Origin of the sequence: Gordonia sp. p3-SID1431 (assembly GCF_025143765.1) — a bacterium.
Classification (GTDB): Bacteria; Actinomycetota; Actinomycetes; order Mycobacteriales; family Mycobacteriaceae; genus Gordonia; species Gordonia hongkongensis.
In genome coordinates this window covers 1-57671 of the sequence record NZ_JAMBDT010000001.1, presented here as the reverse complement: position 1 = coordinate 57671, position 57671 = coordinate 1, and the positions used below count along the sequence as shown (strand labels likewise).

The 57671-nt window shown below is 68.3% G+C and carries 54 protein-coding genes, 1 tRNA gene and 1 other RNA gene (1 of these 56 running past the window's edge); 26 read left to right on the top strand and 30 right to left on the bottom strand.

Annotation, left to right across the window (positions count from 1 at the left end; all coding sequences use genetic code 11):
• The 6 genes from M4D77_RS00280 to M4D77_RS00255 form a co-directional block, all read right to left on the bottom strand.
• Positions 1–260, bottom strand: partial view of an organic hydroperoxide resistance protein gene (locus M4D77_RS00280; RefSeq protein ID WP_065630665.1) — the 5' portion only. Its footprint begins 172 nt before the window's first position; the window shows 260 of its 432 coding nt (coding positions 1–260); the start codon lies at positions 258–260; its stop codon lies off the left edge, out of view.
• A gap of 129 nt (positions 261–389) precedes the next feature.
• Positions 390–1079 (bottom strand): hypothetical protein, encoded by a 690-nt coding sequence (locus tag M4D77_RS00275; protein ID WP_068969842.1) that lies wholly within the window; start codon positions 1077–1079, stop codon positions 390–392.
• Between the two features lie 63 nt (positions 1080–1142).
• Positions 1143–2405 (bottom strand): lipase family protein, encoded by a 1263-nt coding sequence (locus tag M4D77_RS00270; RefSeq protein ID WP_259935296.1) that lies wholly within the window; start codon positions 2403–2405, stop codon positions 1143–1145.
• A 127-nt stretch (positions 2406–2532) separates the two neighbouring features.
• Positions 2533–3942, bottom strand: coding sequence for a hypothetical protein (locus tag M4D77_RS00265; protein ID WP_396266466.1), 1410 nt, complete (start codon positions 3940–3942; stop codon positions 2533–2535).
• A gap of 43 nt (positions 3943–3985) precedes the next feature.
• Positions 3986–5380 carry a GntP family permease gene (locus tag M4D77_RS00260; RefSeq protein WP_259935292.1) on the bottom strand — a complete coding sequence of 465 codons (1395 nt, stop codon included), beginning with the start codon at positions 5378–5380 and terminating at the stop codon, positions 3986–3988.
• Entirely contained in the window at positions 5380–5898 is a 519-nt protein-coding gene (locus M4D77_RS00255; protein WP_259935291.1) for a gluconokinase, read from the bottom strand. The genes M4D77_RS00260 and M4D77_RS00255 overlap by 1 nt, the downstream gene beginning before the upstream one ends.
• A gap of 125 nt (positions 5899–6023) precedes the next feature.
• Between M4D77_RS00255 and M4D77_RS00250 the strand changes: the two genes are divergently transcribed.
• Positions 6024–6743 carry a FadR/GntR family transcriptional regulator gene (locus M4D77_RS00250; protein WP_137808656.1) on the top strand — a complete coding sequence of 240 codons (720 nt, stop codon included), beginning with the start codon at positions 6024–6026 and terminating at the stop codon, positions 6741–6743.
• Here the strand turns inward: M4D77_RS00250 and M4D77_RS00245 are convergent.
• The gene (locus tag M4D77_RS00245; protein WP_247451094.1) at positions 6740–7765 is read right to left on the bottom strand and encodes an aspartate-semialdehyde dehydrogenase; all 1026 of its coding nucleotides are present in this window, start codon (positions 7763–7765) and stop codon (positions 6740–6742) included. The genes M4D77_RS00250 and M4D77_RS00245 overlap by 4 nt on opposite strands.
• Positions 7766–7767: 2 nt before the next feature.
• Positions 7768–9033 (bottom strand): aspartate kinase, encoded by a 1266-nt coding sequence (locus tag M4D77_RS00240; RefSeq protein WP_247451092.1) that lies wholly within the window; start codon positions 9031–9033, stop codon positions 7768–7770.
• 148 nt (positions 9034–9181) lie between these two features.
• Here M4D77_RS00240 and M4D77_RS00235 point away from each other — a divergent pair, with 148 nt between their 5' ends.
• Positions 9182–10483, top strand: a complete 1302-nt coding sequence (locus tag M4D77_RS00235) for a hypothetical protein (protein WP_396266456.1) — start codon at positions 9182–9184, stop codon at positions 10481–10483.
• Positions 10484–10727: 244 nt separating this feature from the next.
• Here the strand turns inward: M4D77_RS00235 and M4D77_RS00230 are convergent, their stop codons facing one another.
• A complete protein-coding gene (locus M4D77_RS00230) occupies positions 10728–11390 on the bottom strand; it encodes a TetR/AcrR family transcriptional regulator (protein WP_058251062.1) in 663 nt (220 codons plus the stop codon).
• Positions 11391–11511: 121 nt separating this feature from the next.
• Between M4D77_RS00230 and M4D77_RS00225 the strand changes: the two genes are divergently transcribed.
• From M4D77_RS00225 to M4D77_RS00215, 3 genes are read left to right on the top strand one after another with little or no spacing between them, the layout of a single operon-like run.
• A complete protein-coding gene (locus M4D77_RS00225; protein ID WP_259935332.1) occupies positions 11512–13128 on the top strand; it encodes an MFS transporter in 1617 nt (538 codons plus the stop codon).
• 40 nt (positions 13129–13168) lie between these two features.
• The gene (locus M4D77_RS00220; RefSeq protein WP_259935290.1) at positions 13169–13747 is read left to right on the top strand and encodes a nitroreductase family protein; all 579 of its coding nucleotides are present in this window, start codon (positions 13169–13171) and stop codon (positions 13745–13747) included.
• 59 nt (positions 13748–13806) lie between these two features.
• Positions 13807–14712, top strand: a complete 906-nt coding sequence (locus M4D77_RS00215; protein ID WP_137808661.1) for a glycoside hydrolase family 16 protein — start codon at positions 13807–13809, stop codon at positions 14710–14712.
• 98 nt (positions 14713–14810) lie between these two features.
• Here the strand turns inward: M4D77_RS00215 and M4D77_RS00210 are convergent, their stop codons facing one another.
• Positions 14811–16214, bottom strand: coding sequence for an MFS transporter (locus M4D77_RS00210; protein WP_259935289.1), 1404 nt, complete (start codon positions 16212–16214; stop codon positions 14811–14813).
• A 357-nt stretch (positions 16215–16571) separates the two neighbouring features.
• On the opposite strand from M4D77_RS00210, the gene leuA reads away from it, so the two are divergent.
• Both leuA and M4D77_RS00200 read left to right on the top strand, forming a co-directional pair.
• Positions 16572–18422: a 2-isopropylmalate synthase gene (leuA, locus tag M4D77_RS00205; RefSeq protein WP_137808662.1), complete on the top strand. Its 1851-nt coding sequence runs from the start codon at positions 16572–16574 to the stop codon at positions 18420–18422.
• Positions 18423–18526: 104 nt separating this feature from the next.
• Positions 18527–19546, top strand: a complete 1020-nt coding sequence (locus M4D77_RS00200) for an LLM class flavin-dependent oxidoreductase (protein ID WP_159369912.1) — start codon at positions 18527–18529, stop codon at positions 19544–19546.
• 88 nt (positions 19547–19634) lie between these two features.
• Here M4D77_RS00200 and M4D77_RS00195 read toward each other — a convergent pair whose 3' ends face one another.
• Positions 19635–20639 carry a YafY family protein gene (locus M4D77_RS00195; RefSeq protein ID WP_259935288.1) on the bottom strand — a complete coding sequence of 335 codons (1005 nt, stop codon included), beginning with the start codon at positions 20637–20639 and terminating at the stop codon, positions 19635–19637.
• Positions 20640–20775: 136 nt separating this feature from the next.
• Between M4D77_RS00195 and M4D77_RS00190 the strand changes: the two genes are divergently transcribed.
• From M4D77_RS00190 to M4D77_RS00165, 6 genes are all read left to right on the top strand, one after another.
• A complete protein-coding gene (locus M4D77_RS00190) occupies positions 20776–21231 on the top strand; it encodes a VOC family protein (RefSeq protein WP_165630725.1) in 456 nt (151 codons plus the stop codon).
• Between the two features lie 338 nt (positions 21232–21569).
• Complete coding sequence (locus tag M4D77_RS00185; RefSeq protein ID WP_159369909.1) at positions 21570–22604, top strand: aldo/keto reductase; 1035 nt, start codon at positions 21570–21572, stop codon at positions 22602–22604.
• A gap of 259 nt (positions 22605–22863) precedes the next feature.
• Positions 22864–23184 (top strand): putative quinol monooxygenase, encoded by a 321-nt coding sequence (locus M4D77_RS00180; protein WP_159369908.1) that lies wholly within the window; start codon positions 22864–22866, stop codon positions 23182–23184.
• A gap of 176 nt (positions 23185–23360) precedes the next feature.
• On the top strand, positions 23361–24554 hold the full coding sequence (locus M4D77_RS00175; protein ID WP_068972280.1) for an acetyl-CoA C-acyltransferase: 1194 nt from the start codon (positions 23361–23363) through the stop codon (positions 24552–24554).
• On the top strand, positions 24547–25218 hold the full coding sequence (locus M4D77_RS00170) for a TetR/AcrR family transcriptional regulator (RefSeq protein WP_058251056.1): 672 nt from the start codon (positions 24547–24549) through the stop codon (positions 25216–25218). Before M4D77_RS00175 ends, M4D77_RS00170 begins: the two co-directional genes overlap by 8 nt.
• Before the next feature lie 51 nt (positions 25219–25269).
• Complete coding sequence (locus tag M4D77_RS00165; RefSeq protein WP_058251055.1) at positions 25270–26421, top strand: acyl-CoA dehydrogenase family protein; 1152 nt, start codon at positions 25270–25272, stop codon at positions 26419–26421.
• A gap of 81 nt (positions 26422–26502) precedes the next feature.
• Here the strand turns inward: M4D77_RS00165 and M4D77_RS00160 are convergent, their stop codons facing one another.
• The gene (locus M4D77_RS00160; protein WP_259935287.1) at positions 26503–27384 is read right to left on the bottom strand and encodes a LysR family transcriptional regulator; all 882 of its coding nucleotides are present in this window, start codon (positions 27382–27384) and stop codon (positions 26503–26505) included.
• Positions 27385–27487: 103 nt separating this feature from the next.
• Between M4D77_RS00160 and trxA the strand changes: the two genes are divergently transcribed.
• Together trxA and M4D77_RS00150 are read left to right on the top strand one after the other, a co-directional pair.
• Positions 27488–27850 (top strand): thioredoxin, encoded by a 363-nt coding sequence (gene trxA / locus M4D77_RS00155; protein ID WP_159369906.1) that lies wholly within the window; start codon positions 27488–27490, stop codon positions 27848–27850.
• A gap of 75 nt (positions 27851–27925) precedes the next feature.
• On the top strand, positions 27926–28996 hold the full coding sequence (locus tag M4D77_RS00150) for an EamA family transporter (protein WP_259935286.1): 1071 nt from the start codon (positions 27926–27928) through the stop codon (positions 28994–28996).
• On the opposite strand, the gene M4D77_RS00145 is transcribed toward M4D77_RS00150, so the two are convergent.
• Positions 28908–29990 (bottom strand): alpha/beta hydrolase, encoded by a 1083-nt coding sequence (locus M4D77_RS00145; RefSeq protein WP_259935285.1) that lies wholly within the window; start codon positions 29988–29990, stop codon positions 28908–28910. The two genes, M4D77_RS00150 and M4D77_RS00145, sit on opposite strands and share 89 nt — an antisense overlap.
• Positions 29991–30065: 75 nt before the next feature.
• On the opposite strand from M4D77_RS00145, the gene M4D77_RS00140 reads away from it, so the two are divergent.
• Both M4D77_RS00140 and M4D77_RS00135 read left to right on the top strand, forming a co-directional pair.
• The gene (locus M4D77_RS00140) at positions 30066–31367 is read left to right on the top strand and encodes a MurT ligase domain-containing protein (RefSeq protein WP_259935284.1); all 1302 of its coding nucleotides are present in this window, start codon (positions 30066–30068) and stop codon (positions 31365–31367) included.
• Positions 31364–32086 carry a type 1 glutamine amidotransferase gene (locus M4D77_RS00135; RefSeq protein ID WP_247451078.1) on the top strand — a complete coding sequence of 241 codons (723 nt, stop codon included), beginning with the start codon at positions 31364–31366 and terminating at the stop codon, positions 32084–32086. The genes M4D77_RS00140 and M4D77_RS00135 overlap by 4 nt, the downstream gene beginning before the upstream one ends.
• A gap of 80 nt (positions 32087–32166) precedes the next feature.
• On the opposite strand, the gene M4D77_RS00130 is transcribed toward M4D77_RS00135, so the two are convergent.
• The 8 genes from M4D77_RS00130 to M4D77_RS00095 all read right to left on the bottom strand — a co-directional run bounded on the left by M4D77_RS00130 (position 32167) and on the right by M4D77_RS00095 (position 38075).
• Positions 32167–32889 (bottom strand): uracil-DNA glycosylase, encoded by a 723-nt coding sequence (locus M4D77_RS00130; protein ID WP_247451076.1) that lies wholly within the window; start codon positions 32887–32889, stop codon positions 32167–32169.
• A gap of 69 nt (positions 32890–32958) precedes the next feature.
• Entirely contained in the window at positions 32959–33501 is a 543-nt protein-coding gene (locus M4D77_RS00125; protein ID WP_137808671.1) for a uridine kinase, read from the bottom strand.
• A gap of 14 nt (positions 33502–33515) precedes the next feature.
• A complete protein-coding gene (locus M4D77_RS00120) occupies positions 33516–35147 on the bottom strand; it encodes an alpha/beta fold hydrolase (protein ID WP_259935283.1) in 1632 nt (543 codons plus the stop codon).
• Between the two features lie 44 nt (positions 35148–35191).
• Positions 35192–35803 (bottom strand): recombination mediator RecR, encoded by a 612-nt coding sequence (gene recR / locus M4D77_RS00115; protein WP_058251045.1) that lies wholly within the window; start codon positions 35801–35803, stop codon positions 35192–35194.
• A gap of 68 nt (positions 35804–35871) precedes the next feature.
• Positions 35872–36288 carry a YbaB/EbfC family nucleoid-associated protein gene (locus tag M4D77_RS00110; protein ID WP_004021588.1) on the bottom strand — a complete coding sequence of 139 codons (417 nt, stop codon included), beginning with the start codon at positions 36286–36288 and terminating at the stop codon, positions 35872–35874.
• Entirely contained in the window at positions 36266–36595 is a 330-nt protein-coding gene (locus M4D77_RS00105; protein WP_058251043.1) for a hypothetical protein, read from the bottom strand. The genes M4D77_RS00110 and M4D77_RS00105 overlap by 23 nt, the downstream gene beginning before the upstream one ends.
• Before the next feature lie 24 nt (positions 36596–36619).
• Entirely contained in the window at positions 36620–37513 is an 894-nt protein-coding gene (locus M4D77_RS00100; RefSeq protein ID WP_203235920.1) for a pseudouridine synthase, read from the bottom strand.
• Positions 37514–37637: 124 nt separating this feature from the next.
• The gene (locus M4D77_RS00095) at positions 37638–38075 is read right to left on the bottom strand and encodes an SRPBCC family protein (RefSeq protein ID WP_058251042.1); all 438 of its coding nucleotides are present in this window, start codon (positions 38073–38075) and stop codon (positions 37638–37640) included.
• 82 nt (positions 38076–38157) lie between these two features.
• Between M4D77_RS00095 and M4D77_RS00090 the strand changes: the two genes are divergently transcribed.
• Entirely contained in the window at positions 38158–39540 is a 1383-nt protein-coding gene (locus tag M4D77_RS00090) for an FAD-binding oxidoreductase (RefSeq protein ID WP_247452041.1), read from the top strand.
• Positions 39537–40859: a class I SAM-dependent methyltransferase gene (locus M4D77_RS00085; RefSeq protein WP_247451074.1), complete on the top strand. Its 1323-nt coding sequence runs from the start codon at positions 39537–39539 to the stop codon at positions 40857–40859. The genes M4D77_RS00090 and M4D77_RS00085 overlap by 4 nt, the downstream gene beginning before the upstream one ends.
• Before the next feature lie 108 nt (positions 40860–40967).
• On the opposite strand, the gene M4D77_RS00080 is transcribed toward M4D77_RS00085, so the two are convergent.
• From M4D77_RS00080 to M4D77_RS00060, 5 genes are all read right to left on the bottom strand, one after another.
• On the bottom strand, positions 40968–43445 hold the full coding sequence (locus M4D77_RS00080) for a DNA polymerase III subunit gamma and tau (RefSeq protein ID WP_259935282.1): 2478 nt from the start codon (positions 43443–43445) through the stop codon (positions 40968–40970).
• 43 nt (positions 43446–43488) lie between these two features.
• A complete protein-coding gene (locus M4D77_RS00075; protein WP_259935281.1) occupies positions 43489–44997 on the bottom strand; it encodes a glycosyltransferase 87 family protein in 1509 nt (502 codons plus the stop codon).
• An 88-nt stretch (positions 44998–45085) separates the two neighbouring features.
• Positions 45086–46360 carry an aminotransferase class I/II-fold pyridoxal phosphate-dependent enzyme gene (locus M4D77_RS00070; RefSeq protein WP_226512267.1) on the bottom strand — a complete coding sequence of 425 codons (1275 nt, stop codon included), beginning with the start codon at positions 46358–46360 and terminating at the stop codon, positions 45086–45088.
• 71 nt (positions 46361–46431) lie between these two features.
• An RNA gene (ffs, locus tag M4D77_RS00065) (signal recognition particle sRNA small type) lies at positions 46432–46526 on the bottom strand.
• 147 nt (positions 46527–46673) lie between these two features.
• Positions 46674–46762, bottom strand: a tRNA-Ser gene (locus M4D77_RS00060).
• Between the two features lie 78 nt (positions 46763–46840).
• On the opposite strand from M4D77_RS00060, the gene M4D77_RS00055 reads away from it, so the two are divergent.
• Positions 46841–47689, top strand: a complete 849-nt coding sequence (locus M4D77_RS00055) for an NmrA/HSCARG family protein (protein WP_078111806.1) — start codon at positions 46841–46843, stop codon at positions 47687–47689.
• A 19-nt stretch (positions 47690–47708) separates the two neighbouring features.
• Here M4D77_RS00055 and M4D77_RS00050 read toward each other — a convergent pair whose 3' ends face one another.
• Together M4D77_RS00050 and M4D77_RS00045 are read right to left on the bottom strand one after the other, a co-directional pair.
• Positions 47709–48809, bottom strand: coding sequence for a DNA polymerase domain-containing protein (locus M4D77_RS00050; RefSeq protein ID WP_226512266.1), 1101 nt, complete (start codon positions 48807–48809; stop codon positions 47709–47711).
• Positions 48810–48811: 2 nt separating this feature from the next.
• The gene (locus M4D77_RS00045) at positions 48812–49864 is read right to left on the bottom strand and encodes an ATP-dependent DNA ligase (RefSeq protein ID WP_137808698.1); all 1053 of its coding nucleotides are present in this window, start codon (positions 49862–49864) and stop codon (positions 48812–48814) included.
• Positions 49865–50002: 138 nt separating this feature from the next.
• Between M4D77_RS00045 and gluQRS the strand changes: the two genes are divergently transcribed.
• A complete protein-coding gene (gene gluQRS / locus M4D77_RS00040; RefSeq protein WP_259935280.1) occupies positions 50003–50911 on the top strand; it encodes a tRNA glutamyl-Q(34) synthetase GluQRS in 909 nt (302 codons plus the stop codon).
• 16 nt (positions 50912–50927) lie between these two features.
• Here the strand turns inward: gluQRS and M4D77_RS00035 are convergent, their stop codons facing one another.
• Positions 50928–51941, bottom strand: coding sequence for a hemolysin family protein (locus M4D77_RS00035; RefSeq protein WP_065631156.1), 1014 nt, complete (start codon positions 51939–51941; stop codon positions 50928–50930).
• Positions 51934–53400 (bottom strand): hemolysin family protein, encoded by a 1467-nt coding sequence (locus M4D77_RS00030; protein WP_259935279.1) that lies wholly within the window; start codon positions 53398–53400, stop codon positions 51934–51936. The genes M4D77_RS00035 and M4D77_RS00030 overlap by 8 nt, the downstream gene beginning before the upstream one ends.
• Before the next feature lie 265 nt (positions 53401–53665).
• Between M4D77_RS00030 and M4D77_RS00025 the strand changes: the two genes are divergently transcribed.
• The 5 genes from M4D77_RS00025 to M4D77_RS00005 form a co-directional block, all read left to right on the top strand.
• On the top strand, positions 53666–54325 hold the full coding sequence (locus M4D77_RS00025; protein WP_078111809.1) for a class II aldolase/adducin family protein: 660 nt from the start codon (positions 53666–53668) through the stop codon (positions 54323–54325).
• Positions 54322–55275, top strand: a complete 954-nt coding sequence (locus M4D77_RS00020) for a carbohydrate kinase family protein (protein ID WP_159369895.1) — start codon at positions 54322–54324, stop codon at positions 55273–55275. The genes M4D77_RS00025 and M4D77_RS00020 overlap by 4 nt, the downstream gene beginning before the upstream one ends.
• A gap of 49 nt (positions 55276–55324) precedes the next feature.
• Positions 55325–55939 carry an SDR family oxidoreductase gene (locus M4D77_RS00015; RefSeq protein ID WP_238995001.1) on the top strand — a complete coding sequence of 205 codons (615 nt, stop codon included), beginning with the start codon at positions 55325–55327 and terminating at the stop codon, positions 55937–55939.
• Positions 55940–55966: 27 nt separating this feature from the next.
• Positions 55967–56242, top strand: a complete 276-nt coding sequence (locus M4D77_RS00010) for a hypothetical protein (RefSeq protein WP_259935278.1) — start codon at positions 55967–55969, stop codon at positions 56240–56242.
• 316 nt (positions 56243–56558) lie between these two features.
• Positions 56559–57671 (top strand): DUF222 domain-containing protein (locus M4D77_RS00005; RefSeq protein ID WP_396266454.1); only part of this gene is annotated, 1113 nt, incomplete at its 3' end.

Sequence of the window (57671 nt, the reverse complement as noted above, 5' to 3'; positions counted from 1 at the left end):
ATCCCGACGGCCACGTCTACGGTCGCCCCGTCGGGCACCGGGGTGTCGGCCTGCTTGGCGGTGGCGCGCAGCGCGCTCAGGAAGCAGGCCGCATAACCCGCCGAGAACAATTCCTCGGGATTGGTCCCCTCACCGCTGCCACCCAGTTCCTTCGGCGGCCGCAGGTCCAGATCGATCTGGCCGCTCGCCGAGACGACTTCGCCGTCGCGTCCGCCCCCGGACGCCTTCGACGAGATGGTGTACACCGGTTCGATTGCCATTCGAAATCCTCCTGGATGCTCAGTGCGGGTTCGGGCCAACGGTCGGTTCAACCCACCCCGCTCGCTGAACATTCCGACGACACCGGCGACGGCGACGTGATGGTCACGACACCGGCGTCGGAGTCCGGTTCACCGTCCGCGCATCATCCGCGTGGGCTTCATCCGGGTCGACTCCGGCAGCCACTGGTTGACCGGTCGCCGGAGGGTGCAGAGGGCGGCGACCACCAGGAGACCGAACTGGAGGTAGCTCAGGACGACCATGACGGACGACACGTCCGGGTATCGGAACAGCAGGTCGACTCCGACGGGGATGCACAGCAGATGCACGACGACGGCGGCCAGGAAGAAGTTGCGGAGATGCCGGCTGTGTTGCGACGCGGCGGTCACCAGGCACGCGTACTCGATGGCCAGCACGACGACGATCATCACCAGCATGAACGGCGGGAAGAAGCCGGCGAGGGTCTCGACCTCACTCTCGGGTGCGGAGTTCGCCGGGTCCGAGACCACGCCTTCGAGCAGTCGGCTGCGCAGATCGTCGGTGATGGTGCCGAGGTTGAAGAAGCCGTAGATCGTCAGCACGAGACCGATCACGGCCGCACCCCACCACACGATGCGCGCGTGCACCGCCAGCGCCTCCGGCGGCGGTCCCGGATCGCCCGGCCGCGAGGGATAGAGCGCGGACTGATCTCGATCTCGGGAGGACCGCTCGATGGCCGCCAGATCCTCGGCGTCGAGCTCGGCCTGGCTCGGGACGCGATCGGGGTCATCCGCGGCAGAATCGCCGGACGCGCCCCCGGCCGGGTCCTTCGGATCCGTCATGCCCCGATCCTGCCACTCACCCCGGCGGGCCTCCAGCGTCGAGGAGGTTCGGCCGCGAGCGGCTCACTTCCGGAACTCGGCAAGGACGAACTCCATCCCGGGGACGAACGTGCCGAGCATGGGGACGACATGGTTCACGATCGACTTCGTCAAGATGGGCGGGGTGGGGTCGGTGACGAAGGTGACGTCGGCGCCCTGGGCGCGCCAGTCCGCCGCGAGTTGCGCGACCTGGCCGTACGGGATCACGTCGTCGTGCAGTCCGCCTTCGACGAAGACGGGCGCGTTCGGCTTCAGGCGACCGATCCGCTGCTGGCGGACAACCTCTTGCATTCCCGGGGATCGTGCGATGAGGGACGACAGAGTCTCGCCGGTTCGGGTCCAGGTCTCGACGCGGCGGAAACCGAAGGCCGGGATGATGTCCCCGATGCAGCTGGTCGAGAGCTGTTTCAGCGCGGCTTTGCCGGTGGGGTTGGTCTCTCGTCGCACCACGTCGGCGACGTTCGGATACCGCTCGGTCAGCCCGTTGACGGCGAAGCCGATCGCCCCCGCGATGGTGGTGCCGTCGATCGCGGGGATGACCTTCTCGAGGTCGGCCGGGGGCGCGCCGGCGTAGGTCGCGCGCACGTCGAGTTCCGGTGCGTAGGTCTCGGCGAGTTCGGCGGCCGACGCGGCTGCGCCACCGCCCTGCGAGTAACCGGCGAAACCTACGGGGGCGTCCTTCGGGGCGCCCGAGATCGCGAGTGCGGCCCGGGCGCCGTCGAGCATCGCCTGACCGGTCTCCGCGCGGTTGACGTAGGTGTGGACACCGGGCGTGCCCATCCCGATGTAATCGGTGAGGAACACCCGTACGCCGTTGACCAGCATGTAGTACATCTCCGGGGCGGTGTAGTTCACCGAGATGCCCGGCTTCATCAGATCCACCGCGAACGGAATGGTCATCAGCTTCGATGGCGCACACTGGTCGCCCTGACCGATGGTCCCGGAGCCGACGACGACGGTCGGTCGCGGTCCCTTGCCGCGCCATGGCGCGGTGGGTTCGATGACGGTTCCGGTGACCGCGGCGGGTTTTCCGTCCTGGTAACGCGAGGTGTACATGACCTTGCGGGCGGTCCCCGGCCACTGACCCGCCATGCCGGGGATCTGGAGCAGCAGCGGACTCGGCTGACTGCGGATCACCGATCCCGGCTCGGACGCGAACCGGGCCGGCGGGGTGTAGAAATCCGCCGCCGCTGCAGTACCGACCGCTGCGGGGGCCAGCGACGCGACGCACGCTGCCACCAGCGCGGCGATCCCGAGCGTCCGTCTCGATGTCCTGCGATGGGTCATGGTTCTCCCCGACTTCCAGTTCATGGCTGTGTAACCTACCGCACAGTAACTTGAGTCAGGTGACTGGTGTCGCTTCCGGGCGCGCGACGCCTCGCAGAGGGCCACAGGGGTGTCGCCGATCGACGGCCTAGCGGCCCGGCGTCACCTTGAGCACGCGGCTGAGAGTTGCCTGCCACAGCGATCCGTCGGCCGTGATCGTCCCGGTCAGCTCGAGTGGTTCGTCGAACGGCGCCGTCCCGACCGGCACCGTCGCCACCCGCCGGCCGGTCGCGAAGTCGGTTGCCACGTAGGCGACTTCGCCGAACTGCTGTGGGAGGTTCGGCTGGATCGGGCCATACCCGATCGCGTGGATCAGACCGTCAGCGCGAGACAACTTGGGGAGCGTCGCGATCCGGTCGCCGTTCTCCCATACGCGGCGGCAACCGCTTTCGCCGACATCGATGCGGGTGGCGCCGCCGACGAACGGGGCGTCGGCCGGGACCGACGGACCCCGCAGCGCCATCGGCGGGTACTGGTAGCCGTAGGTGCTCGGGATGACCAGCGAATTGCCCCAGGCCATCGGCGAGTTCTCGGTGCCCGGCCCGGACGTCGAAAAGGCCCGCATGCGGCAGACCTCGGAGCCGTCATCGCTGCGCAGCACGCGGAGATCCGGCGGTTCCGCGTTGTCGACGATTGCGACCCAGCCATCGCCACCGGGACCGAAGTACGTCGGCGTCGTCCCCGAGCCCCAGGTGAGCTGTCCGGGTTTCCGTGCCGGCCCCCGGTCGTAGGCACGGCGCCAGACGACTCGTGGTGCGCTCCCCGGTTCGGCGCGCATCTCGTACAGCGCGTGCGTCGTCAGGATCGACGCCCCCGATCGCCGGATGGACAGTCCGTTGCCCAGTTCCTCCCCCGCCGGCAGCCGGGTGGCCCGCACGGTGTCATGCCGGTCGACTGTCCCGACCACCCCGCGCGTCGTCGCGAACCACACGCGGCCGTCGAAGTCGGGCGCCAGGCCGGTGATCGCGTCACCCGCCGGTATCGCGTGGTCGACGTCGACCCGATCGTCGACGAACACCCGCCAGCCGCTGGCCGTCTTCGCATGCGCGACAAGGAGAATCGACCCGGACCCGTCGGCGACGACCACCCGGTCGCGGTCGTCGAGATAGCCGTACACGCCGCCGAGCAGTCCGCCCTTCGTCAGCTGCGTCGACGCCAGTGGTTGCGCGGTCCGGGGATCGAAGAGGACGACCGACGGCGCCGCGAATGCCGGTGGCGACGATCCGACGAATTGCGTGCACAACGCGACGGGCATCCCGTCGCGTCCCACGAACGTTGCCGCGCAGGCGCCGCCCGGGATCGAGGAGCCGGCCAGTCGAGCCCCGCGGCCGGGGCCTCGATGCGCCGTGGAGTCCGTGGAGGCGAGGTCGCCGTGCATGAGCGAGGTGTCGCTCGGTCCGAGTCCGGTGCTCGGCGAATCGGGTTGTGCCGCTGCGGGGTACGCGAGCGTCGCCGCCAACGCCAGAACCCCGGTGACCACCGCCGCCCGGACCCGCATCTTCCGTGTCATGAGTGGTCAAGCTACCGCACAGAGGGCCGGCTCAGATGACCAAGCCGAGTGCGAGTACCACGATCAATCCGGTCACCGAGAGGACCGTCTCCATCATCGACCAGGTCTTGAAGGTCTGGCCGACGGTCATCCCGAAGTACTCCTTGACCAGCCAGAAACCGGCGTCGTTGACGTGGGACAGGAACACCGACCCGGCACCGATCGCCAGGACGACCAGCGACAGTTCTCCCGAACCCATCCCGTCGACCAGGCCCAAGATCAGCGACGACGCGGTGATCGTGGCAACGGTCGCCGATCCGGTCGCCAGGCGGATCAGTGCCGCGAGCGTCCAGGCCAGCAGGAGCACCGAGACGTTCGCGCCGGTCGCCCAGTCGGCGAGCAGGGTGCCGATGCCGGTGTCGACGAGAACTTCCTTGAATCCGCCACCCGCGGAGACGATCAGCAGGATGCCCGCGATCGCGGGCAGGGCCGCGCCCGTGCATTTGGAGATTGTCTCGCGGTCCATCCCGGAACCGCGGCCGAGGGTGAACATCGCGACGATCACCGCGATGAGCAGCGCGATGAGGGGCGTGCCGAGGATGTCGAGGACCTTGCGCACGGGCTGGTCCTCGTCGGCGATGAAGATCTCGGCGAGTGCCTTGCCGAGCATCAGCACGACGGGCAGCAGGACGCTGATCATGGTGATCGCGAAGGACGGTCGCTTGGTGGTCGGGCCGTCGGACGGATCGACGTCGAAGGTCGTCGGGGCCTCGACCGTCACCCATCGCCCGGCGAGCACGCCGAAGAGCGGCCCGGACACGATGATGGTCGGGATGGCAACCAGCACACCGAGTCCGAGTGTCATGCCGAGATCCGCGCCGAGGGCGTCGATCGCCACGAGCGGGCCGGGATGCGGCGGGACGAACCCGTGCATCGCCGACAACCCGGCCAGCGCGGGGATGCCGATCGGGATCAGGCCGAGACCCGAGCGTCGGGCCACCAGGTAGATCACCGGCATCAACAGCACGAGACCGATCTCGAAGAACATCGGCAGACCGATGATGGCGCCGACGAGCGCCATCGCCCACGGCAGCATCCGCGGTGAGGCGTGACCGACGATCGTGGCCACGATCTCGTCGGCACCACCGGAGTCGGCCAGCAGCTTGGCGAACATGGCGCCGAGTGCGATCAGGATGCCGACTCCCGCTGCGGTGGTTCCGAACCCGGCGGTGAACGACTCGAGGACCGTCGGGATCGACTCACCCGCGACGATGCCGACGGTCGCGCCGCCGCCCACCAACGCCAGGAAGGGATGGACCTTGGCGATCGTGATCGCCACGACGATGACGGCGATACCCGCCAGCGCCGCGACGATGAGTTGCCAACCGGGCGCGACCGGCTGCGGCAGATCTGTGCTCACGGCGAGAATCGTGGTGGTCGGCGACATCAGTTCTCCTCGGCGTCGAGATCGGAACCGTGCGAGAGGGCCTCGACCAGCTCGTCGATGATGGCGTCCACGCTCTGGTCCACGTCGACGGTCAGGCCGCGTTCGTGGGGGGTCAGCTGCTCGAGGGTCTCGAACTGCGAGGCGAGCAGGGCCGGTGGCATGAAATGCCCCGGGCGTGATGCCTGCCGTCGTGAGATGACCTCGACCGACCCGGCCAGATGCGCGAACAGCGTCGTCGGTGCGTGATCACGAAGATGGTCGCGGTAATGCCGTTTGAGCGCGGAGCAGCTCATGACACCGCCGTCGGCGTGTTCGGCGAGCCAGACGCCGATCGACTCGAGCCAGGGTCGGCGGTCGTCGTCGTCGAGCGGTTCTCCCGCCGACATCTTGGCGATGTTCTCGGCGGGGTGGAAGTCGTCGGCGTCGGCGAACGGCACCCGCAGGCGCTGCGCCAACGCCGCTCCGACGGTCGACTTCCCGGACCCCGACACCCCCATGACGACGATCGGCGATCGCATGTTCACTCCTCACCACGCTGTGCTGCTGATCACGTAGGCTGCCTCAATAGTCATACTTTTGCAAGCCTCAGGGGAGATTAAGTACGCACATTTGTCCGTACCTCGATCAATGAGAAGATGAAACGGTGAGTCAGGGCACACGGAGCACAGGCGAGCGGCACGACGAGATCCTCGCGGCCATCGGCCGACGCATCGTCTCGGGAGCGCAGCCGGCCGGCAGCGTGCTGACCCTCGACGCCATCAGCGCCGACCACGGGGTGTCGCGGACGGTATCCCGCGAGGTGATCCGGGTTCTCGAGTCGATGGGCCTCGTCGAATCCCGGCGCCGCGTCGGCATCACGATCCAGCCGCGGACCCGATGGAGCGTGTTCGACGCCCGGCTGATCCGCTGGCGCCTCGACGGCGCCGACCGCGCCGAGTTCCTCGCCACCCTCTCGGAGCTACGACGCGGCTTCGAGCCGGTGGCGGCGGCCCTCGCCGCCGAGCGCGCGAACGAGCACCAGTGCCGCATCCTGGCGGCAGCCGTGTCGGACATGTCGGTACACGGGCGCAACGGCGACCTCGAGTCGTACCTGCTGGCCGACAAGGTCTTTCATCGAACGCTCTTGGAGGCCAGCGGCAACGAGATGTTCCGGTCGCTCACCGGGGTGGTGAACGAGGTCCTCGCCGGCCGCACCCATCACGGGATGATGCCCGCGACACCGAATCCGGTGGCCATCGCACTGCACGACGACGTCGCCAGAGCAATACGCCTCCGCGACCCGGAGGTCGCGGAGGCGTCGATGCGCGCGATCATCACCGAAGCGGCGGCTGCTGTATCGCCCCCGCCACCTGAGGTGCTCTAGACGAGCAGCTCGGCGATCTGAATCGTGTTGAGGGCCGCGCCCTTCCGGAGGTTGTCCCCCGAGACGAACAGCGCGAGACCGCGGCCGTCCGGAACACCCGGGTCCTGCCGGATCCGGCCGACCAGCGAGGCATCCTTGCCGGCGGCGGCCAGTGGCGTCGGCACGTCCGCGAGCTCCACACCCGCTGCGCCACCGAGGATCTCCTGTGCACGTGCCGCCGACAGCGGGTTCGCGAACTCCGCGTTGATCGACAGCGAGTGGCCGGTGAACACCGGCACGCGTACGCAGGTTCCGCTCACGAGCAATCCGGGCAGCCCGAGGATCTTGCGCGATTCGTTGCGCAGCTTCTGGTCCTCGTCGGTCTCACCCGAACCGTCGTCGACGAGCGAACCGGCGAGCGCCACGACGTTGAACGCGATGGGCGCGACGTATTTGTTCGGGGCGGGGAAGTCCACGGCGGAACCGTCGTGCACGAGCTTCTCCGCGTCGCCGGCGACCGCACGCACCTGGGTGGCCAATTCGTCGACACCGGCCAGACCGCTACCCGAGACCGCCTGGTAGCTCGAGATGATCAGTCGCTGCAGGCCCGCCTCATCGTGGAGCGGCTTGAGGACCGGCATGGCGGCCATCGTGGTGCAGTTCGGGTTGGCGATGATGCCCTTGGGCGGGTTCTTGGCCAGTTCGCCGTTGACCTCCGAGACCACCAGCGGCACATCGGGATCCTTGCGCCAGGCCGACGAGTTGTCGATGACGGTCACGCCGGCCTCGGCGAACCGCGGCGCCTGTTCGCGCGACATGGTGGCACCCGCCGAGAACAGCGCGATGTCGAGTCCGGACGGGTCGGCGGTGGCCGTGTCCTCGACGACGATCTCGCCGTCGCCCCACGGCAGCTTCTTGCCCGCCGAGCGCGAGGACGCGAAGAAGCGCACCTCGTCGGCCGGGAAGTTGCGCTCCGCCAACAGGGTTCGCATGACGGCGCCGACCTGACCGGTCGCGCCCACGACTCCGATACGTACGCCCACTGCTATCGCCCCGTTCCGGCGTAGACGACGGCTTCTTCTTCGCCGCCGAGATCGAAGGCGGCGTGCAGAGCGCGCACCGCGTCGTCGAGTTCGGTGTCCCGGCACAGCACCGAGATCCGGATCTCCGAGGTGGAGATCAGCTCGATGTTCACGCCGGCGTCGCTGAGGGCCTCACAGAAGGTGGCCGTGACGCCGGGGTGCGACTTCATGCCCGCGCCCACGAGCGACACCTTGCCGATGTGATCGTCGTAGAGCAGATCGGTGAACCCGATCTCGGTCTGCAGCTTGGTGAGCTTCTCGACGCCGAGCGGCCCGAGCTCGCGCGGCAGGGTGAAGGTGATGTCGGTCTTGCCGGTGTCGACCTTCGAGACGTTCTGCAACACCATGTCGATGTTGATCTCGGCGTCGGCCACGGCGCGGAACACCCGCGCGGCGTAACCGGGCTTGTCGTCGAGGCCGACGACGGTGATCTTGGCCTCGCTGCGGTCATGTGCGACGCCGGTGAGAATGGCTTCTTCCACGGGGATGTCCTCCATCGATCCGGTCACAATGGTGCCGGGTTTGGTCGAGTACGACGAGCGCACGTGAACGGGAACGTTGTATCGGCGCGCGTATTCGACGCACCGCAGCATCAGCACCTTGGCGCCACAGGCAGCCAGCTCGAGCATCTCCTCGAAGCAGACGGTGTCGAGACGGCGGGCGTCGGGCACGATCCGCGGATCGGCCGAGTAGACGCCGTCGACGTCGGTGTAGATCTCGCAGACGTCGGCTTCGAGCGCGGCCGCCAGCGCGACCGCGGTGGTGTCGGAGCCGCCGCGTCCCAGTGTGGTCACGTCCTTGGTGTCCTGCGAGACGCCCTGGAAGCCGGCGACCAGCACGATCTTGCCCTCGTCGAGTGCGCTGCGAACGCGCCCGGGCGTGACGTCGATGATCTTGGCCTTGCCGTGGCTGCTCGTCGTAATGACACCGGCCTGCGATCCGGTGAACGACTGCGCCTGCGCGCCCATCGAGCTGATCGCCATCGCGACGAGCGAGTTGGAGATCCGCTCACCCGAGGTCAGCAGCATGTCCATCTCACGGGCCGGCGGCGCCGGGTTGACCTGCTGGGCGAGGTCGAGGAGCTCATCGGTGGTGTCGCCCATCGCCGACACGACCACGACGACGTCGTTGCCCTGCTTCTTGGTCTCGACGATCCGCTCGGCGACGCGACGGATGCGTTCGGCCGTTGCGACCGAGGATCCGCCGTACTTCTGCACCACGAGGGCCACGTCGAGTTACCTCCCGCCGGCCAGTGTGCCGGTCGATAGACGTCAACTTGCCGGGACAACCTTACCGGGACCGCCGCGACCGCTCTGACCTGGTCTCCGCCCCACCCGACGGGACCGGACCGAGGTGATCCGCCCTAGGATCGCTCGCGTGGCCTCCCCAACCGACGTCGGTGACACCGGAACCGGTCCCGTCGGTACGAACAGCTACGGCCGTCGACTGGCGTCGATGACCCGCGGCTATTTCGGTCCGCTCGGTTCGTCGCCCGCCGCGGTCCGTGGTCATCGCTGGTGGCTCGACGCTCTCCTCGTCTTCCTCGTCATCCGGGCCGTCGGCATCCTCGTCCTGGCCCGCTTCGCCGATCTCCGCGGCACCACGCTGGGCGACTCCCTGGCGGTCTGGGACGGGCAGTGGATGATCGCGATCGCGACCCACGGCTACGACGGCGTGCCCTACACGCTCACCGACGCCCGGGGTCTGCACACCGTCGACACCGCGTACGCCTTCTTTCCCGGTTACCCGTACCTGGTGGGCTTGATCGCGAAGCTGCCGGGCCTGAGTCCCTTCGGTGCGGCGATCACGGTGAACCTGATCCTGGGATGCGTGGCGGCGATCGGTGCAGCACGTCTCGGAATGGTGTGCGCCCGACTCATGGCACGACGGTCCCCGATCGGCCCGGCACCCGAACGCGGAACCGGACTGTTCCTGGTGGTGCTCTTCGCGGCGACGCCGATGTCGATCGTGCTGAACATGGCCTACACCGAGGCGCTGTTCTGCGCGCTCGCGGTGTGGGCGCTGGTGGGGGTCCTCGAGAAGCGCTGGCTCCTCGCCGGCGTCGTCGCGGGGCTCTGCGGTCTGTGCCGGCCGACGGCGGCGGTCCTGATCGGGGTCGTGATGCTCGCGGCCCTCGTGTTCCTGTGGCAGGCGCGCGGGACCGACGTCCCGAGAGCGGCACGCGTCCGCGCGATCGTCGCCATCGTCATCAGCCCGCTCGGTTACCTCGCCTATCTCTGCGTGGTGTGGGCGCACACCGGGTCGCCGACCGGGTGGTTCCGCATCCAGACCGAGGGCTGGGACACCCAGTTCGACTGGGGCGTGGCCGCTTTCGAGTTCATCAACGAAATGCTCGTCCATTCGGCCGAGATCGCCCCGGTGGCCACGTCGTGGATCGTGCTGAGCACGCTGGTGATGCTGGGCGTCGCCGTCTGGTCACGGGTGCCGTGGCCGGTCCTGCTCTACGGTTCGCTGCTGGTCGCGCAGATCGTGCTGTCGAGCGGACTGATGATGAGCCGGCCCCGGTTGCTGCTGCCCGCCTTCGTCCTGCTGATCCCGCTGGCGATGGCGCTGGCGCGGATGCGGCCGGTGGTCGCGGGACTGATCGTCGTGCCGATCGTGGTCGGCAGCTCGTGGTTCGGCGCGCACATGCTGACCGTGTTCCCCCACGCCATGTGACAACCGCTTGCCCTGCTCCCCGAGGAGCGCGACCCCTCTACCCCCAAGCGCGACGAGCGGACCCTCTGCTCCCTGAGGTGCGAGGAGCGATAGCGACGAGCCTCGAAGGGCCTGGTGAGATGCCGTGCGAGACCCTTCGAGGCTCGCTACGCTCGCACCTCAGGGAGCAGGAGACGACCCGCTACGCTCGCATCTCAGGGAGCATAAAAACCACTTCGCCCGCTCCTCAGGGAGCCGAAGGTTGTCACACCGCCGACGCCGCGAATCCCAGGCAGAGGTAGTCGATTCCGGCGTCGAGGCGCGCCCGGGGATCGAGCAGCCGGCCGGCATCGCGACGGCCGGCGAGGCGGGCGAGATGCGACGGGACTTCGACCTCTGACTCCCCCGAGATCACCTCGGCCAGTCCCGCGGACGGCAGCAGGGCGTCGTCGTGAAGCAACTGATCGCTCACCGCGACAAGGGCGACGCCGTGGACGAAGCTCCAGACCGACAGCGCCATGTCGGTGGCGCGTTCGATGCCGACGCCGAGCTCGAGGAATCCGGCCGCCAGCCAGTCGAGGCACGCCAGCGAATCCTCGCCGTAACTGTGCCGGGGCGACGAGTAGGCCAGGACCACCCACGGATGCCGGGTGTAGAGGTCCCAGTCGACGTCGACGGCGATCCCGACCCGTGTCCGCCACTCGGGCGCGGTGTCGACGGGGTACGGGAACCGCCGTCCGACCTCGGTCGACATCGCCTGCAGCAGCGCGTCCTTGTCCTCGACGTGGCGATACAGCGACATGGCCCCGACCCCGAGCTTCTCGGCGACCCGCCGCATCGACAGCGAGCCGATCCCGGCATCGTCGGCCACGGCGATGGCGGCATCGACGATCGTCGCCGTCGACAGTTTCGAGGTGTCGGCCGTCACGTCCTCGTTCCTCCTGCTCAGGGCGGGAATAATCCGATTGCGTACAGCGTACTCATCCCCGTACGCTGACCCGCGTACACCGTACGCGTAGGTAGCTGCCGTCTGCCGCGAAGGAGGAATGATGTCCGCCCAGCTCGACCCGTCGAACCGGCTCCGCCCGACCACGTCGGGTACCGCCGACCGGCGAACGTGGCTGGGACTGGCCGTGCTGACCCTGCCGGTGTTCCTGGTCTCGATGGACGTCTCGGTGCTGTACCTCGCCATCCCGTCGATCACCGATGCACTCGCGCCGTCCGCGGCCCAGCAGCTGTGGATTCTCGACATCTACGGCTTCCTCATCGCCGGGCTGCTCATCACGATGGGCAATGTCGGTGACCGCGTCGGCCGTCGACGCATCCTCCTCGCCGGCGCCGCCCTGTTCGGCATCGCGTCGGTCATCGCTGCTTTCGCACCCTCGCCCGAGATCCTGATCGCGGCGCGCGCCCTCATGGGCATCGGCGGTGCCACCCTGCTGCCCTCGAGCCTGTCGCTCATCGCCAACATGTTCCCCGACGCCCGCGAGCGCGGGCGCGCGATCGGCGTGTGGACCGCGGCGTTCGCCGGCGGCAGTGCGGTCGGCCCGGTCATCGGAGGCGTTCTGCTGCACCACTTCTGGTGGGGCGTGGTCTTCCTCATCAACGTCCCGGTGCTCGCCGCACTGTTCGTCTTCGGGCCGCGCCTGATCCCCGAGTACCGGGCCGCGACGAACGACCCGTTCGATGTCGTCGGCGTCGTGCTCTCGATGGCCGGAATCCTCCCGCTCGTCTATGCCGTCAAGACGGTCGCGAGCGAAGGCGCCACGACCGGCGTGGTGGTCGCCGGAGTGGTGGGTGCCGCGCTGCTCATCACGTTCCTGCTGCACCAGCGCCGGGTGACGTCACCACTCCTGGACCTCAAGCTGTTCGGCAACGCGCAGTTCAGCGGAGCGGTCGCCGTTGCGCTGATCGGCATGATGGCCCTCGGCGGCATGTCGTACCTGACCGGCGTCTACCTCCAGTCGGTCATGGGCCACGACGTCCTGGCCGCGGCCATCGCCGGCCTCCCGATGGCCGTCGCGGTGGCGGTGTTCTCCATCGGCGCGACCCGGGTCGCCGCGTTCCTGGGCACCCGGCTGGCCTTCGTGGGTTCTGTCGGCCTGGCCGCCGCAGGCAATCTCGGCATGCTGAGCCTCGGCACCTCGACCCCGGTCTGGGTGTACGTGCTGTGCACGACGATCGCGGGCGTCGGCTACGGCATCCAGTTCAGCCTGGTGTCTGTCGTGGTCGTCGGCTCGGTGCCGCCGGAGCGGTCGGGCGCCGCGTCGGGCATCTCGGAGACGAGCTTCGAGCTCGGGACCGCGATGGGCCTGGCCTTTCTCGGATCGCTGGCCACCCTCGTGTTCCGAGACGGCGACCGGGGTTGGTCGTTCGGCGACACCCTGGGCGAGACCCTGCACCGGGCGACCGACATGGGTTCGGCCGGAGAGGGGTTGGCCACCGCCGCGAAGCAGGCCTTCGTCGACGGCATGCACGCGGCGTCGCTGGCGAGCGGTCTCGCGCTCCTTGCACTCGGCACGGTCCTGCTGTTCGTGATGCGCGACGAGCCCACCGATCCGCAGGCCGCGGTCGCCGAGGTGCAACTTCCCGACGGTGCTGATTCGGTCCCGCTCGCTTCGCTCCCGGCGACCGGTCCCGTCGGCGTCGCACGCACCGACTCCTGACAGCGAGCCCGGCGATCGCCGCGCCACTACCCTCGGGCGGATGCACGAACTCATCTCGGGCCGCCGTAGCGCCCGCGGCTACGATCCGTCCGCGACCATCTCGCTCGACGACGTCACCACGATCGTCGACGCCGGGCGCTGGGCTCCCACCTGGGGGCGGGTGCAGCCGGTGCGCTTCATCGCGGGACTGCGCGGCGACCCGACGTTCGACGCCCTCGCCGGCGTCCTGACCCGGGGGAACTCGGGGTGGGCGCCGCGCTCGGCAGCCCTGATCCTGGTCTGCACCACCGATGACCCCGACGACTCGAAGGCCCACACGTACGGAGCCGTCGACTGTGGACTGGCGGTGGCGCAGATGATCCTGCAGTCCGAGGCCCTCGGCTTCAATGCCCATCCGATGGCCGGTTTCGACGCCGAGGCAGCCCGCGACATCTTCGGGATCCCCGCCGACAAACGACCGCTGGTGCTGCTCGGAGTCGGCGCGCTCGCCGACCCGGCGTCCCTTCCCGAGGAGATCCGCGCCCGCGACGAGAAACCCCGCACCCGGCTCCCGCTGTCCGAGGTCGCGTTCGCGGGTCGCTGGGGACATCCCGCGTTCCCGGGCTCCGCAGGCGCCTGACCGGCCGATGTGACGAACGAGGCATATGAGACAGAAGTGACGTGTGGTACTTGTTCTCCATGACTGTCACACCTCAACCTCGAGGACTCCTCCGCCGACTGGCAGCGCACCTCGCGCCCGTCGCCGCCGTCACCGCACTGACAGCCGCGGCAGCACTGTCCGTGCCGGCGGCCGCCCACGCCGACGAGCCGTTCAGCCTCGAATTCGATGGCGCCGCCGGCACTCTCCCGTCGGCGCTGCAGCACGAGACCGGCGCCGGCGGTTGGGGCAACAACGAGGTGCAGAACTACACCGCCGATCGGCTGAACTCGCGACTCGACGGCAACGGCAACCTGCTCATCGAGGCGCGCCGCGCGGCGACCGGCGGCTGGACGTCGGCCCGGCTCACCACCGAGGACAGCTTCGAGTTCACCTACGGGACGATCTCCGCGCGCATCTCCCTGCCGCAGGGTCGCGGGTTGCACCCGGCGTTCTGGCTGCTGGGAAGCGACATCGACTCCGTCGGGTACCCGGCGGCCGGCGAGGTCGACATCGCCGAGACGATCAACTCCTCCGACTGGGTCCACGTGGGCGTGCACGGCCCGACGGCGCTGGGCACCGCGATGGGATCACTCGATCTCTCGCTCGCCGATCTCCTCCCCGGACTGCCGCTGCCGGGGCCGCTCGCCGGCCGCTGGGAGCGGGGCCACGACCTCACCGGCATCGATCCGGGCGACTTCCACGTCTACGCGGTGACCAAGTCGTCGTCGCAGATACGTTTCACCATCGACGGGAACGCGGTCTACACGATCAACCGCTCCTCGCTCACCGGCGACGAACGGTGGGTCTTCGACAAGCCGATGTACGCACTGCTCAACGTCGCGGTCGGCGGCATCTGGCCCGGGCCCCCGTCGTCGACGACTCCGAGCCCGGCAACCATGAAGGTCGACTGGTTGCGCTACACGCCGTCCACTCCCGCTCCCTGAGCTGAGGAGCGCCCGTAGCTTGCGGACGGTGGCAACGACTCCGCCCCGAGCCGACAGGCCCGGGGCGGATTTCTTGTATTTGATTGCGGTACAGTCGTTTACGCGACCGGCACCTGCTCGTCGTCGGTGACCGACGCCCGCATCGTCTTGTCCTTGGTCTCGACGATCTTGATCGTGCACACGACGCTGAGTGCCGACAGACCGGCGAGCAGGACACCCACCCAGATCGCACCGGGACCCGCGATCAGCGGGGCGGCGATCAGCGGCGGGATCGCCCCACCGAGGATGCCGGCCAGGTTGTAACCCATCCCCGCACCGGTGTAGCGGTACCGCGCCTCGAACAGTTCGGGCAGAAGCGCACCGGCCGGACCGTAGGCGATGCCGAAGATCAGCAGCGTCCCGAAGAGTCCGACCACGAACGCGAAGCCGCCGCCGATCTCCAGGATCGGGAACAGCACCAGCGCCCAGGGGATCGCGACGCTGCACGAGGTGAGGATGACCCGGCGACGACCCACGCGGTCCGACCACACCGCCGACGCCGCGGTGGACAGTCCGAACACCACGGCCGCGCCCATCCCCGCGGTCAGCACGAAGGTCCGGGACAGCTCCAGTGACTTGGTGCCGTAGTTCGTGAGGAACGCCGTGCCCATGTAGAACAGCGAGAACAGGCTCGCCAGCGCGCCGCCGGCGATGAGGATCTCGCGCCACTGGTGGCGGAAGGCGTCGAGGAACGGCAGTGCCGGACCGTCGACCACGGGACCGTCGATTGCCCTGCGCTGCTGGGCTTCTCGGAACACCGGCGTCTCCGCGACCGCGAGCCGCACCCACAGCCCGACGGCGACGAGCGCGAAGGACAGGATGAACGGGATGCGCCAGCCGTAGTCGAGGAAGGCCGAACTGGTCTCGCCGAGCGTCAGGCTCGCGATGAGGAACGTCAGGCTCGACAGGAAGAACGCGAAGGCCGGGCCGAGTTGCGGGAACATCGCGTACAGCCCCCGCTTGCCCGGTGGGGCGTACTCGGCGGTGAGAAGCGTTGCGCCCGCCCATTCGCCGCCGACGGCGAAGCCCTGCAGGAACCGCAGGAAGACGAGGAGGATGGGCGCCGCGATGCCGATCCCGGATTCGGCGAAGCCGAACACGCCGGTCTCGTAACCGGGGAGAAGACCGATCGCGACCGTCGCCAATCCCATGATGAGCAGGGTCCACACCAGGGTGCGTTTACGGCCGATCCGGTCGCCGAAGTGACCGAAGAGCATCGCGCCGACCGGCCGCGCGAAGAAGGCCACGGCGAAGGTGGCAAAGGACGCGATGGTCCCGGTGACCTCGTCGGCGGCCGGGAAGAACACGGTCGGGAACACCAGGGCGGCGGCGGTGCCGTAGATGAAGAAGTCGTAGAACTCGATCGTCGTGCCGATGGAACTCGCGGCGGCCACGCGTCGAAGGCTCGTGCGTTTACCCTCCGGCGGTTCGGTCACCGGCGGTTCGGCGGGGATGGTCGTCACTGGCGTTAGCCCTTTCTGCAGACGGCCGCGTCGGGGTGGCGGCTCGAGATCCCGGGCATCATCGGTCCGGGTGCCCCTGTCCGCCGCTCGGATGATTTGGGTCACTCCGGCTGCGCGGTGAGAGGCATGTCATAGTCTGGAGCCCGTGTCGGTGAGGCGGCACCCCCCGAAGAGGGGGACGTCATGACCCGGCCTCACCTGCAGCTTTGGCCACCTCGTCGCCGGGGAGTACAGTCGAGCGCATGCAGCGCGCACTCCTCCTCGGTTGCCGCGGCGGGGTCTGAACCGACCGGCCCTCCGTCGCGGGGCCTCATGACGCGCCGGTCACTTTCCTTCCACACACGGAGAATGACCACCATGGCACCAGCAGACAGCTTCACTTCCGGCGCCAGCCGAATCGTCGAGCCCGCGGGCCCGATTCCCGCCGGACAACCCTCATGGAACCCGCAGCGCAGCTCCGCGATGCCGGTTCATCGTTATCGACAGTTCGCCGACGAGGTCGAGAAAGTGGCGGTTCCCGACCGCACTTGGCCCGACAAGGTCATCACCACCGCCCCGATGTGGTGCGCGGTCGACCTCCGCGACGGCAACCAGGCACTCATCGACCCCATGAGCCCGGCACGCAAGCGCCGCATGTTCGACCTCCTCGTACGGATGGGTTACAAGGAGATCGAGGTCGGCTTCCCGTCGGCCAGCCAGACCGATTACGACTTCGTCCGCGAGATCATCGAAGACGGCGCCATCCCCGACGACGTGACGATCCAGGTGCTGACCCAGTGTCGTGACGAACTGATCGAGCGCACCTTCGACGCCTGCCGCGGCGCGGCCAACGTGATCGTCCACTTCTACAACTCGACGTCGGTCCTGCAGCGTCGAGTCGTGTTCCGCGCGGACAAGGCGGCGATCACCAAGATCGCGACCGACGCCGCACACAAGGTCCTCGAGGTACAGCAGAACTACCCGGACACCAACTGGCGGTACGAGTACTCGCCGGAGTCCTACACGGGCACCGAGCTGAGCTTCGCCAAGGAGGTGTGCGACGCGGTCACCGAGATCATTGCCCCCACCCCGGAGCGCCCGATGATCATCAATCTGCCGGCGACCGTCGAGATGGCCACTCCCAACGTCTACGCCGACTCGATCGAGTGGATGCACCGCAATCTCGCCCGGCGCGACTCGGTCATCCTGAGCCTGCACCCCCACAACGACCGCGGAACCGCCGTCGCCGCAGCCGAACTCGGCTACCAGGCGGGCGCCGACCGTATCGAGGGCTGCCTGTTCGGCAACGGCGAGCGCACCGGCAACGTCTGTCTGGTCACCCTCGGCATGAACATGTTCAGCCGCGGCGTCGACCCGCAGATCAGCTTCTCCGACATCGACGAGATCCGCCGGACGGTCGAGTACTGCAACCAGCTCAACGTCCCCGAGCGTCATCCCTACGGCGGCGACCTGGTCTACACCGCGTTCTCGGGCAGCCACCAGGACGCGATCAACAAGGGCCTCGACCAGATGAAGGTCGACGCCGACAACGCCGACTCCGACGTCGACGACATCACCTGGGCCGTACCGTATCTGCCGATCGACCCCAAGGACGTCGGCCGCAACTACGAAGCGGTCATCCGCGTCAACAGCCAGTCCGGCAAGGGCGGCGTCGCCTACATCATGAAGGCCGACCACGGCATGAACCTGCCGCGGCGCCTGCAGATCGAGTTCAGTCGCGAGATCCAGAAGATCACCGACGGCGAGGGCGGTGAGGTCAATCCCAAGGAGATGTGGGATGTCTTCGCGGAGAACTACCTTCACCCGGTGTGGCCGCTGGAGCGGATGCGCCAGAAGGTCGACGCCGCCGAGGTCGACGGTGGCGACGACCACATCACCGCGGTGGTCAAGGTCGAGGGGAACGAGCGCGAGATCTCCGGTTCGGGCAACGGTCCGCTGGCTGCCTTCGTCGACGCGCTGGGCGCCGTGGGCTACGACGTCCGCGTCCTCGACTACAGCGAGCACGCTCTGACCGCGGGCGGCGACGCCAGCGCCGCGGCGTACGTGGAGACCGAGGTCAACGGCGAGACGGTCTGGGGTGTCGGCATCGCGTCGTCGATCACCACCGCCAGCCTGCGCGCGGTCGTCTCGGCGGTGAACCGCGCTTACCGGGTCACCTCGGTTCCGGTCGCCGACGGCGAGGCCGCCCCGGGCACCTGGGCGCCCTGACCCTCCCCCTTCGAAGACCCGATTCCGTCCCGTCGATCGCGCCGATCGGCGGGACGGAATCGTTCTGACGGGAACAAAACGGACCAGAGTTTCATTTAGAGGGCATGAAGAACATCGGTTTCCTGTCGTTCGGTCACTGGTCGGACGCCCACGGGTCCCAGGTGCGGTCCGGCGCGGACACGCTGCTGCAGTCCATCGACCTCGCGGTGGCCGCCGAGGAGCTCGGCGCCGACGGTGCGTACTTCCGCGTCCATCACTTCGCACGGCAACTCGCATCGCCGTTCCCGTTGCTCGCCGCGATCGGCGCGAAGACCAGTCGCATCGAGATCGGCACCGGGGTCATCGACATGCGCTACGAGAACCCGCTGTACATGGCCGAGGACGCCGGCGCCGCGGATCTCATCTCCGGCGGCCGGCTGCAGCTCGGGATCAGTCGTGGGTCCCCCGAGCAGGTCATCGACGGCTACAAGTACTTCGGGTACGTCCCGCCCGAGGGGTCGACCGACGCCGACATGGCGCGCCAGCACACCGAGGTGTTCCTGAAGGTGATCGAAGGCGGCGGATTCGCCACGCCGAACCCGCGCCCGATGTTCCCGAATCCCCCGGGTCTGCTGCCGATCGAGCCGCAGGCGCCCGGTCTCCGCGACCGGATCTGGTGGGGCGCCGGCTCCCGCGCCACCGCGGAATGGACCGCTGAGCAGGGTATGAACCTGATGAGTTCGACGCTGCTCACCGAGGACACGGGGGTACCCTTCCACCAGTTGCAGGCCGAGCAGATCCAGCGGTTCCGCAAGGCCTGGGCCGATGCCGGACATCCGCGCGAACCGCGAGTGTCGGTGAGCCGCAGCATCTTCGCCATTGTCGACGACCGCGACCGCGCCTACTTCGGACGTGGTGGTGCTGAATCGGATCAGGTCGGTGTCATCGACAACAGTGTGGCCCGATTCGGACGCAGCTACGCCGACGAGCCGGACAAGCTCATCGAGCAGTTGCGTGAGGACGAGGCGATCGCCGCGGCCGACACACTGCTGCTGACGGTGCCGAATCAGCTCGGCGTGGAGTACAACGCCCACGTGCTCGAGTCGATCCTGACCCACGTCGCACCCGCTCTCGGCTGGCGTTGACCACCAGGTGCTCACCGGCGGCTGACACCAGAACCCTCCGATCAGATCGGCACAGGCATCAATTTGGTCATCGGCTCACCCCCGGTACTCAATTGGCGGGCGGAGCGGTGCCGGTCTGAGCCGTCAAGTGATACCGCTCGGCGAGGGTGGCGAACGCAGCGATGAGTTCGGGAGGCTCGACGACTTCCATGGCCGTTTCGAAACGACCGAACGAGGCGGCCAGCGCCCCCCACGACCAGGATCCGATCTCCAAACTGCACCTGTTCTCGGCGATGACACGAACCGCTCCGTCTCCGGCGAAGGGAAGGACGTCCCGGGCCGGCAGGTCGAGGATGACAGTGCCTCGACACGGCCACTCATTGACGTCTTGCCCTTTGAAGCGTGCGGAAACGAACTCGTGGACGTTGCCGCCGGGGACCTCGCGCGGGGTGAAGCGAGGACCCGTCGGTGCGCGTGGCAGGACTCGGTCGACGCTGAACAGTCGCCAGTCGGCGCGGTCGAGGTCCCACCCGAGGAGGTACCAGCGCCCGTACGAGGTGGCGATGTGATGGGGCTCGACGCGCCTCGGTGGTGTCGTTGAGTCGTCTACTGGCAGGGCGCCGCGGGGCAGGTAGTCGAAGCGGAGCACCTCCTGCGCGCGGATCGTGTTGGTGAGCGTGACAAGGGTGTCGGGTGACACGTCCATCGGTGTGCTGGTGCCGGGGAGATCGCTGATCGCGGTGACATCGAGGGCGTCCAACCGGTGCCGGAGACGTGACGGCAGGACTTGGCGGATTGTCGCGAGGGCGCGGGTGGCTCCCTCCTCGATCCCTGCGCCGGAGGTAGACGCGTTGTGCAGGGCCACGGCGACAGCGATGGTCTGGTCGTCATCGAACAGCAGTGGGGGAAGGTCTTCTCCCGGTACGAGGCGGTAGCCGCCGTCGGGGCCCATGCTTGCCTGGATCGAGTACCCCATCTCGCGAAGTCGATCGATGTCGCGCCGGACGGTCCGGTCGCTGATACCCAGTCTCTCGGCGAGCAACGAGCCCGACCATTCGCGCCGAGTCTGTAGCAGCGAGAGAAGAGTCAGAAGTCGCGTTGTCGTCGTCGTCACAGTTCGAACCCTATGCCGAGTCTAGGACTGATCCCGTCCTACACGGTTGGGACTGTGGTTTCACCGGGCCACCGGAACCGCCCCGGGCCTGAGTAACCACTGCCACCGATGGCGGGAACCAACACGAGGAGCACGAATGAGCATCCAGACCACCACGCATCTGAACTTTCGTGGAGACGCCCGCGCGGCGCTCGACTTCTACCAGTCTGTCTTCGGCGGACACAGCGTCATCAACACCTACGGCGAATTCGGGTTGCCGCAGGAACTCCCGGGAGCCGACAAGGTGGTCTTCGGGCTTGTGGTCGCCGAGAACGGGTTCCGCATCATGGGTTACGACATCCCCGGCGAGCAGGGCGGCACCGTCATTGGCGGCACTTCGACACGCCGAGAGAACAACACCACTCTGACCGATCAGGCGTTGTTCGTCTCGATCAACGCAGACACCCTCGATGAGGCGCAGGTCTATTGGGACAAGCTCGGCGACAGCGCCACCATCGTCGAGCCGCTGGCGGCGTCCGAGTGGAGCGCCGGCTTCGGCATGCTCACCGACCGCTTCGGCGTCACCTGGAGCGTGGGCGTCACCACCTCCTGATCCGGCCCCTGGTCAGACCTCCGCCCGGCCGACTGGACAGTCGTTCGAGCCGGCCGCGAAGCGGGCGGGCTCACCGCCCGCCTCGCGGCGCCAGCCACACTCCACACCACATTCACGCAAAGGAGCCATTGACGCGTTCGGCAACGGATCGTCTTCGGAAGCTATCGGCTACCTGGTCGCGCAGACCCTCACTGTCGCCATCGATCCGAATATCCCGCGGCCGCTCTCTACACCTTCATCAACGCGCCTACTTTGTCGTCTGCACCGTCGTGGCGAGCAGCATCCTCGCCGTGTGGCAGTGACACGAACCAGCGAACACCAAGGAACGGGAGAATTCCGTGAAAACAGGAAGCCTCGGCCGGACCGGCATTCACGTCAGCCGCTATTGCCTCGGCACAATGATGTTCGGCCCCGCAGGCAACGCAGATCCCGACGACTGTCACCGCATCATCCGTCGCGCACTCGACGCGGGCATCAACTTTGTCGATACCGCTGACGTGTACGGCTACTCCGAGACCGAGACCATCGTCGGCAAAGCCCTCAAAGGCCGGCGCGACGACGTCGTCCTCGCAACAAAATTCAGCGGCCAGATGGGAGAGGATCCGAACAGGCGAGGAGCTTCGCGGCGGTGGATCATCACTGCCGTCGAGGAGTCATTGCGCAGGCTGCAGGTCGACCACATCGATCTCTACCAGATTCACCACTTCGACCCGGCGACGGACCTGGAAGAAACTCTGTCGGCGCTCTCCGACTTGGTCACCAGCGGCAAGGTTCGCGCCGTCGGCTCATCGAGCTTCCTTGCCTCCGACATCGTCGAAGCCCAGTGGGCCAGCGAACGACGCGGCCTCGTGCGACTCCGGACCGAGCAGCCGAGCTACTCCATCCTCTCTCGCGAGATCGAACGGGACGTCCTCCCGGTCTGCGAGCGTTACGGAATGGGGGTGATCACCTGGAGTCCCTTGGCGTGGGGCCTGCTCACCGGGAAGTACCGCGATGGTCAGAACGGGGCCGACTCGCCGAGCCGGGCTCAGTGGGGGCCGCGGCACATGACCGATCCGGACAAGTACGCCGCGGTGGAGAAACTAGCGGATGTCGCCGCGTCCGCCGGGATCTCGATGACCCACATGGCGCTGAGTTTCGTCACCACGCACCCGGCCGTCACCGCGGCCATCATCGGCCCACGGACCACCGAGCAACTCGACGATCTGTTGGCCGCCGCAGATACGGTACTCACCGACGAGGTGCTGGACCGTATTGACGAGATCGCCACGCCGGGAACCAACATCGGATGCACCGACATCGGATACACCCCTTCGTCTTTGACGGTCGCCTCGCAGCGGCGTCGCGCCGCCGCCGACCGATCATCGGCCTGATGTCGGCGAACTGGACGCCGAAGTCCGCGCGTTGCATCGGAAACCATCAGTCGCAACGCTGACAGGACGATGCCGACGGATCCGGTCGCAGACGAGGTCGTCCGTTGGCGGAATTCGGCCTCGTTTCTGCGCGGGGTGCCGAAACCGCCACATCGCGACGACTCGCTGACCTAACGTCACCGGGGTGTCCGATGCCCGAGGGACATCCCGACGAGTAGTCGAGACACACACCAAGCCCCACCGCGAACGGAGAACTCTCATGTCGGAAGTCATCGTCGTCGCCACCATCTCCCCCAAACCCGGCGAGGAACAGGCCGTGCGGGAGGCCCTGCTCGCCGCGATCCCCGAAGTCCACGGCGAGCCGGGATGCGGGAAGTACGCGTTGCACGAGGCCACCGGCGACTCGACCGACCTGGTGATGATCGAGCGCTGGGAATCCACGGAGGCCCTGGCGACGCACGGCTCCGCTCCGGCGCTCACCGCGCTCGGCAAGGCGATCGGGGGCCTGCTTTCCGGACCGCTGGACGTCCGGACCTTCACCGCCGTTCCTGCAGGTCAGCCGGACAAAGGCACCATCTGACCCACCGCGACATCTGCCCCCATCCGACCTGTCGGGTGGGGGCTTCGCGCATTTCCGCGGCCAGTGTTGTTGATTCCCCTGCCGGGCGCGTGCTAGACCGGTATAACGATCGTTAGATAAAGTACGCCGCGCGAAGCGGTGCGCTGCGCCGTGACCCGCTCCCGAGAGGAACCCTCATGCCCGAAGCCGTCATCGTCGACGTCGTCCGCCTCGCGTCCGGAAAGGGCAAGCCCGGTGGCTCGCTGTCGGAGACCAAGCCCGTCGAGCTCCTCGCGCATGTGCTGCGCTCCCTGGTCGAGCGCAACGACCTCGATCCGGCACTCGTCGACGACGTGATCGGCGGCTGCGTCGGTCAGGCCGGCGAGCAGGCCCTGAACATCTCGCGGACCGCGCTGCTGTCCGCCGGCTTCCCCGAATCCGTACCCGCCACCACCGTCGACCGGCAGTGCGGATCGAGCCAGCAGGCCGCCCACTTCGCCGCGCAGGGCATCATCGCCGGCGCCTACGACGTGGTGATCGCCGCCGGCGTGGAATCGATGAGTCGCGTCCCGATGGGCTTCACCACCGCCGGGCGCAGCCCCTACGGCCCGAGCATCGAAGCACGGTACCCGGATGGACTTGTCGGACAGGGCATCTCCGCTGAACTGGTCGCCGCCAAGTGGAAGTTCGACCGCGACACGCTCGACGCCTTCGCCGCGCAGTCCCACCAGCGTGCCGCCGCGGCGGCCGGCGAGGGCTTCTTCGATCGCGAGATCCTGCCCATCGACGTCGCTGACGCCGACGGCACGACGTTCACGCACAAGACCGACGAGACGGTGCGCGCGACCACCACTCCCGAGGGCTTGTCGGGCCTGAAGCCGTCGTTCTACAGCGAGGACTTCGCGGCTCGCTTCCCGGAGATCAACTGGCACATCACCCCCGGTAACTCGTCGCCGCTGACCGACGGCGCGTCGGGCGCACTGATCATGAGCGACGTCATGGCCTCGAAGCTGGGCCTGACCCCCCGCGCACGGTTCCACTCGTTCTCGGTCGCCGGCGACGATCCGATCTTCATGCTGACCGCTCCCATCCCGGCCACGCACAAGATCCTCGCGCGCTCGGGACTGTCCATCGACGACATCGACGCCTACGAGGTCAACGAAGCCTTCGCCTCCGTGCCCCTGGCCTGGGCCCACGAGTTCGGCGCCGACCCGGCCAAGCTGAACCCGCGGGGCGGCGCGATCGCGCTGGGCCACGCGCTCGGATCGTCGGGCACCCGCCTGCTGGGCACGCTCGTCAACCATCTCGAGGCGACCGGTGGCCGGTACGGCCTGCAGACCATGTGCGAGGGCGCGGGCATGGCCAACGCCACCATCATCGAACGTGTCTGAGCCGGCCCGGGCGGTTCCCGCCCGGAAATTCACGATCGAGACCGACGGTCTGGACTGGCGGCTGCGCGAACAGGTTCCGCTGCCGGCCACTCTCGTCGCGGCGAAACACGCGTTCTATGAACGCGGTTACCACGGCACCTCGATCCGCGACATCGCCTCGCGAGCGGGGGTGTCGCTGCCGACGCTGTACTACCACCACGACAACAAGCTGGGGATCCTGGTCGAACTGCTCGAGGCGGCGATGACCGCTGTGCTCGCGTGGGTGGGTGCGGCCATCGAGTCCGGACGGACGCCGAGCGAGCAGCTGTCCAACGCGATCGAGTCGATCGTCCTGCACATGACCAACGACGTCGAACTCGCCAGCGTGGCAAGCGAGTTCCGCCACCTCGACGTCGAGGATCCGCGACGGGAGACCTACGTCGCGATGCGGACCGAGACCGAGGAGCTGCTCGCCAGTGTCATCGAGCGTGGCGTCGAATCCGGTGAGTTCCACTTCGACGACGACGTGAAAGACGTGCTGCGCTACCTGTTCGGCGCATGCCAGGCGATCACCACCTGGTACCGCCCCTCGGGTGCCCGGACACCGGCCGAGGTCGCGGCGTCGTATGCGCTGCTCTCACTGCGCGTCGTCGGCGCGCGCGACGCCGACCAGAACGACAACTGACCGACCGACAACTCCTGAACGACGATCGAGTAGAGCAGAAAGGCAGAAGCCATGAAACGCACCATCTTCGAAGACGAGCACGAGGCCCTGCGGGAAACCGCGCGGCAGTTCCTGCAGCGCGAATGCGCCCCGTACACCGAGGAGTGGACGCGAGCCGGTCAGGTCGATCGCATCGCATTCAAGAAGGCCGGTGACGCAGGTCTTCTCGGATTCAACATCCCCGAGGAGTACGGCGGCGGCGGTGCCATGGACGACTTCCGGTTCAACGCCGTGGTGGTCGAGGAGTTCGCGAAGTTCGACGGCGCGGCACCCGGCCTCAGCCTGCAGAACGACGTCGTCGCACCGTACTTCGTGCATCTCGCCAACGACGAGCAGAAGAAGCGCTGGATGCCCGGGATCGCCACCGGCGAGACGATCCTCGCCGTCGCGATGACCGAGCCGGGCGCGGGCTCCGACCTGGCGGGCATCAAGACCTCGGCCAAGCTCGAGGGCGATCACTATGTCCTGAACGGCAACAAGACGTTCATCTCGTCGGGCATCAACTCCGACCTCGTGGTCGTGGTCTGCCGGACCAACCCCGATCCCGAGGCGGGCCACAAGGCGTTCTCGCTGCTCGTCGTCGAGCGCGGCATGGAGGGCTTCGAGCGCGGTCGCAAGCTCGACAAGATGGGCCTCAAGGCCCAGGACACCGCCGAGCTGCACTTCAACGACGTGCGCGTCCCGGTCGAGAACCTGCTCGGCCAGGAGGGCATGGGCTTCTACCACCTCATGCAGAACCTGCCGTCGGAGCGGCTGTCGATCGGCATCGGCGCCATCGCCGGTGCACGTGCGATCTTCGACGAGACCCTGCAGTACACCAAGGACCGCAAGGCCTTCGGTCGTCCGATCGGCACCTTCCAGGCGAACCGCTTCAGTCTCGCCGAGATGGCGACCGAGCTCGACATCGCCGAGGTCTACATCGACCGCTGCCTGCAGGGCGTACTCGATGGTGAACTGAACGCCGTCGACGCCTCGAAGAACAAGTGGTGGTGTACCGAGCTCGCCAAGCGGGTCATCGACAGCTGCCTCCAGCTGCACGGCGGCTACGGCTACATGAACGAGTACCGGGTTGCCCGCGCCTACACCGACGCTCGTATCCAGACGATCTTCGGTGGCACCACCGAGATCATGAAGGACATCGTCGGCAAGAGCCTCGGCGTCTGAGATCGTCGCACTCACCGACAGCCCGGGGTCCCCACCCCGGGCTGTCGGTGTCTGCGGACCCGCGCCGGTGGGTACCGGGGGTCAGCCCTGGTCGACCCCGACCGCGCGCAGATGGTCGACGACCTGCTGCACGGCGGACCGCGAACGCGGACGGGCGAGCGCCTCGTACACCCGTGCGGCACGAACTCCCTTGAGCACCAGCCGTTTCACCTTCGGATGGCGGACCGCGAAGCGCGGCATCAGCGCGATGCCGTGGCCGTGGGCCACGAGCGCCTCGATGGTGGTGAAGTCCAGCATCCGCTGTGTCACCCGGGGCGCCACCCCGGTCGCCGCCGAGATCGATTGCAGCACATCGTCGACCGGGAAGCCGCCCTCGACGCTGATCCAGTCGTGGTCGGCGAGTTCGGCGACCGCGACCTGGTCGCGCACGGCGAGTTCGCTGCCGGCGGCGACGATCACGTCGACGGGTTCACGCATCAACTCGGTGACGCGGACCCGCGGGATGTTGATCGCCGGGGTCCGTTCGTCGCGGTGGGTGACCACGACGTCGTGATCGGCGAGAGCCGGTGCCGCGTCGTGGTATCCGACGTCGAGGTGGACCGCGTGTACGTCGATGCCCGATGCGGTGGCCCGCTCCAGGACCGCCGGCAGCAGCAGGGTCGCACCGGACGGGAACATCGCCAGGCGGACCCGGGTCTTGCCCGACCGATACGACGACATCTCCTCCTGCGCCCGATCCACCGCCGCGATCACGTCATCGGCGCGCAGTACGAGCGCACGCCCCGCCTCGGTCAATCGGATTCGGCGGCCATCGGGTTCGAACAACGCGACACCGGCCTCCTCTGCCAGGACCTTCAGCTGTTGCGACACCGCCGACGGGGTCATGTGCATCGCCTCGGCGACCGCGCCGATCGACTCCCGGTCGGCGAATTCCCGCAGCAGCCGCAGACGCCGGACTTCCATGCGACAACGGTACTCAGGCCCACGTCGTCGTCAGGCGGTGCCGTGGGTCACGGCATGACCCTCGGGGTGGAATGTCCGAGCGGTCCGATCCGTTGGTGGGGGCATGGCATCACAAGACATCACCCTGGAAACCTTCGAGGACACCATCGCCTCGGACGGCATCGTCCTCCTCGACTTCTGGGCCGGCTGGTGCGGCCCGTGCCGGCAGTTCGCGCCCGTCTTCGAGAAGGCCTCCGAAGCACACTCCGACATCGTGTTCGGCAAGATCGACACCGAGGCCGAGCAGCAGCTCGCCGGCAGTCTCGGAATCCGTTCCATCCCGACGCTCATGGCATTCCGGGACGGGATCCTGGTCTTCAACCAGCCCGGTGCACTACCTGCGGCTCAGCTCGAGGAACTGATCGGCGCCGTCGAGGGGCTCGACATGGATGACGTGCGGGCGAAGGTCGCCGCGGCACAGGGATAACTGTTCAGGAAAACTGAATAGTTATTCCGGTTAAATTCGATTGTCCTTCACATCGTCCACGCCGACGATGGGGCCATGTCCACTCGTGATCGCCTCCTCGCGTTGTTCGTCGTCCTGCTCTGGGGACTGAACTTCATCGCGATCCGAGTCGGGCTGGACCACTTCCCGCCGTTCTTCCTCGCCGCGATGCGATTCGCGGTGATGGCGATACCGGTCATGTTGTTCGTGCGGTTCCCGAAGGTGCGCCTGAAGTGGTTCCTGCTGTACGTCGCCGGCTTCGGCAGCGTGCAGTTCATCATGCTGTTCCTGGCCATGGATCTGGGCATGCCGACCGGGCTCGCCTCGCTGGTCCTCCAGACCTCGGCGCCCTTCACGGTCATGCTCGGCGTGCTGTTCCTCCGCGAACGGATGACGACCGGACAGATCCTCGGCCTGGCGGTCGCGGTCCTCGGCATGGCGGTCATCGCGATCGACCGGATGCGCGGCAGCGACCTCGGCGTGGCCGCTCTGCTCCCGATCGGTCTCACCGTGCTCGGTGGTCTGAGCTGGGCAGCGGGCAACATCGGGGGCAGACTCGCCCGTCCCGACGACTCCTTGCGGATGACGTTGTGGATGGCCGTCGTCGCCACTCTGCCGCTGTATGCGGTGAGCCTCATCGTCGAGGGACCGTCCGCCGGCTTCGACGCGCTCGCCACGCTCGGTACCGAGAGCGGACTGCGTGCGCTGGGCGGACTCGCCTACCTCGCGATCTTCGGCACCGTCATCGGTGCGGGTCTGTGGACCACCCTTCTGGGACGCAACGACGCGAGCCGGGTCTCGCCGATGTCGCTGCTCGTGCCCGTGGTTGGGATCTCGGCAGCATTCTTCGTTCTCGGCGAAGTCCCCAGCGTCGGGGAGATCGTCGGTGCGGTCATCGTCGTCGCGGGGTGCGCTGCCGGGGTGATGGCCCGGCCGCGAACCCGTAGGCGCCCGACCGTTCCAGGTGCCACGCAGACGCCGGCCGATTCCGTGTCGGCGGTGACGGGCGCTCGGGAGGGCGCCCGGAACACCGGTGCGCTCAGGCGGCTGAGCTGGACCCGGCCGACGGAAGGGCCTCGCGCACCACCGCGCACAGACGGTCGACCGCGGCCCGGGCCCCCGGACTGATCAAGGTCATGTTGACGAACCCGTGGATCATCGCGCCCTCTCGCCGGACCGTGACCGGCACGCCGGCCTCCTCGAGCCTGCGCGCGTACGCGAGGCCCTCGTCACGCAGCGGGTCGAAGCCGGCGACCATGACATGCGCGGGCGGGAGACCGCTGAGATCGTCGGCAAGCAGTGGCGAGCAGCGCGGGTCGCTCCGCTGCGCGGCGTCGGGCAGGTAGCGATCGGTGAACCAGTCGATGCCGTCGGCGGTGAGGAAGTACCCCGACGCGAACTCCCGGCGCGAGGGTGTGTCGGCGGCCTGGTCGGTCACCGGGTAGATGAGCAGCTGGAAAGCCGGGGTGACCGCTTCGCCACGGACCTCCCGGGCGACGACGGTCGCGAGATTTCCGCCCGCGCTGTCACCGGCGACGACGATCCGCGCCGGATCGAGACCCCACCGCGGCGCCACCTCGACAGCGAAGCGCCACGCCGCCACCGCGTCCTCGACGGCCGCGGGGAACGGGGCGTCGGGGGCCAACCGGTAGTCGACGGAGAGCACGTCGAGGCCGGTGCCATGTGCCAGACGCCGGACGAAGGTGTCGTGGCTGATCCGGCTGCCGGTGACGAAGCCGCCGCCGTGGAAGTAGACAAGCAGCCCGGCCGAGTCGGTGGTGGAGCGATACCGGGTGGCCGGGATCGGGCCGGCGGGTCCGTCGATGACGAGGTCCTCTTCCACCGCCATGGGCGGCAGCGCCTCGGCCATGGCCGCGCCGACCTCGTCGGTCTGCGCACGCGACTGCGCCACCTCGCCCTGGAAGGGATTCAGCCCGGGCACGTTGTCATTGGCCCAGCCGATCGCGGCAAGCTCGGGGGCGACCCGCTCACCGTCGGAGTTGACCGGTGCCCGTCGCCCCAGAACGGCCAACGCTCCGGCCGGGATTCGTGCGACGCCGAGCAACAGTCCGCGTTGCACTCGGGCGGGCAGGGACAGGCGCAGATGGGTGTCGCGACTCACAGCCGCCGAGCCTACGCGGCGTCGGCGCACGGCACGACCACTCCCGTCGGATCGGCCTGTGACACACTCGTGCGCATGCCCGACCGACTCTCTTCCGCCGGTTCCGCAACCCGTACGAACACCCGTGTTCCCGCCCGTACCGCCATCGCCCTGGGTGCTGCGGCCGCGGCCCGGTGGGCGTCGCGCACCGCGGGACGGGGCAAGGGGTCGATGATCGGCGGTCTGGTCGCCGCGAAGATCGACCCCCAGATCATGGGTCGGCTCGCCGCGGGCAAACGCACCGCGATCGTCACCGGCACCAACGGAAAGTCGACGACCACACGGATGACCGCGGCCGCGATGGCCGAACTCGGCGAGGTCGCCACCCAGGCCGACGGCGCCAACATGGACGCCGGCATCATCGCGACGCTGACCCTGAGCCGGACGGCGCCGTTCTGCGCGCTCGAGGTCGACGAACTGCACGTCCCGCACGTCAGCGACGCCGTCGACCCCGAGGTCCTCGTGATGCTCAACCTCTCCCGGGATCAGCTCGACCGAGTCGGGGAGATCAACATGATCGAGCGTCGGCTGCGTGAAGGCATCGCACGTCATCCCGAGACCACGGTGATCGCCAACTGCGACGACGTCCTGGTGACGTCGGCCGCCTTCGACGCCCCGGACGTGGTCTGGGTCGCCGCCGGCGCGAGCTGGGTCGGCGATTCCGTCAGCTGCCCCCGTACCGGCGAGCCGATCGTCCGTTCCGAGGAGGGGTGGCGGTCGACCGGCGACGACAACTTCCGCCGCCCCACCCCCGACTGGTGGTTCGACGACGAGAACATCTACGGCCCCGACGGTTTCAGCGCTCCCCTGGAGCTCGCGGTGCCCGGCAGGGCCAACCGCGGCAACGCGACGCAGGCGGTGGCCGCGGCCGTCGCGATGGGCGCCGACCCGCGCAACGCGGTGGCCGCCGTCGGCACCGTCGGCGAGGTCGCCGGCCGGTACGGCATCCACCAGGTCGGAAACCACTCGGTCCGAACACTTCTCGCGAAGAACCCGGCCGGGTGGCAAGAAGCGATGTCGATGATCGACCAGGACGCCGACGGGCTGGTGATCGCGGTCAACGGCCAGGTGCCCGACGGCGAGGACCTGTCCTGGTTGTGGGACGTGCGCTTCGAGGCGTTCGAGACCATGCAGGTCGTCGCGGCCGGCGAGCGCGCCGCCGACCTGTCGGTCCGGCTGCTCTACGCGGGCGCCGAACACACCACCATCCCGGACCCAATGGCCGCCATCGCATCCTGCCCGCCGGGACGCGTCGAGGTCCTGGCGAACTACACGGCGTTCCGCGATCTCGGCACCGCCCTGGAACGCGCAGCACGATCACGGAAGGCGGAGCAGTGAGCGAATCGACCCTGCGGATCGGCCTCGTCCTGCCCGACGTCATGGGTACCTACGGGGACGGTGGGAACGCCCTCGTCCTGAAGCGCCGCGCACTGATGCGTGGCATCGACGCCGAGGTCATCCACATCACCCTCGACGATCCGGTCCCCGACTCGCTCGACGTCTACACCCTCGGTGGCGCCGAGGATTACGCGCAGCGGCTCGCCACCCGGCACCTCACGCGCTACCCGGGTCTGCAGCAGGCGGCGGCGGCCGGACGGCCGGTGCTGGCCATCTGCGCCGCCATCCAGGTGCTCGGCCACTGGTACGAGACATCGGCGGGCGAACGCGTCGACGGCATCTCCCTGTTCGATCTCACGACGGCGCCCCAGGCGGAGCGGAGTATCGGCGAATTGCTCGTCGATCCGACCCTCCCAGGACTGTCACAGTCCCTCACCGGTTTCGAGAACCACCGCGGCGGAACGACTCTCGGGTCCGACGCGGCCCCACTGGGTCGGGTACGGCACGGCGTGGGCAACGGCGTCGGCGACGGCACCGAGGGCGTCGTCCAGGGCAGCGTCATCGGCACCTACATGCACGGTCCGGCACTGGCCCGCAACCCCGAACTCGCCGATCACCTCCTGGCCACCGCGCTCGGCGTCGAAACGCTTGCACCGCTTGACCTTCCCGAGGTAGACCGGCTCCGCCGGGAGCGGCTCACCGCCGGCCGGCGTCGGTAGGGACTTGGACCGCACTGATGGCGACGCACCCCTCCGCTCCCTGAGGTGCGAGGAGCGATAGCGACGAGCCTCGAAGGGCCTCACCCGCTCTCGATCCCCGCCGACCGTGCCGCGGCGGTGAGCACGTCGACGACCATCTCGACCGTCAGCCGTCCGGTGAAGGTGTTCTGCTGGCTCACGTGGTAGCAGCCGAACACCTCGAGTTCGGTACCGTCGCGGACGAGGGTCGTGGAGACACCGTGGCCGAATTTCGGCATCGGCTTCGGCACCGTCCAGCCGAGTTTCGCGAAGGTGCGAAGCGTTGACTGCCAACCGAATCCGCCCAGCGTGACCACCGAGCGGACCGTCGGCGCGAGCAGTTCCAGTTCGGCGTGCAACCAGTACGAACAGGTGTCGCGTTCGGCGACCGTCGGCTTGTTCTGCGGTGGGGCGCAGTGCACGGGCGCGGTGATCCGTGTGTCGAAGAGTTCCAGCCCGTCGCCGATCGCGACCGAATGCGGCTGGCTCGCAAGGCCGGCGAGGTACAGCGCCGAGAACAGGACATCGCCGCTGCGGTCACCCGTGAACATGCGCCCGGTCCGATTCCCACCGTGCGCCGCGGGGGCGAGGCCGACGATCAGCAGTCGCGCATCCGCCGGACCGATACCGGCCACCGGCCTCCCCCAGTACTTTTCGTCGGCGTACGCGCGTCGCTTCTCCTGCGCGACCAACTCCCGCCATTCGACGAGGCGCGGGCATGCACGGCACTCGATCAGCTGCGCGTCGAGCTCCGCCAGATCACAAAAGCGTCGTCGGGTGGCCATCCCTCGACACTAACCGCGGCGTCCGCTCGGCATCCCGGCCGGCCGACGGGACCGTCAGTCCGAGACCGCTCAGTCCAGTACGACGCACCGTTCTCGCGTGCGATCCACGCCGAACCAGCCGCGCTCGAACTCCTGCCACGCCTGAAGATGACCTCGCGCGTCCTCGCCGTCGCGGGCGACCGTCCGCTCGAGCCGTTCGCCCGGGGTCCCGCCGTCGAGCCACAGCGCGTGGGACAGGCGGTCGGCGATCCGGCGCCGCGCCGAGGACACCCCTTCGATGATCAGCAGCGGCTGCCACTCGATCCACACGCGGGGCCCGGGGGCCGGGACGCCGTTCTGCCACACGCGGGGCCGGTACCGGTAGTCGCGTCGTCGGGTGAACGGGTGCAGCACATCGGTTTCCAGCTCCGGCCACCACGCGACGGGATCGTCCCACGTCGCGAAGTCGTCGGTGCGGACCAGAGTCACCCCGACTCCCCGAGCGCGCAGGTCCGCGACCAGGAGATCGGCGATCGTCGACTTGCCCGCTCCGGACGGTCCGTCGATCGCGACGATCCCGGCGTCGAGGCGAGCGGCCAGTTCGGTCACACGGGCGCGGGTCTGCAGGTTCACCAGATCAGGATGGGTCACCGACCGGCCGCCCCGGACGCGAACGCCGAGGGCAACCGGGTGAGCGGAGCCGTGATCGGTGCTTCGGGGACACGCTGCACCGAGGTCCGGCCGTCGCGGAGGTACTCGACGATGGCGTCGTCGAGCGGCTTGTTGGCGCGACCGAGCTGCGCGTGGTCGCCACCACCGACCGTGATGAGGTGGCTGCGCATGAGTTCACGCATCTTCAGCGACCCGCGATACGGGGTCTGCGGGTCGCCGACGCTCTGGATCTGCAGGGGCGCCACCGCCAGCCCGCGGTTGCGGATCTCGACCGGCCGCGCGAGCGCCGGCGCTCCGGCACACGCGAGGCCGGACTCGTAGGCGAGACCTGGCGCTTCGAAAGGATCCCCGGTCACGTAGTTCGCGACGAACGCCTGGAAGCCGAGCGACGGTTGGGCGGGGACCTGGTTCTCGTTGCACAGCACCGCGGCCTGCATGTCCTGCGAGACCTGGGCGGCCTCGATCGCGGCGGGGCCCGGGGTGGGCAGCTTCCGGCCGGGGTTCGCGGTCATCAGCGCCACTGTCGGCCAGGAGTTGCGATCAGGCGCGAGCGCGCGGGTGAGCACCAGTAGCTGCGACGTCAGCTGGAGCGACCCGGGCCGGAGCAAGGTGAACACCAGGTTCTCGAACCTGGCACGCGCGTCGGCGGTCAGATCGGTTCCCGCGATGTACTGCTGCGCGACCGCCCGCAGGCCTGGCGGCACGTCCCCGACCTGCGCGGGAGGTGCCAGCAGCGATGGCGGCACACCGGCCTCGGCACTGACCCGGTCGCTCCACTTCCGGTACACGGCGAGTGGCGTCGTGCCGAGATGATAGATCCGGTCGTGGCGCGCGATCCACGCCATCATCTCGTGCACCCGCGCCTTGTAGCCGGGTGTCTGCACGGAGAGAAGGCTGTTCCACACCACGCTCGGGTCGAAGCCGGAGTCGAGGACCATCCGGTCGACGCGCTGCGGGAACAGTGTCGCGTACGTCGACATCAGCAGGGTGCCGTACGAGATGCCGTAGAGGCTGACCTTCGGTTCGCCGAGCAGCCGCCGGACGACCTCCATGTCGCGGGCGGTGTTCTCGGTGGTGAGCGTCGCCCCGAGGCCCGGCGTACGCGCCTCGCAGCGATCGCGATACAGCTTGCCCAGCGCCGTCATCAGTTCGGGCTCGTCGCCGGTGATCGGATCGCAGCGCAGCGGTGTGCCCGACACCAGACCACGCGGCTGCACGGCCACCAGATCCCATTCGTCGAGCATGGCCGCCGGCGGGCGCAGCTGACTGAACATCGCGATGCCGTCGCCGCCCGGGCCGCCCGGGTTGCCCATCACGACACCGCGACGCCGGGATTGGTCGCGCGCCTGCATACGGCTCACGCCGATCTCGATGGTCTCGCCGTTCGGCTCGGAGTGGTCGAGCGGAACTTCGACCGTCGCGCACCGGACCGTCGCCGGTACGCCGTGCACCGCGGGGCATGCCTGCCAATCGAGCGCCGGCGCAGCGGATGCTTCGGGCGGCTGCACGCCTTGTACGGCACCCACCAGGCCGCCCGCGACCACCACCGTCAGGCCTGCTGCAACACCCCGGACACGACGACGCCACCCAGTACGCGAGATCACCACATGACCCTAGCCGTCCGGTTTGCCGGGTACGACGGCCACCGACCTCACGCCAGGATGCGACGACCCGACAGTGCACGACCCAAGGTGAGTTCGTCGGCGAACTCGAGGTCGCCGCCCATCGGCAGCCCCGACGCGAGCCGGGTGACCGACAGGCCGGGAAAGTCCTTCAGCATGCGCTGGAGGTAGGTCGCGGTCGCCTCGCCCTCGGTGTTCGGGTCGGTCGCGACAATCACCTCGGAGACGTCGACGCCGTCTTCCTGATTGGCCAGCCGACGCAGCAGTTCACGGATACGCAACTGGTCCGGGCCTATCCCGGACAACGGGTCGAGAGCACCACCGAGTACGTGGTAGCGCCCGGTGAACTCCTTGGTCCGTTCGATCGCGTGCACGTCTTTCGGCTCCTCGACGACACAGATCTTGCTGGCGTCGCGGCGGGCGTCCGAACAGATCCGGCACAGCCGATTGGCCGAGACGTTCCCGCACTCCGCGCAGAAGACGACGTCGTCGCGGACCCGTCCCAGCGCGGCGACGAGGCGATCGATGTCGGACTTCTCCCCGGCCAGCAGGTGGAACGCGATGCGCTGGGCGCCCTTCGGACCGAGGCCCGGCTGTTTGGCCAGCTCGTCGATCAGGTCCTGGATCGGTCCCTCATACATGCTGATCTGCGTCCACGGTGTCCGGGATTCCTACTCGTCGTTCGGCGTCGTACGCGGGGTGGGCGTACTCAGCCGCCCAATCCGGGGAGGCCGCCGCCGAGACCACCGGCGAGCGGGCCCATCTTCTCGCTGGCGAGCTGTTCGCGCTTCTCCGACAGGTCGGCCAACGCACCGAGCAACAGGTCCTGCAGGGTCTCCACGTCGTCAGGATCGACGACCTTAGGGTCGATCGACACGGCGGTCACCTCACCGGTGCCGTTGCCGGTCACGGTGACGAGCCCGTTGCCCGCACTGCCGACCACCTCCGCCGCCGCGATCTCGTTCTGCGCCGACAGGAGCTTCTCCTGCATCTGCTGCGCCTGGGCCAGCAGTCCGGCCATCGGGTTCTCCCCGCCCTGACCGCCGCCGAACAACGCGCTGGGATCGAATGGTTGCGTCACCCGGCCCAGGGTAGTCGCAGCGTCAGCGCAGCAACCGATCGACATGCGCGGCGATGTCGTCGACGGTCGACTCCTCGACGGCGGCCACCTCGAAGGACAGGACCTCGTCGCCGAACAGCCGACCGGCGCGCGCGGTGAGCGCGAACTCGAATCGGTCGTCGATGCGACGCCACTGCGTGATCCCGCCGTAGACGGGCGCACTGGCTCCCGTGGTGACGCAGTATTCGTCGGCGCGCGGCCCGCCGACCAGATCGCGCTGGATCTGGAAACAGGCCAGCGACTCGTCGTCGATGAAGACCACGGCCTCGCAGCCCAGGTCGGGATGCCGTTCGTAGGACGCGCGGATGGTCATGGCGCCAGGGTAGATCGTGGACCCCTACCCCGATACCGGTCGCCGACTCTCGAAGCGGCGCTCCTCGCCGGTCAGCGGGTCGGTGAACTCCAGCGCCCGGGCCACCAGCCGCAGCGGACGGGTGAAGTCCCCGTGATCGGGAAGAGCGGCGAGCCCCGGCCGCACATCGGGGTAGAGCGGGTCGTCGACGATGGGCACCCCGAGCGACGCCATGTGCAACCGGAGCTGATGAGTGCGGCCGGTGTGCGGCACCAGTCGGTAGACGCCGAGGCCGCCGAGGACCTCGGTCAGCGTGATGTCGCTGACGGCGTTGACCGGCCCGTCCACCACGAGGGCGCGCAGGTCGCCCGCCGTCTTCTCGATCCGGTCCCGCACGGTCACGGTCGACGCCAGCGCCTCGTCGGCCGGGGCGAGCGCGAGGTACTCCTTGCGGGCGGTCCGGGACGCGAACAGATCCTGGTAGGCCGCGCGCACCTCGGGCCGCAGCGTGAACAGCAGCACCCCGGCGGTGAGGCGGTCCAGACGGTGCGCCGGCGAGACGGTGTCGGAGCCCAGTTCTCGACGCAGCCGCACCAGCGCGGTCTCGGTCACGTGACGGCCCCGCGGCATCGTGGCGAGGAAGTGCGGTTTGTCCACCACGACGATGTTCTCGTCACGGTGGATCACCGGCAGGTCGAACGGTACCGCGATCTCGTCGTCGAGGTCGCGGTAGAGGTACAGCGAGACATTGCGGCTCGACGGCGCGGCCAGATCCGCGGGTCGGCCGTCGGCATCGACGATCTCGCCCGCGGCGGCGCGTCGACCCAGATCGTCGGCGGTCAGCCCCGCCAGCACGGGCGCGGCCAGCAGCGCCTGACCGACGGTCAGCTCCGGCCCCGAACGCAACACCACGCGCGTGGCGTCGACGCCGTCGCGCATGGGCAAGGGCGACGGCCTTGCCCGGCCACGGCGGCGCCGGACGGGATCGGTCGATCCCGCGCCGGTCATCGCACGCTGTCGGGTGAGCAGGTCATCGAGCGCCGCGGTCGGAGATGCCGAGCCGTCAGCTCTCGAGGCGCTTCTTCAGGTTGCCGAGGACCTCGGCCTGAATCCGGTTGAGACCCTTCGGCGCAAATGTCTTCTCGAAGAACCCACCGATGCCGCCGGCCCCCTGCCACGTGGTAGTGGTCGTGACGCGCGAACCGCTGCCCGATGCCGCGACGGAGTAGGTGGTCACCATCGTCGAGTTGGCGTCGCGCTCGGTGACGGTGTCCGGGGTGACGCTGACGGTCGCCTGCACGTCGCGCTGCCGCTTCGACGTCGCCTGCAGAATCCAGTGCACGACGGTGCCGTCGCCCTTGCCGCCGCTGATCACCTTGTAGTCGCGGTACTGCTCCGGGAGGATGGCCGGCCGCACGACCTCATAGTCGGCGAGAGCTCCGACCACGGCGTCCGGGGCGGCGGCGATGTCGAGCGACTGCGATGCGGAAACCTGACCCACGATTGGACACTCCTCAGTTACGAAACGATTGGCGGGCGAACTGATCAAGTCCTAGGCTAACCGGGTGACCAACGGGCTCGAGATGGGGGGAGCGGCATTCGACCAGGGGGTTGCCGACCTCCTGGCCAGCTATCGTGCCATCCCGCCGCAGGCAACCGTGCGTCTTGCGAAGAAGACGTCCAACCTCTTTCGTAAGCGCGCCGCCAATCCGCATCCGGGACTGGACGTCTCCGGACTCGATCGGGTCATCTCGGTGAATCCCGAGGCGCGCACCGCCGACGTCGCCGGCATGTGCACCTACGAGAACCTCGTCGCGGCCACTCTGCCGTACGGTCTCGCACCGCTGGTCGTCCCACAGCTCAAGACGATCACCCTCGGCGGCGCGGTCACCGGACTCGGCATCGAGAGCACGTCCTTCCGCTCCGGACTGCCCCATGAGTCTGTTCTCGAGATCGACATCCTCACCGGCGACGGCGAGATCCTGACCGCGACGCCGACCAACGAACACGCCGACCTCTTCTTCGGTTTCCCTAATTCCTATGGCACGCTCGGCTATTCGGTGCGGTTACGCATCGAACTGGAGCCGGTGAAGCCGTATGTCGCGCTGCGCCATATTCGGTTCACGAGCATCGTCGACCTCCAGTCGGCGATGGACACGATCGTCACCACGAAGTCGCACGACGGCGAACCGGTCGACTACCTCGACGGAGTCGTGTTCTCCGCCAACGAGTCCTATCTGACGCTGGGCCGGCAGACCGACGAGGACGGACCGGTCAGCGATTACACCGGGATGGACATCTTCTATCGGTCCATCCAACAGAAGACGACCGACCGGTTGACGATCCACGATTATCTCTGGCGCTGGGACACCGACTGGTTCTGGTGCTCGCGCGCCTTCGGCGCACAGAACCCGCGAATCCGGCGCTGGTGGCCGAAGCGGTACCTCCGCAGCAGTTTCTACTGGCAGCTGATCGGGCTCGACCAGCGGTTCGACATCGGCGACCGGCTGAACGCCCGCAAGGGACTACCGGCGGGTGAACGCGTCGTGCAGGACATCGAGGTTCCCATTGACCGGACCGCCGACTACGTCGAGTGGTTCCTCTCCGAGATTCCCATCGAACCGATCTGGCTGTGCCCCCTCCGGCTTCGCGAGCCCGCCCTCCCCGGCGCCGATCCGGTACGCCCCTGGCCGCTGTATCCCCTTGCCCCGCAACGCACGTACGTCAACGTCGGCTTCTGGTCGGCCGTGCCGGTCACCCCGGGCGATCCCGGGCACACCAACAAGATCATCGAACGCAAGGTCGCCGAACTCGACGGCCACAAGTCGCTGTATTCAGAGAGTTTCTACACGCCGGAGGAGTTCGACGAACTCTACGGCGGAGAGAGTTATCGGCTCCTCAAGAAGCGGTACGACCCGCGGGGTCGTCTGCTGGACCTCTACTCGAAAGCGGTGAAACGCCAATGACCACGTTCAAGGAGAGTTCGGCGTCGAGTGTGGACTCGCACGCCGGCAAGATGACCCTCGCCGAGATCTTCGAAACACTCCTCGGCGGAAACCTGTCGATCCGGATCACCGCCTACGACGGCAGCAGCGCCGGACCCGTCGACGCCCAGTACGGCCTCGATCTGAAGACCCCGCGCGGTACGACGTATCTGGTGACCGCACCCGGCGATCTCGGACTCGCGCGCGCCTACATCGCAGGCGATCTCGAACTCATCGGCGCGCACCCCGGTGATCCGTACCCCGCGCTGAAGGCACTGGCCAGCAACCTGCAGTTCCACCGCCCCTCCCCCCTGTCGCTCGCCCACATCGCGCGGTCGCTGGGCATCGATCACTTCAAGCCGATCGCACCGCCGCCGCAGGAGGCCGTGCCGCGCTGGCGTCGATTTGCGGAAGGACTGCGGCACAGCAAGTCTCGTGATGCCGAGGTCATCCACTACCACTACGACGTCTCGAACACGTTCTACGAGTGGGTGCTCGGACCGTCGATGACGTACACCTGCGCCGTCTACCCGGAACGCGACGCATCGCTGGAAGCCGCGCAGGAGAACAAGTACCGCCTCATCTTCGAGAAGCTCCGCCTCAAGCCCGGCGACCGCCTCCTCGACATCGGTTGCGGCTGGGGCGGAATGGTCCGCTATGCCGCGCGTCGTGGTGTCCACGCGATCGGGGCGACGCTGTCCGCCGAGCAGGCGCAGTGGGCCCAGAAGGCGATCGCCGACGAAGGGCTCGGCGAGTTCGCCGAGGTCCGGCACAGCGACTACCGCGACGTCGCCGAGAGCGGCTTCGACGCGGTGTCGTCCATCGGGCTCACCGAGCACATCGGTGTCCACAACTACCCGTCCTACTTCGGGTTCATGCGCGACAAGCTCCGTCCCGGCGGCATGCTGCTGAACCACTGCATCACGCGCCCCGACAACGCGAGCCGCAGCAAGGCGGGATCGTTCATCGACCGCTACGTCTTCCCCGACGGCGAGCTCACCGGCTCCGGCAAGATCATCTCCAAGCTGCAGGACATCGGCGGCATGGAGGTCATCCACGAGGAGAACTTCCGCGAGCACTACGCGATGACGCTGCGCGACTGGAACATCAACCTCGTCGAGCACTGGGACGAAGCGGTGGCCGAGGTCGGCGAGGGCACCGCGCGGCTGTGGGGCCTCTACATGGCCGGTTGCCGAATCGGATTCGACCGCAACATCATCCAGCTTCACCACGTGCTCGCCACCAAACTCGACGAGGACGGCGGCCACCAGGTGCCACTCCGGCCGTGGTGGGACGCCTGAGCCCGACCCGCCTCTGAAAACCGCCCTCAGAAATCGGACACGCGGCGTATCGTCGTCGAACCTGTTGCGCGGGGCGGTTTTCAGACAAAGCTTCCCGAGCGCACCCGGTCACTCGAGCGGCCGTGCCCCCAGCTCCGACTTGAGCAGTTCCAGCGCCACCTGGTCGGGGTCGAGCCGCTGCTCGGGGCTGCCGGTGCGTGCATCGGCCACCATCTCCGCGCGTTCGTCGTGCGGGATGTCCTCGTCGGCACGTGGCGGCTCGGGCTCCTCCGGTTCGGCGACCGGGTCCGGTGTGGGGGCCGGCGCCGCCGACTGGTCACGCGCGCGGCTCGGACGTGAGTACGACTGCCGAGCCTTGGCCGCTTGCTTCGACGGCGGCGCGGTCGACGTGGCGGAGGGCGCGGCGGCGCCCGGCGCCTGGTGCACGGTACGCACGTCGAGTTCGGTGCCGAAGACCTCGGTGAGCGCCTCGCGGATGATCGTCACGGCGTGCGGCGCGGACAACCGCCCGACCAGCACCTCGACCGGATGCGAGAGCACGACGGTCGTCCCGTCGACGTCGGCGATGACCGCCGCCGACAGCATCGGCTCGAGACTCTTCGACCGTTCCCGCACCGCGGCCCGGATGTCCTGATACCGCTTGCGAACCGAGTCGGCGTCGAGCCCGGCGGTCGCCTCGGGCTCGGGCTCCGGTTCGGGCACCGGCTCGGGCTCGGGCCGACGGGCACGGACCGGCATCGCGTCGGGTGGCGGGACGTCGTCCTCGTCGACGGGCTCATCGGGCAGCGGGATGTCGTCGTACGCCGCGGTCGACGCCGGTTCGGCAATCGGTTCCGGTTCGGGCGAGGACGCGTCCCGATGGCGCGACGGCGGTTCGGGTGCGGACGGGGTCCGGTCGGACCGTGCCGGCGGCTGAGTCGGCGGCGTCGGCGGGGCGGGCACCTCGATCAGAGATGCCGTCTCGTCGTCCGATGAGGCGTCAGCGGCCGGCGCCGGTTCGACCTCTGCCGCCTCGGCACTCGGTTGGTCGGCGATCAGCTCGTCGAACATCGACTCGTCGTCGGCGGGCTCCTCCGCGGGCAGCACGGCCTCGGCCTCGACCCCCGAACCCTTTGCGACGCCGGTCGAGTCGGGATCAACCGCCTCGGGCGCCGCACCTGCCGCGACCGCTTCAGCAACGACGGGTTCCGGCGCAGGAGTCTCCACCACCGTCTCCGGCGCAACCGGCTCAGACACCACCGGTTCCGGGACCACCGGTTTCGGCACCCGGCCGGTGTCGGGTTGCGCGGCGTCCGCCTCGACGGCTTCCGCGGCCGCGCGCTCGGACGCCTCGGCAGCCTTGGCCTCTTCCATCGCCTTGCGCTGCGAGGGTCGAACGAACTTCGGTTCCGGTTCCGGCTCAGCCGGTTTCGCGGGTACCGGGATCGACGTCGTGCCGATACCCGACTCGAGTCGTTCGAGTCGCTGCAGCAGAGCTGCGTCGTCGGCGGAGACCGCGGGCAGCAGCATCCGCGCGCACATCACCTCGAGCAGGAGTCGCGGCGACGTCGTGCCGCGCATCTCCCCGAGCGCGTTGTGCACGATCTCGGCGAACCTGGTCAGCGACGCGGGCCCGAGGGTCTCGATCTGGGCGCGCATGCGGGCGAGCTGGTCACCCGGCGCCTCGACGAGTCCGCGGTCCGCGGCGTCCGGAACAGCCTGCAGCAGAATCAGATCGCGCAGACGTTCCAGCAGGTCGACGGCGAACCGTCGAGGATCGTGCCCGGCGTCGACCACCTTCTCCACCGTGCCGAACAATGCCGAACCGTCGGCGTCGGCAAGAGCGTCGACCGCGGTGTCGATCAGCGCCACGTCGGTGACGCCGAGCAGCGCCAGCGCGCGTTCGTAGGCGACACCCTGGTCGTCGGCGCCGGCCAGCAGCTGATCGAGGATCGACAGCGAGTCACGAGGCGAACCGCCACCCGCCCGTATGACGAGCGGGTACACCTCGGACGCGACGGTCACGCCCTCGCGCTCACAGATCGTCTCCAGGAGACCGCGCATGACCGGCGGCGCGAGCAGCCGGAACGGGTAGTGGTGGGTGCGCGACCGGATGGTCGGCAGCACCTTCTCGGGTTCGGTGGTCGCGAACACGAAGATCAGATGCTCCGGCGGCTCCTCGACGATCTTGAGGAGCGCGTTGAATCCCGCGTTCGTCACCATGTGCGCCTCGTCGACGATGAACACGCGGTAGCGCGACTCGGCGGGCGCATAGAAGGCGCGGTCACGCAGCTCGCGGGTGTCGTCGACACCGCCGTGACTGGCGGCGTCGAGCTCGATGACATCCAGGTTGCCCGGGCCGCCCGGCGCGAGCGCCACACAGGAGACACACGTTCCGCACGGCGTGGAGGTGGGGCCCTGCACACAGTTCAGCGAACGAGCCAGGATCCGCGCCGACGACGTCTTGCCACAACCGCGAGGACCGGAGAAGAGATACGCGTGATTGATGCGACCGGAATCCAGGGCACGGCTCAACGGATCGGTGACGTGCTCCTGCCCCACGACGTCGGCGAAGGTAGCCGGGCGATAGGTGCGATACAGAGCCACGCGTCGAGACTACCGGCGACCCGTGACAGTCGATGAGTGTGCCTCACACTGGTGCAGCGGGCCCCTGATCGGGTGTCTCTGTGACGGGTTCGCCATCGGTTCCGACCAGGTCATCGGCCATCCCGCGGGTGTCTTCCGAAGTACGCGGAGTATGCCCGGACGTGCCTCGCGAGTCGCGCGGCCCGGACTCCTCGCCACCCGTGTCCGGCCGTCGTGTGCCCTCACTGCCGGTGCCGCCCGCATCGCCGGTCGGCAGCCCGCCCTCGGCGATCACGGCAGCCGCGACGCCGGGCGGGATGATCGGGTCGGCGGGCGTCGGCGAGGAGTAGCCGCGGCTGCCGACCATCCGCAGGCCGACGACCGTCGCGACAAGCACGCCGAGGTAGGCCCACAGATAGGGGCTGACCGTGAACCAGTTGAGCCACGTGATGCGGGTCTTGACGTACAGCCCCGTGTAATAGCCGTCCGGGATCAGCGCCGGTACATGCGTCGGCCACGAGAACGCGAGTAGCACCAGTGCCGCCACGCCCACGCCGGCCCACACCCGCGGTGCCCGCGGCTGCCGGGCGTCGAGGACCAGGTGGATTCCGATGACCAGGATCGGGATGAACCACACCCAGTGGTGGCCCCACGACATCGGCGACACCACGCAGGCGGTCATCCCGACGATGCTGACGGCGAGGAGTTCCTGACCTTTGCGATGGGCGTACGTCGCCGCCGCGAAGCCGACCGCCAGCACTGCCAGCACGAGGGCGAGCCAGAGCAGCGTCGGCGGATTGTCGGTGTCGAGGTGGTTGGCCAGCATGCCGCGCAGGGACTGGTTACCGCGCAACTGAGCGGAACCGACCCGGTCGGACTCGAACAGTTTGCCCGTCCAGTACGACCACGAGTCCCCGGGCAAGGCGGCGAACCCGATGAGCATGGTGGTGGCGAAGCCGCCCACGACCCCGGCGAGGGCGCGCCAGTTCCGTTGCACGAGGAAGTAACCGGCGAAGATGAGGGGCGTCAGCTTGATTCCCGCGGCGACTCCGGTCCAGAACCCCTTGAGGCGTCCACCGTCCGGACGCGCCAGATCGGCCACGATCACGAGCATCAGGAACACATTGATCTGCCCGTACCAGATCGTCGTACGAACCGGCTCGAACAACATCGCCACCGCCACCAGCGACGCCGCGATCACGCGCAGTGGCCAGGTCACCGGCCGGCCGAGGCTGCGGAAGCTCAGCATGATCACCAGATAGAGCGCCACGACGATGCCCGCCGACCACAACATGCGAGCGACGTCGAAGGACATCCAGGCCAGCGGACTGAACAGCAAGGCGGAGAACGGCGAGTAGGTGTAGTCCAGGTCGCCGATCATCTTGACGTCGTAGAGACTGACGCCGTTGGCGACCGCCCGGGCACCCGCCTGATACACCGAGAGATCGATCTGGTTGTGCAGCAAACCCCAGAATTGGGCGCCCAGGGGTACGACGACATCCTGGAGTGCCAGTGCGATGACCCCCACGACGGCGAAACCGGTTGCGAGAAGAACCGGCCTGGGCAGATTCACGATTTGAAAGCCTGTCACAAAGTGGCGCGCACGCCAGCGCACTCGCCGGAGAATGAGAGCAATCTAACGCCGGGATCGGCGTGTCGGGTCAGCTGGAGCGGGCGAGCAGGGTCTCCGCCGCGGCCAGCAGCACGCACGTGGACACCCCGTCCATCGCAGCCCGCAGGTCGTCGGTGTTCGGGAACGTCGGTGCGAGTCGGATGTTCTGATCGTGCGGATCGGTCTTGTACGGGAACGCCGATCCGGCGGCGGTGAGCGCGATACCGGCTTCTTTGGCCAGCTCGATGGTGCGTCGGGCCGCGCCGTCGACGACGTCGAGGCTGATGAAGTAGCCGCCCTCCGGCTCCGACCACGACGCCACCTTCGACTCCGTGAGACGGTCCTCGAGGATGTCGAGCACGAGCTTGAATTTCGGAGCGAGGATCTCCCGGTGGCGGGCCATGTGCGCCCGCACACCGTCGGCATCGCCGAAGAACTTGAGGTGACGCAGCTGATTGACCTTGTCGGGTCCGATGGTCTTCAGCGACAGGTACTTGCTGAACCAGGCCAGATTCTCCGGCGACGACCCGAAGAACGAGACGCCGGCGCCGGCGAAGGTGATCTTCGACGTCGAGCCGAGGACGTACACGCGGTTCGGGTGCCCGGCCTGCGCCGCCATCTCCAGGATCGGCAGCGGCGTCGGCGGGGTCTCCACCAGCGTGTGGACGACGTAGGCGTTGTCCCAGTAGATCCGGAAGTCCGGCGCCGCGGACATCTCGAGCAGCCCGCGCGTGACCTCCTCGGAGAAGGTGACGCCGGTCGGGTTCGAGTAGGTGGGCACCGCCCACATGCCCTTGATGCTCGGGTCGGAGGCGACGAGTTCGGCGCACACCCGCACGTCGGGGCCGTCGGGCAGCATCGGCACCGGGATCATCTCGATGCCGAAGCTCTCGGTGATCGCGAAGTGGCGGTCATAACCGGGCGACGGGCACAGGAACTTGATCGTCTGACGTCCCCACGGCTCGTCGGAGTCGGCGGTGCCGTGCAGCAGCCCGAAGACCGTGAGGTCGTGCATGATCTCGAGGCTCGAGTTGCCGAGCGCGAGCAGGTTGTCGGGGTCGACGGCGAGGAGTTCCCCGAAGATGCCGCGCAACTCGGGCAGTCCGTTGAGTCCGCCGTAGTTGCGGGTGTCGGTGCCCGCGCCGTCTCGATACTCGTCACCGGGCAGCGACAGGAGACCGTTCGAGAGATCGAGCTGCTCGGGGGCCGGCTTGCCGCGGGTGAGGTCGAGCTTGAGACCCAGCGCGCGCAGCGCCTCGTATTGCTTGGTCAGTTCCGTCTGGGTGTTCCGGAGTTGGTCGGCACTCATCGAGTGAAAATTCAACGTTGGCCCTCTCGCGGCTCGACGCCGGTGCGGGTGGCCGACGCCCCTGACCTGAAACTTCGTATCGGGAAAATAGGGGACCCCGCGCACCCGAGAGAGCCCGTTGACCCTTGCTGCCTTCCGGCCCTGGGGGAGTTCACAGGATGCACGCCGCGCGGGATCCGTCGTCCAGTGTAGCGAGGGGTTCCGGCGGCCGGAGCCGGGGTCCTCGAACCGGTCCGCGCGGCTCGATCACACTCGGCCCGCACGCTCGGGGATACGACGAAGGTCCGCAGTGTCACCCGGTAATACGGGTGTCACTGCGGACCTTCGGTGGCGGAGGATAGGGGATTCGAACCCCTGAGGGCTGTTAACCCAACCCGCGTTCCAGGCGAGCGCCATAGGCCACTAGGCGAATCCTCCAACGTCGAGATGATAGCCGCCGACGGCGCACTCACCCAAACCGTCCGGCCGTCGAGTGTGACCGCTAGGGTCGACGACATGGCCGATTCCTCTCCTGTCGTTGTCGTCGGAGCCACCGGAGGGCAGGGCGGCGCTGTGCTCGACGCGCTGCTCGAGGCCGGTTTCCCGGTCCGCGCCGTTGTGCGGGACGCGGTGTCGAGCAAGGCGGCACGCCTGGCCGACCGAGGCGTCGAACTCGCCGTCGGGGACATCGTGAGCGGGTCGGGTCTCACCGAGGCATTCACCGGGTCCGCGGGCGTGTTCGCGCTCACCACCCCGTTCGAATCCGGCGTCGAGGCCGAGATCGGTCAGGGTCGTGCGCTGATCGAAGCCGCCACGTCCGCGTCGATCCCGTACCTCGTGTTCTCCTCGGTGGCCTCGGCCGATCGTCAGACCGGCGTGCCGCATTTCGATTCCAAGTTCGAGGTCGAGCAGATGCTCGCAGCCACCGAGATCCCGCACACGATCGTCGGCCCGGCCTACTTCTTCGACAACCTGCTCGGCGGAGCCGACGCGCTCGCGGCGGGCGTGATGCCGATCGCGATGCCCGCGGACAAGCCGCTGCAACAACTCTCGCGGCGCGACCTCGGCCGACTCGTCGCCACTCTGTTCGCCGCCCCGGACGTCCACGTCGGCCAGCGCATCGACCTCGCGTCCGATCAGCCGACGCCCGAGGAGATGGCGCGCATCATCGGCGACGTTCTCGGCACCACGGTCACGGCGGAGTCCTACGATCCCGAACGTATCGAGTCCGAGGACATGCGGGCGATGTTCACGTTCCTCGGCGACCGCGGGTACGAGGTCGACATCCCGACGCTGCACCGCCGGTTCCCTGATGTGGGCTGGCAGAGTTTCGCGACCTGGGCGGCCGAGGCGCTGCGCCGCTGACCCATACGGAACCCGGGCATCAGCCGTCGGAGCGTCGGTTGCCCTTCTCATCCCAGTGCTCGGCGACCTTCTTGCTCGGCTGTACGCGCGGCGGCTCGCCCGGCATCTTGGGATAGCTGGGCGGATAAGGCATGTCGCCCAGTCCGTTTGCGTCGTCGGCCTGCACCATCTCCAGCAGTTTCTCGACGCCGCGCCGGTGGTCGGCGATGTCGGCCCATGGGTCGCCGCGATCTTCCAGGAGCTTCGGGACGGTCGCGATGGTGCAGTCGTCCGGATCGACGTCGGCGAGTTCGTCCCACGTCACCGGCGTCGACACCCGGGCGCGGGCGCTGCGTCGAACGGAGTACGGGGATGCCATAGTGCGGTCGCGGGCGTTCTGGTTGTAATCGATGAAGATCCGTTCTCCGCGTTCTTCTTTCCACCACGATGTGGTGACCGCGTCCGGGTCGCGGCGTTCGAGTTCCCGGGCGATCGCGATGACGCAGCGTCGGGTCGCGATGAAGTCCCACAGCGGTTCGATGGGCACGTACACGTGTACTCCCCGACCGCCCGAGGTCTTCACGAAACCGGTGAAGCCCAGTTCGTCGAGCAGGGGCTTGAGCCCCTCGATCGCCACACGCCGGACATCCTCGAACGTCGTGCCGGGTTGCGGATCGAGGTCGATGCGAAGCTGATCGGGATGGTCGTTGTCGGGGTGGAGGGTCGGCCAGGTATGGAAGGTGACGGTCCCCAGGTTCGCGCCCCACACGAGATCAGCCGGCACCGTGGGACGGATCGCGTCGCCGGTTCGTTTGGAGGGGAACACGATCGGGGTGGACTGCACATGCTCGGGCCGCTTCTTCGCGATGTGCTTCTGGTAGATCTCCTCGCCCTCGACGCCGTCGGGGAAGCGCTGCAGAAAGGTCGGGCGGTCGCGGGTGGCGCGCATCAGCGGTCCGTCGCCGCTGTCGTCGGCCCTGCCACCCGTGTCGCCGAGTGCGACGGTGCGGTAGTACCCGACGAGATCGCGCTTGCGGCCGCCGTTCTCGCCGAGTTCGGGGAAGTAGATCTTGTCCGGGTTGCTCATCCGGACGGCGACCCCGTCGACGTCGAGTTCCTCGGCGGGCGAACGAGATGCCATGGTCATTCTCCTTCGAGGACGTCGTGGAGATCGTAGGTCAGCGGGACGTCGAGCTGGTCGTAACCGCAGCTCTCCGGTTCTCGATCGGGCCGCCAGCGAAGGAATTTCACCGTGTGCCGAAAGCGATGGTTCTCCATCTGGTCATAGGCGAACTCCGCGACCAGCTCCGGACGGATCGGGATCCACTCCCCCGATTTCTCCGAACGCCACCGCGTCGGCTCGCCCGGCGACGCCTTCTCCGGGTCCAGCCGCATCGGCTCGAACATCTGCTGCAACTCGATCCGCTTGGCGTCGGAGAAGGCACCCGCCCCGCCGACCATCCGCAGTTCGCCGTCGTCGCCGTACAGTCCGAGCAGCATCGATCCGATCCCCGTGCCCGACTTGTGGATTCGATACCCGAAGATGACACAGTCCGCGGTCCGCTTGTGTTTGATCTTCAGCATCTCCCGCTTGTTCTCGACGTACACGCCGTCGAGTCGCTTGGCGACGACGCCGTCGAGCCCGGCGCCTTCGAAGGCGGAGAACCAGTCCTCGGCGACCGCCGGGTCGCTCGTCACCCGGCTGACATGCACGCGTCGGTCCCGGCCGCCCGGACCGACGGCCCGTAGCAGGGCCTCCCGGCGCACCTCGAAGGGTTCGGCCATCACGCTCGTCGACTCCAGCGCCAGCGCGTCGAATCCGATGAAGATCGCCGGTGTCTTCTCCGCGAGCATGGTGACGCGCGATTCCGCCGGATGGATGCGCTGCGCGAGCGAATCCCAGTCGAGCCGATGCGTGTCGCCGATCAGTGCCGGCACCCCGATCTCACCGTCGAGGACCACCTTGTCGGGCAGTTCGTCCTTCACCGCCGCGACGATCTCGGGGAAGTACCGGGCCAGGTCCTTGCCGCCTCGCGATCCGATCGTCACCTCGTCGCCGTCGCGGAAGACCAACGCGCGAAAACCATCCCACTTGGGTTCATACGACCACGCCACCGAACCGTCGGGCTGCGGCGGCACGCTGGTCACCGCCTTGGCCAGCATCGGCGCAACAGGCGGCATGACCGGTAGATCCATGAAACTCATCGTTCCTCACTCGTCGACGGGACCGCAACGCCTACGCGCCGCCGCATACCCGGCGTGTCGTCGTCCGGGCCGTTACAGGCAGACCGGCCGCAGCGCGGATTCTCATCGCCGACCGGTAATCTCGACGCGGTGTCGACGCAGCGAGCGGGCCGGTACGCGCCCTCCCCCTCCGGAGACCTCCACGTCGGCAATCTGCGGACCGCCGTGCTCGCCTGGCTCTTCGCGCGGACCACCGGCCGACAATTCCTGATCCGGATGGAGGATCTCGACCGAGCCGTCGAGGGTGCGGATTCCCGGCAGTTGTCCGATCTCGCGGCCCTGGGCCTCGACTGGGACCCGCCCGTCGTCCACCAGACCGACCGGCTCGAGGCATACCGTGCCGTCCTCGACGACCTGCGCGACGCCGGCCGCACCTTCGAGTGTTTCTGCACCCGCCGAGAGATCCTCGACGCGCCGTCCGCACCCCATGCGCCGCAGGGCGCCTACCCGGGCACGTGCCGCGACCTCACCGCCGCCGAGCGCGACGAACGCCGTGCCACCCGGCCACCCGCGATCCGGCTGCGGGCCGACGTCCGGGAGTACGGCGTCGACGACCTGCTGCACGGCCCCTACATGGGCGCGGTCGACGACTTCGTGCTGCTGCGCAACGACGGCACCCCCGCCTACAACCTGGCCGTCGTCGTCGACGATGCCGCGCAGGGCGTCGACCAGGTCGTCCGCGGGGACGATCTGTTGTCGTCGGCGCCCCGGCAGGCCTACCTGGCGGCGCTGCTCGGGAAGGCCCCACCGACGTACGCGCACGTCCCGATGGTGCTCAACGCCAACGGAATCCGGCTCAGCAAGCGGGACGGGGCGGTGACCCTGGCCGACCTCGCCGCCGCAGGGGTGGCGACGTCGACCGTGTTGTCCCGCATCGCCCATTCACTGGGGCTCGGCGACCGGGACGAGCCTGTGCGCGCAGAGCAACTGGCGAAGCGGTTCGATCCCGCCGCGCTGCCGACCGAACCGTGGATCCTGACGGCCGACGAGTGGGCCTAGCGGCCCCGGCCGCCTCCTACGCCGTGGTCGCCAGCAACCGCTGGAGCACGTCGTTGATGGTGATGAGTCCGACCGCGCGGCCCCCATCGGTGACGAGCGCGAGGTGGGCGCGCTGTTCCCGCATGGCGGTGAGCGTCTCGTACACCGGCTGCGCCGACTCGACGCTCAGGACCGGGCGCATGAGATCGGCCGCCGTGGTGCCGGGCGACGCGGTCAGGCTGTCGCGCACATGCACGACACCGCGGACCGGCGCCCCGGACGCATCGTCGCGCACCAGCAGCCGCAGGTGGCCCGAGGTCCGGCCGGCCGTCTGGATCTCATCGGCGTCCGCGGCCGGACCGACCACGGCCAGATGGTCGTTGGGGGTCACGACGTCGCCGACGGTCAACGACTCCAGTTCCAGAGCACTCGTCAGGTGGGCGTGGTACCGCTCGTCGAGTGTGCCCACGGTGGCCGAGTGCTCCACCAGGTGGCGGAGGGCGTCGCTGTCCTGCCCGGTCGCGACCTGATCCACCGGCTCGACGCCGACACGCTTGAGGCACCAGTTGGCGAGGTGGTTGAGCTGGACGATGAACGGACGAGTCACCCACATGAAGGCGCGCATCGGGATCGCGAGCATGATCGCCGACTTCTCGGGGTGGGCGATGGCCCACGACTTCGGCGCCATCTCACCGACGACGAGGTGCAGGAACGTCACGATGACGAGGGCGAGGACGAAGCCGATCACGTCGGCCGACCAGTACGGCAGGCCCCAGCCGGCGAACAGCGGCGTGAGCCAGTAGTGCACAGCGGGTTTCGTGACCGAACCCAGTGCCAGCGTGCACACCGTGATGCCGAGCTGCGATCCGGCGAGCAACACCGACAGTTCCGATGCGCTGCGCAGTGCTGCGCGGGCGCTGCCGCTGGTCGCAGCCGCGTCTTCGAGCCGGTGCCGACGCGCGGCGATGAGGGCGAACTCGACCGCGACGAAGAAGGCGCTGGACGCGATCAGGCCCACGGTGACGGCCGCGACGACCCACGGGTTATCCATTGTCGCTCTCCTCTCCGTTCTCGGCCGGGTTCTTCTTCTCGCCCCGGTTCTTGTCGTCCGGGCTCTTCTCGCCCGGGTTGTTGTCGTTGTGTGCCACGCTCATCGACAGCAGAGCGGGGACGCGCTTGTCGACTTCCAGCACCGTGGCCCGCACGGTGCGGGGTGGCGCCTCGTCGTCTTCGAGCAGGGTCGACGGATCGGGATCGATCTCGATCGTCACCGTGTCCCCGACCTCCGGGAGTCCGACGAATTCGGCGATCACCAGTCCGGCCATCGTCTCGTAGTCGCCTTCGGGGAGGTCCCAGCCGACGGTCCGGGAGACCTCGTCGACGTGTGCGTCACCCCGCACGCGCCATCCCTCGGGGCTCTCCTCGATCGCGACGGTCGCCTCGGAGTCGTGTTCGTCGTCGATCTCGCCGACCAGTTCCTCGGCGATGTCCTCGGCGGTCACGACCCCGGCGAAGCCGCCGTATTCGTCGATGACCACCGCCATCTCGTCATGTGCGTCCGCGAGGGTCTCCAACACCTCGGGCAGCGGGAGCGTCGAGGGCACCACCACCGCGGGACGACACAGGTCTACCGCGGTGGCCGACGAATCAGCCTGCGGCGGTTGTTTTTTCAGCGCGTAGCTCCACTCCAGGAGGTCCTGGAGGTGGATCACGCCGCGTACCTCGTCGTCACCGCCGGCCAGCACGGGGTACCGCGTGTGGCCGGTGCTCATCAGTGTCAGCACCTCACCCGCCGCCAGATCGGCGTCGACATGATCGGTGTTCGGTCGCGGGATCATCGCGTGTTCTGCGGTGCGCGTGGGGAATTCGAGCACACGGTCGAGCAGGACGGACAGCTCGTCGGGCAGGTCACCCGCGTCGCGGGACTCGGCGACGATGTGCTCGAGGTCGCGCACCGACGCCGAATGCTCGACGTCGTGCACGGGCTCGATGCGCAGCGCTCGCAGCAGCAGGTTCGACGACTTGTCGAACAATGCGATGAGCCAACCGAATACGGCCAGGTAGATCGTCGTCGAACGGGCGAGCCACCGTGCGACCGGCTCGGGCCGGGCGATGGCGAGGTTCTTGGGGAACAGCTCACCGAAGACCATCTGCACGACGGTGGAGAAGATGATCGCGATGATCGTGCCGATCGCGACACCCACGCCCACCGGGATACCCACGCCGCCGAGCAGCTCGCCGACGCCGGAACCGATCAGGGGTTCGGCCACGTAGCCGACGAGCAGGCCGGTGACAGTGATGCCCAGCTGGGCGCCGGAGAGCATGAAGGACGTGCGGCGGGTGACCGCGAGCGCGCGTTTCGCGGCGGCGTCACCGGTTTCGGCACGGGCTTTGAGGCGGGACCGGTCGACCGCCATGTAGCCGAATTCCTGGGCCACGAAGTAACCGGTGAGGGCGGTGATCAGGAAGACCACCAGGATTCCGAGTCCGATTCCGAGGAGGGTCAGCATGAGACCGTCCCGGTGTCGGGGCCGGGCGGAACACCCGGGTCATTCAATTCACAACAGGGGGCCGACTGGTGTCGTCGGCGTTTTCGGCGCTTTCCGCGTCTCATCGTCTCTCTCGCTGGTGCTCGGGTATTTCATACCGGGTGCCGGGAGCAAAGGCATGTGCGTAAATGTCCGGTATGTGGTCCCAACGTACCGAATGCGCTCCGAGTTCCGCGACATGCCCGGCGATCCTTCTCCGCGGAGTGCGGACCGACGCATTCGGCCGATGAGCGACCCGTCGATACGCGACGAGGTCGCCGCAGCCGCTCGACGGCTGGCGGCCGAAGGTCTGCTGATCGGCACCTCCGGCAACGTGTCGGCGCGTGCGGGCGATCACGTCGCGATCACCGGAACCGGGGTCGTGCTCGCGAACTGTGCCGCGACCGACGTGACGGTGGTGTCCCTTGCCGGCGACGTCGTCGACGGGCCGATCGCGCCGTCGTCCGAGCTGGACCTGCACCTCCGCGTCTACGAGGAAACCGGCACACAGGCGATCGTCCACACCCACGCACCCTTCGGGACCGCGGTCGCCTGCGTCAGCGGACTGACCTCGTTACCGGTGCTGCACTACCAGCAACTCGGCCTCGGCGGTGCCATCCCGGTCGCGCCGTACGCCACGTTCGGGAGCCCGGAGCTCGCCGGGATCGTCGCCGACGCGCTGGTCGACACCCAGGTCGCGCTGATGGCGAACCACGGTTCGGTGGCACGCGGCTCCAGCCTGGCCCACGCGGTGGAGAACGCCCTGCTGCTGGAGTGGCTCGCGACCCTCTTTCACCGGACCAGCAGCATGGGCCGGCCTCGCGAACTCACCGAGGACCAACAGCAGTCCACTGTCGCCCAGGCGATCCGGCTGGACTACGGGACACCCAAGGAGAACCGGACGTGACACCCTCACCGCGGCTCGAACCGCCGACGATCGCAACCGTGGGCGTCCATGTGCTGGACATCCACGTCGTCGGGATCGAGTCCATCCCGGCGGGGTCCGACGGCGCGCTCGTCCAGTCCATCGGTTTCTCCGCCGCCGGTACCGCGGGCGGAACCGCGCTCGTCCTCAGTCGGCTGGGCGCCACGGTCCGGACCCACGGAGCGATCGGCGACGACACGATCGGGCGTTCGCTGACCGCACTGCTGGACGCCGAAGGCGTCGACACCGGCGGCCTGGTTCCGAAGCCCGGGGTCCAGACGTCGTCATCGGTCATACCCGTCCGACCCAATGGAGACCGTCCCGCGTGGCACTGCATCGGGGCGAACGCACAGTTCACGCCCGACGACCTGGGTGCAGACGCGCTGACCGGGCTCGACCACCTGCACCTCGGCGGCCCGGAATTCCTGGGCGGCGCCGTCGCCGCAGAGCTCCTCGGCCGGGCGCGCGACCGCGGGATCACGACGTCGGCCGATCTGCTGTCGGCTGGCGACCCCGGCCTTCTCGAGTGGATCGCCGACGCACTTCCCCACCTCGACTACCTGCTGCCCAACGACGAGCAGACCCGGGGACTGACCGGAACCGACGACCTCACCTACGGCGCACGGGCGCTCCTGGACCGCGGTGTCGGTTGCGTCGCGCTCACCCGCGGTGCCGACGGTGCGCTGGTCGTGACCGGCGACGACGTGGTCGCGGTGCCGGCGTTCGAGGTGGACGTCGTGGACACCACCGGTTGCGGCGACTCGTTCTCCGCCGGGTTCTTGACCGGCCGGCTGCGCGGGCTCGGTCTCGCCGACTCCGCCGAACTCGGTTGCGCGGTGGCCGCGCACGTCGCCCAGGGCATCGGGACCGGGGCGAACTCGTACGATCTCGCCGCGATCGAGTCCTTCCGGCAGTCCCGCGCCGCGGGCTGAGCGCGCCTCCTCTCGGTTTGGTGAACCCCGCCTCGGGTAGGCGATCACCATGACAGACAACAAGGAAATCAACGGCTCCACCGTCGTGATCGCCGGCGCGTCGAGCGGATTCGGACGCGGCGCCGCGGTGCGACTCGGAGAACTCGGCGCGAACGTCGTCGTCGCGGCGCGTCGAACCGCGGTCCTCGACGAGGTCGTCGCAGAGATCACCGGCAAGGGCGGGTCGGCGCTGGCGGTGCCCACCGATGTCAGCGATCCGCGTGCCGTCGCCCATCTCGCGTCCGCCGCGCTCGAATGGCTCGAATCGATCGACGTGTGGGTGAACAACGTCGGCGTCGGCGCGGTCGGGTACTTCTGGGACATCCCGACCGAGGACCACGCTCGCCTCGTCGACGTGAACCTGAAGGGCCTGATCTACGGCGCACATGCGGCGCTGCGCGTCTTCCGGTCGCAGGGTCGCGGCACACTCATCAACGTGGGCTCGGTCGACAGCGAGGTACCGATCGCACTCCAGAACACCTACGCCGCAACGAAAGCGGCGGTTCGGAGCCTCGGACACTCGATCAGCGAAGAGCTGCGCATGGCCGGCGACGACGCCATCAAGGTCGGCACCATCATGCCGTGGGCCGTGGACACCCCGTGGTGGGTCCACGCCGCCAACTAAACCGGGCACGAACCGCGGATGTCCGCGATGGACGATCCGCAGATCGTGGTCGACGCGATCGTGGCAGCCTGCACCGACCCGAAGCTGGACCAACCGGTCGGCTACAAAGCCAAGGCCGCCAACGCTTCTCATCACCTCATGCCCGGGATCACCGAGCGATTCTCGGCGGCGACGGCGAAGTCCGAGACCGAGAAGGGGACGCCGGTCGAGCCGCACGCGGGTGCGATCCACGACCCCAACCCGAACAGCACCGGGGTCGCCGGCGGCATCCGCGAACGGATGGTTGCCGAGAACTCCCGCTGACACCCGTCCGCCGTCGCTCGTTGTGGTGCGCCGCCGTTCTCTGCTGGTCGAGCAGAGGAGCCGTGTCCCGCTTGTCGAGCAGCGCCGCAGAGTCCCGCTTGTCGAGCAGCGCCGCAGAGTCCCGCTTGTCGAGCAGCGCCGCAGAGTCCCGCTTGTCGAGCAGCGCCGACCGAGCGAAGCGAGGACGCCGCGCCCGTCGAGGCCACCGAGGCGACGCTTCAGTCCTGTCGGTGCGGCGTGATTGGATTGCGAGACAACCCGGGAGATCCCGAGATCAGACCCTTGACTCGAACATATATTCGAGTATTGTGGAGGTATGTCATCGGGGGCGGGGGCCGGATCCACATCGGTGGACCCACCACAGGAGTCGGTCGAGCCGCGCTTTCGTCCCGACCATGAACTCTCCGCTTCAGAACTCGTCGAGGTCCTCAACCACTGCGCCGGCTTGGCAGCAGCGTCCGCGCACCGAATGATGGTCGTGGCCAGCCTCATTCACGATGAACGCGAAATGGACTACGCCCAGCGGCGCGCCGAGACGCACAGCGGCGAACTCGACTCCCTCGAAGCCTTCGAGCACCTGTCCGCGCGAGTGGCCGCGGGCGAGAACCCCTACGAGCAGTTCGGGCCCAACGGTCTCGAACAGGCCATCGCCGAAGTCGGCGCCACCCTCACCGTGACACCGGCCGAGGCGAAAGATCTCATCGAGGCCGGCGACGCACTGCGCTACCGACTCTCCTTCACCGGACACGCACTCGCGTGTGGTCGAATCGACAAGCGGCGCTTCCTCATCGCGCTCAAGCGCACCGATCTCATCACCGACGACGAAGAGATGCAGACCGTGGACGCCCATCTCGCCGAGGCGATCTTCGCCCGCGCACCGATGTCGACGGCGCGGTTCACCGCCATGGTCGATTCCATCGTCGCCAAGTGGGCGCCCGACGCGGTCCGTCGACGCAAGGAGCGGGTGAAGTCCGACCGCAAGGTGACCATCACCCCCGACCGCTTCACACCCGGGCAGTCCCGGATCTCCGGCACGCTTCCCAACGCTGATGCCGCCGAGTTCGACGCCCGCCTGACAGCGATGGCCACCGCGGTCCACGCCGGTGACCCGCGAAAGTTGGCCAACCGCAGGGTCGATGCTATGAAAGCGCTCGCTCGCGGTGAAGCCGCCATCACGTGCCTATGCGACGACTGCCGACCTGCCGCAACCGAACCCGACACAGCAACAGACTCCGACGCAGCGACAGTGGGGACCGTCGAGCCGCCTGCACCAACTGCTGCGATGACGGAGGCGGACACCATCGTCGACCCGTCAGCCGACGTCGTTGTCGATGACCCGGCTGAGCCGGCCGCCTCGGCGTCGGATTCGGCTGCGCCGCGCGCGACGTTTCACATCGTGGTGAACCTGTCGACCCTGATCGGTCTCGAC

What these genes read in the sequence shown, in the direction of transcription:
- M4D77_RS00100 (WP_203235920.1), bottom strand. Translation starts at nt 37,513, where the DNA reads ATGCGCGACGGCGTCGACGCCACGCGCGTGGTGTTGCGTTCGGGGCCG.
- M4D77_RS00110 (WP_004021588.1), bottom strand. Translation starts at nt 36,288, where the DNA reads ATGTCGATCGGTTGCTGCGCTGACGCTGCGACTACCCTGGGCCGGGTG.
- M4D77_RS00025 (WP_078111809.1), top strand. Translation starts at nt 53,666, where the DNA reads ATGAGCGACCCGTCGATACGCGACGAGGTCGCCGCAGCCGCTCGACGG.
- M4D77_RS00265 (WP_396266466.1), bottom strand. Translation starts at nt 3,942, where the DNA reads ATGCGGGTCCGGGCGGCGGTGGTCACCGGGGTTCTGGCGTTGGCGGCG.
- M4D77_RS00220 (WP_259935290.1), top strand. Translation starts at nt 13,169, where the DNA reads ATGCACGAACTCATCTCGGGCCGCCGTAGCGCCCGCGGCTACGATCCG.
- M4D77_RS00045 (WP_137808698.1), bottom strand. Translation starts at nt 49,864, where the DNA reads ATGGATCTACCGGTCATGCCGCCTGTTGCGCCGATGCTGGCCAAGGCG.
- trxA (WP_159369906.1), top strand. Translation starts at nt 27,488, where the DNA reads ATGGCATCACAAGACATCACCCTGGAAACCTTCGAGGACACCATCGCC.
- M4D77_RS00030 (WP_259935279.1), bottom strand. Translation starts at nt 53,400, where the DNA reads ATGCTGACCCTCCTCGGAATCGGACTCGGAATCCTGGTGGTCTTCCTG.
- M4D77_RS00160 (WP_259935287.1), bottom strand. Translation starts at nt 27,384, where the DNA reads ATGGAAGTCCGGCGTCTGCGGCTGCTGCGGGAATTCGCCGACCGGGAG.
- M4D77_RS00050 (WP_226512266.1), bottom strand. Translation starts at nt 48,809, where the DNA reads ATGGCATCTCGTTCGCCCGCCGAGGAACTCGACGTCGACGGGGTCGCC.
- M4D77_RS00200 (WP_159369912.1), top strand. Translation starts at nt 18,527, where the DNA reads ATGAAGAACATCGGTTTCCTGTCGTTCGGTCACTGGTCGGACGCCCAC.
- M4D77_RS00260 (WP_259935292.1), bottom strand. Translation starts at nt 5,380, where the DNA reads ATGTCGCCGACCACCACGATTCTCGCCGTGAGCACAGATCTGCCGCAG.
- M4D77_RS00275 (WP_068969842.1), bottom strand. Translation starts at nt 1,079, where the DNA reads ATGACGGATCCGAAGGACCCGGCCGGGGGCGCGTCCGGCGATTCTGCC.
- M4D77_RS00270 (WP_259935296.1), bottom strand. Translation starts at nt 2,405, where the DNA reads ATGACCCATCGCAGGACATCGAGACGGACGCTCGGGATCGCCGCGCTG.
- M4D77_RS00150 (WP_259935286.1), top strand. Translation starts at nt 27,926, where the DNA reads ATGTCCACTCGTGATCGCCTCCTCGCGTTGTTCGTCGTCCTGCTCTGG.
- M4D77_RS00010 (WP_259935278.1), top strand. Translation starts at nt 55,967, where the DNA reads ATGGACGATCCGCAGATCGTGGTCGACGCGATCGTGGCAGCCTGCACC.
- M4D77_RS00105 (WP_058251043.1), bottom strand. Translation starts at nt 36,595, where the DNA reads ATGACCATCCGCGCGTCCTACGAACGGCATCCCGACCTGGGCTGCGAG.
- M4D77_RS00035 (WP_065631156.1), bottom strand. Translation starts at nt 51,941, where the DNA reads ATGGATAACCCGTGGGTCGTCGCGGCCGTCACCGTGGGCCTGATCGCG.
- M4D77_RS00225 (WP_259935332.1), top strand. Translation starts at nt 11,512, where the DNA reads ATGTCCGCCCAGCTCGACCCGTCGAACCGGCTCCGCCCGACCACGTCG.
- recR (WP_058251045.1), bottom strand. Translation starts at nt 35,803, where the DNA reads ATGTATGAGGGACCGATCCAGGACCTGATCGACGAGCTGGCCAAACAG.
- M4D77_RS00090 (WP_247452041.1), top strand. Translation starts at nt 38,158, where the DNA reads ATGGGGGGAGCGGCATTCGACCAGGGGGTTGCCGACCTCCTGGCCAGC.
- M4D77_RS00015 (WP_238995001.1), top strand. Translation starts at nt 55,325, where the DNA reads ATGACAGACAACAAGGAAATCAACGGCTCCACCGTCGTGATCGCCGGC.
- M4D77_RS00255 (WP_259935291.1), bottom strand. Translation starts at nt 5,898, where the DNA reads ATGCGATCGCCGATCGTCGTCATGGGGGTGTCGGGGTCCGGGAAGTCG.
- M4D77_RS00055 (WP_078111806.1), top strand. Translation starts at nt 46,841, where the DNA reads ATGGCCGATTCCTCTCCTGTCGTTGTCGTCGGAGCCACCGGAGGGCAG.
- leuA (WP_137808662.1), top strand. Translation starts at nt 16,572, where the DNA reads ATGGCACCAGCAGACAGCTTCACTTCCGGCGCCAGCCGAATCGTCGAG.
- M4D77_RS00140 (WP_259935284.1), top strand. Translation starts at nt 30,066, where the DNA reads ATGCCCGACCGACTCTCTTCCGCCGGTTCCGCAACCCGTACGAACACC.
- M4D77_RS00190 (WP_165630725.1), top strand. Translation starts at nt 20,776, where the DNA reads ATGAGCATCCAGACCACCACGCATCTGAACTTTCGTGGAGACGCCCGC.
- M4D77_RS00130 (WP_247451076.1), bottom strand. Translation starts at nt 32,889, where the DNA reads ATGGCCACCCGACGACGCTTTTGTGATCTGGCGGAGCTCGACGCGCAG.
- M4D77_RS00175 (WP_068972280.1), top strand. Translation starts at nt 23,361, where the DNA reads ATGCCCGAAGCCGTCATCGTCGACGTCGTCCGCCTCGCGTCCGGAAAG.
- M4D77_RS00215 (WP_137808661.1), top strand. Translation starts at nt 13,807, where the DNA reads ATGACTGTCACACCTCAACCTCGAGGACTCCTCCGCCGACTGGCAGCG.
- M4D77_RS00180 (WP_159369908.1), top strand. Translation starts at nt 22,864, where the DNA reads ATGTCGGAAGTCATCGTCGTCGCCACCATCTCCCCCAAACCCGGCGAG.
- M4D77_RS00085 (WP_247451074.1), top strand. Translation starts at nt 39,537, where the DNA reads ATGACCACGTTCAAGGAGAGTTCGGCGTCGAGTGTGGACTCGCACGCC.
- M4D77_RS00165 (WP_058251055.1), top strand. Translation starts at nt 25,270, where the DNA reads ATGAAACGCACCATCTTCGAAGACGAGCACGAGGCCCTGCGGGAAACC.